Source organism: Phytohabitans maris (genome assembly GCF_031085175.1).
Taxonomy (GTDB): Bacteria; Actinomycetota; Actinomycetes; order Mycobacteriales; family Micromonosporaceae; genus Phytohabitans; species Phytohabitans maris.
Genome location: NZ_JAVHUY010000024.1, coordinates 1 through 57,671, shown reverse-complemented (window position 1 = coordinate 57,671; position 57,671 = coordinate 1). Strand labels below are relative to the sequence as shown.

Sequence of the window (57,671 nt, the reverse complement as noted above, 5' to 3'; positions counted from 1 at the left end):
CGCGCGGGGTGTGAATCAGTCCGGCAGGACCGGGAGCACGGGCACGGCCGCCACTCCCTCAGCGGCCAGGGCGGCCCGCAGGCGGTGCAGGTCGGTGCCGAAACGCACCAGGGCAGCGGCGTCGGTGGACCGGGGCGGTGTGGCCCGTACCCCCTGGTCTGGATCGTGGGTGAAGAGCGTGCCGGGGGCGACCACGCCGGCCACCGCGGCGATCGCCCGGTCCACCGCGGCCGGATCCGGCGGCTCCTCGGCCGGGGGCGGGTCGAGCGGGAGCAGCGCGGCCGCGCGGAGGCCGGCGGCGCGGGCCTCGGTCGTGCCCAGCGAAAACATGTCGGCGGCCGCCTCGCGCACCAGCGCCACCGCGCCCGGGCCGTCGTCGCCCGGGCGGGACAGGTAGCCGCGCACCACCGCGACCGGCACCTGGTCGGTCTTTCCCTTGACCAGCTCGCTCGCGGCCGCCAGCTCGTCGACGACGGCCATCTGGGTGATGTGCAGCTCGTTGCCGTACGGGTCGGTCTCGCCCCGGTGGTCGCGGACCGGCGCGATGCCGGCGGCGCCGAGGGCGACGTCGGTGAGGCCGTTGCGCCACGGGCGGCCCATCGTGTCGGAGACGACCACGGCCACGTCGACGCCGTGCCGCTCGCGCAGCGCCGCCCGGAGCGCGCGGGCCGAGGCGTCCGGATCCTTGGGGAGCAGCACGAGCCGCTCGCGCTCCACATTGGAGGCGTCGATGCCGGCGGAGGCCATCACGAAGCCGTGGTGGGTCTGCACGATCCGGGTCTGGCCGCGGGTGGCCACGGTGCGCGCGGTCTCGGCGGCCAGCACCTCGTCGCGCGCGGCGGCCCGCTCCGGCCCGTCGGCCGGCACGTCGACCAGCTGACCCTCCGCTTTGGACACGATCTTGCTGGTGACGACGAGCACATCGCCGTCGCGCAGCCAGGGTGCCGCGCCGGCGATCAGCCCGGCCAGGTCGTCGCCGGGCGAGACGTCACCGATCCCGGTGACCGGCAGGATTTCGAGCCTCACGGCCGTCCTCGCTTCGCCGCGGGCGGCCGCGAGGCACAAAGGCCGCTGTGTCTGCTGGTTCGCTCGCTCACGCCAACTCCATCGCGGCGCGCACCATCGTGGTCGTCGCCTGCTCGTCGCTCATCCACAGTGGAACCGCGCGGACCGCCACGCCGGGCACCTCCGCGCCCTCGTCGGTCGTGTCCACCAACCAGCCGTCGAGGAGATCGGCGCCGTAGAGCCCGCCGACGCCGGCCGCCGTGCACTCCGCGCCCACGATCGCCAGGCACTTGTCGGCCATGCCGCGCACCGGCGCGCCGCCGATGATCGGCGAGATCCCGACCACCGGCGCGGTGCCCGTGGCGACCGCCTCGCGCAGCCCCGGCACGGCCAGGATCGGGGCGATGCTCACCACCGGGTTGCTCGGCGCCAGCATTACCACGTCGGCCGCGGCGAGCGCGTCGAGCACGCCCGGCGCCGGCTTGGCCGACTCCGCCCCGACGAAGACGAAGCGCTCGGTCGGCAGATTGCCCCGGTGCCGCACCCACCACTCCTGGAAGTGGATCGCCTTCTGCTCGCCGTCGAGCTGGACCACGGCGTGGGTCTCCAGCCGGTCGTCGCTGGCCGGGATCAGCCGCACGCCGGGCTGCCACCGGTCGCAGAGCGCCTCGGTCACCGCCGAGAGCGGGTAGCCGGCGGTCAGCATCGTGCTGCGCACCAGGTGGGTGGCGACGTCCTTGTCGCCGAGGCCGAACCAGGTGGGCTCCGCCCCGTACGCGGCCAGCTCGCCCTTCACGGTCCAGGTCTCGCCGACCCGCCCCCAGCCTCGTTCGGGATCGGCGCCGCCACCGAGCGTGTACATGACGCTGTCCAAATCGGGGCAAATCCGGAGGCCGTGCATGGATGCGTCGTCTCCGACGTTGACCACCGCGGTCACCTCGGCGCCCACCTCGCGGGCGTACGCACGCACGCCCACCAGGAAGCGAGCGCCGCCGATGCCTCCGGCCAGTACCACGATCCGCATGCCACCATCCTCCCGCAGGCCATGCGAGCGCAGCGGCACTACCCCCGGCCCGCTAGGCTCACGGGCGCAGACCGCTTTGTCCGCCACCCCAGGGGGAGCCTTGACCACCCAACCCGAGGCCACGCCGAGCGACGGGACGTCGGCCAGCCAGTTCACCAAGCCGCTGCGCGAGCTCGCCGCCCTGGTGCTCCTTGGCGCCACCGCGGTTCTGCTCTTCGTGGCGATCCTCGACCTCATCCCGACCGGAGACTTCGAGACCTTCACCGGCAACGCCGCGGGCAGCTTCGACGGCTTCGTCAGCCTCGCCACGATCGGCCTGCCGTTCCTCGCGGTGCTCCTGGCCAACCACGTCCAGCCGGCGCTGGGCCGCGCCAAGATCATCACGCTGGTGGCGCTGATCGAGTACGCGGTCGCCGCGTTCTTCGGCGTCGTCTTCGGCCTCTTCATCGGCGTCGTGAAGATCGCCGACGACAGCGTCTTCAACGCGCTGAAGGCGTTCCTCGCCCGGATCGCCGTGCTGGCGGTGCTCGCCATCGCGGCGTACGCGCTGGTCCGGGTCGCCCGCGGCCTCTACTTCGTGCCGAAGCCCAAGCCCCAGCCGGGCATGTACGGGCAGCCGGCGTACGGGCAGCAGCCGGGCTACCCGCCGGGCTACGGGCAGCAGCCGGGCTACCCGCAGCAGGGCTACCCCCAGGCGTACGGGCAGCCCACCGCCGCCTACCCGCAGGCGTACGGCCACCAGCCGGGGCAGCCGCCCGCCCAGCCGTACGGTGCCGGCCCGGCCGGCGCGCCCACCGCACCGGTGCCGCCCATGCCGGCCACCCCGCCGCAGGCGCCGACCAGCACCCCGCCGAGCCACGAGCAGCCGCCGCCCGAGCCGGGCCAGCAGACCCAGCTGATCAACCCGGCCAGCCAGCAGCCGTCGGCCGGCTTCCCGCCGCCCCCGCCGGCCGGCCTGGGCGACGACCCGACCCGCCCGGTCCAGCGATAGCCGTCTGGTGATCGAAGCTCCCTTCAAGTCGTTCTAACGGCTTGACGGGAGCTTCGATCACAGTCATCACCAGCGGCTTGGTGGGGGCTTTGGGCGCGGCGAAGCCAGAGTGTGGGGAGGGCAACTGCCCTTCCTACGCCGCACCGCCGTAGGCTTCATCGGGTGGCTGATCACAACGAAGCTCGGCCCACCGAGGCGAGCCTCCGCCGGGCGCTGCACCGGGCCGCCGAGGGGCGCGCGCTCGACGTGGACGAAGCGGCCACGCTGCTGACCGCGCGCGGCGAGCCACTCGACCAGCTCCTCCGCATCGCCGGGGGCATCCGTGACGCCGGGTTGCGCGACGCGGGGCGGCCCGGCGTCGTCACGTTCTCCAAGAACGTCTTCATCCCGCTCACCCGCCTCTGCCGCGACCGGTGCCACTACTGCACCTTCGCCACGGTGCCGCACCGGTTGGTCACCCCACAAAAACGCTCCAGTGCGCTCCACGTTTCCGCGGGGACCCCGACTTCGGCGGCCTTCCTGGAGCGCGACGAGGTGCTCCAGATCGCCCGCGACGGCGCCGCGCAGGGCTGCAAAGAGGCGCTCTTCACGCTCGGTGACCGGCCTGAAGAGCGGTGGGCGGTGGCCCGCGAGTGGCTGCACGAGCGGGGCTACGACTCCACTCTCGACTACGTACGGGCCAGCGCGATCGCCGTGCTGGAGGAGACCGGCCTGCTGCCGCACCTCAACCCGGGCGTCCTGTCCTGGGCCGACCTGCAGCGGCTCAAGCCGGTCGCGGCCAGCATGGGCATGATGCTGGAGACGACGGCCACGCGGCTGTGGAGCGAGCCGGGCGGGCCGCACTACGGCTCCCCCGACAAGGAGCCCGCCGTACGCCTGCGGGTGCTGGAGGACGCCGGGCGGGTGGGCGTGCCGTTCACCACCGGCATCCTGATCGGCATCGGCGAGACGCTGGCCGAGCGGGCCGACTCGCTCTTCGCGATCCGGCGGGTGGCCCGGCAGTACGGGCACATCCAGGAAGTCATCGTGCAAAACTTCCGCGCCAAGCCGGACACCGCGATGCGCGGCATGCCCGACGCCGAGCTGCACGACCTGGCCGCCACCGTGGCGGTCGCCCGCATCCTGCTCGGACCCGGGGCCCGCATCCAGGCCCCGCCCAACCTCATCGCCGGCGAGTACCAGCTGCTGCTGCGGGCCGGCATCGACGACTGGGGCGGCGTGTCGCCGGTGACGCCCGACCATGTGAGCCCCGAGCGCCCCTGGCCGCAGATCGAGGAGCTGGCCCGCCACACGGCCGACGCCGGCTTTACGATGCGCGAGCGCCTGGCCGTCTACCCCGAGTACGTGGTCCGCGGCGACCCCTGGCTCGACCCCCGGGTCCTCCCCCACGTAACCGCCCTGTCCCTGGAGACCGGCCTGGCCGCCCCGGAGGCGAAGCCGACCGGTCACCCCTGGCAGGAGCCCGACGACACAGTCCCGGCCGGCCGCGTAGACCTCCACCAGGAGATCGACACGGTGGGCCGCACGGAGGACCGCCGCGGCGACTTCGACTCCGTCTACGGCGACTGGTCCGAGGTGGCCGCCTCGCTGTCCGCGCCGTCCGTGCTGGCCTCGACGCCGGTCGCGGCCGCGCTGCGACTCGCGGCGAACGAGCCGGCCGCGCTCCTGGAGCCCCGGCACGAGGGCGCGGCCATGGCGCTGTTCGAGGCGGACGGCTCGGCGCTGGACGAGCTCTGCGGGATCGCGGACGACCTGCGGCGCGCGGCGGTTGGCGACGACGTGACGTACGTCGTCAACCGCAACATCAACTTCTCCAACGTCTGCTATGTGGGCTGCCGCTTCTGCGCGTTCGCCCAGCGCGAGCGGGACGCCGACGCCTACCGCCTCTCCGTGGAGCAGGTCGCCGACCGGGCCGAGGAGGCGTGGCGGGCCGGCGCGACCGAGGTGTGCATGCAGGGTGGCATCGACCCCAAGCTGCCGGTCACCGCGTACGCCGACCTGGTCCGCGCGGTCAAGGAGCGGGTGCCGGGCATGCACGTACACGCCTTCTCGCCGATGGAGATCGTCACCGCGGCCAGCAAGGCGGGCATGTCCATCCGCGACTGGCTGACCATGCTCCGCGAGGCCGGGCTCGACACCATCCCCGGCACCGCCGCGGAGATCCTCGACGACGAGGTGCGCTGGGTGCTGACCAAGGGCAAGCTGCCGACCGCCACCTGGGTCGAGGTGGTCTCGACGGCACACGAGGTCGGCATCCGGTCCAGCTCCACGATGATGTACGGCCACGTCGACCACCCGCGCCACTGGCTCGGGCACTTTCGGGTGCTCGCCGGCATCCAGGACCGGACCGGCGGCTTCACCGAGTTCGTGGCGCTGCCGTTCGTGCACACGAACGCGCCGATCTACCTCGCCGGCATCGCCCGCCCCGGCCCCACCTGGCGGGAAAACCGGGTCGTGCACGCGATGGCGCGGATCCTGCTGCACGAGCGGATCGCCAACATCCAGTGCTCCTGGGTGAAGCTGGGCGACGAGGGTACCGTCGCGATGCTCCAGGGCGGCTGCAATGATCTCGGCGGCACGCTGATGGAGGAGACGATCTCGCGGATGGCGGGTTCGGCCAACGGTTCCGCACGCACCGTCGAGCAGCTCCACTCGATAGCCAAGGCGGCCGGGCGGCCGGCGCGGGAGCGCACGACGGCGTACGCGCCGCGCTGACGTTTGGTGATCGAGCGTTACCCCGGAGGGGGCTGAATCGATAGGGGCGGTGGCGCCTCGCACGCTTCTCCCGCGAGTCGCGCGCGGCGCGCCGAGAAAGCGGGCCCTTTTATCAGGTTCGGCTTGACGACGCACGCATTACACGCGTGTAATTTCACTGGGGTTGTTCGAATAGGATCTTCAGTTGTTCCCTAGGATCATCTGAAACTACACCGTTCGGACATAAAGACACGCCTTCCGCGTGGGGGGTTGCGCCGGCGACGCGGCCGGTGCGCAAGAAGGAGGCAGGTTGATGGACGGCCCACTGGAGGTGGCCGACCTGATCGGAGACGCGCCGGAGTGGCAGGAGCGGGCCCTGTGCTCGCAGACCGACCCGGAGGCGTTCTTTCCGGAGAAGGGCGGATCGACCCGCGAGGCGAAGCGCATCTGCTCGCGCTGCGAGGTCAAGGCCGAGTGCTTGGAGTACGCGCTCGGGCACGATGAGCGCTTCGGCATCTGGGGCGGGCTCTCCGAGCGCGAGCGCCGCAAGCTCAAGCGCCGCGTCGCCTGAGCCGATGTGCGGGCCAGCGCACCAAGGGGGGAGCGCTGGCCCGGCTCAGGCCAGCTCGTCGGGGTCGACGCCGAGGAGATTGGCGACCTGCTCGATGATCACGTCGTGCACCAGGTCGGCGAGGTCTTCCCGGTCCATCGCCCGAAACTCGAGCGGCCGGCGATAGAGGACGATCCGGGGCGGCACCTCCTGCCGGCCGGGGCGCCCGGGCAGCAGGCGGGCGAGGGGCACCTCGCCGTCCTCGAGCACGTCCGAGTCGTAGACGTTGAGATCCGGGGGAACGTCTTCGACGGCGAACTCGACGCCGGCCAGCTCCTTGGCGAAGCGCCGCTCCAGCGCCTCCACCGTGTCGAGCACGAGGTCGTCGAAGATCTCCGCCTTGGTGCGGGCCAGCGGCACCGTGGCCGGCACCAGGCGCCCGCGCAGGCCACGACCGTGACGGTCGCGGTGGGACCGGCGGCCGGGACCCGGGCGCCGCGGTTCGGGACTGCTCACGTCAAGAGCGTAGTGGCCCGGGGGCGACGCAACTCACCCCGTGTCCAACCTGCGTCTTCATATCGTGATCTCGCGTGGCCGGCGTGTCGCGGTCGCATCCGGAGCGGCGGACCGAGTAGGGGAGATAACGTGCCGCCGTGAGGTCACCACGGCGTTGCTCCCGAAACGGCTGCCCGCGTCAGGCCGTCGCGACGTTGACCTATGTCTACAACGACTCCACCGCGGTCGTCGGGCCCCTCGCGGCCTTCGCCGAGCCGCACACGTACGACCTGTGTGAGCCGCACGCCCGCAGCCTGACCGCCCCCCGCGGCTGGGAGCTCGTGCGCCACGACGGCGAGTTCGCACCCCCACCCCCCACCACCGACGACCTGGTCGCCCTCGCCGAGGCCGTCCGGGAAGCCGCCCGCCCCACCCCCCGGCTGGACGACCTCCCCGACGAGCCGCGCTCAGGCCAGCAGACCGGCCGCCGCGGCCACCTCCGAGTCATCCCACCCAGCCACTGACGCCGCCCGGTCACCCGATCGGCGCCACGAAAAGCAGCCCGTCGCTGTAGTACCCAGAGGTACTAACGCCGGGTATGCTGGTCGGGTGGGCTATCGGTTGGAGATGGTCCGAGAGGTCCGAGAGTGGCTCCATCAGCTACGTCGTGCGGACCGGTCAACGGCGATCCTCGTCGGCCAGGCCATAACGGCTCCTCGACGAAGGTCCGAGTCTCGGACGTCCGTTGGTGGACCGGATCAAGGGCTCCACTTTGCATAACCTCAAGGAGCTGCGTCCGGGCTCCAGCGGTTCCAGCGAAGTGCGGATCTTGTTCATCTTCGATCCACGGACGAACGCCGTTCTGCTCGTGGCTGGAGACAAGGCTGGTCAGTGGGCGTCGTGGTATCGGGAGGCGATTCCACAGGCCGAGGCGCGATACGCCGTTTACCTGAAGGAGGTGGGATCGTGAGCACCCAGGGGTACGAACGCGACGAGTTCCTGGCCGAATTCTTCCCCGACCCGGACGACCGGGCAGAGGTCGAAGCCGGCGCGGAACGCCTTGTCGGTGTCAGCCGCGCACATCGCCTCGCCGAGATGCGTAAGCGGCTTGGCCTCACCCAGGCCGAGGTCGCGGAGCGCATGCACGTTCGGCAGGAGCGTGTCTCCGCGATCGAGCGGGCGAAGGTCAGCACGAGCGAACTGCGAACGCTGGCCGCGTACATCGAGGCTCTCGGCGGACGAATGGAGATCGTGGCTGACTTCGGCGGCGAGCGCCTCGTCGTCGGCTGAGCCGCCCTCAGCGGAAGGCTTTCAGGAGCTGGCGGGCCATGACGATGCGCTGGACCTGGTTGGTGCCTTCGTAGATCTGGGTGATTTTGGCGTCGCGCATCATGCGTTCGACGGGAAAGTCGCGGGTGTAGCCGTAGCCGCCGAGGAGCTGGACCGCGTCGGTGGTGATCTGCATCGCGGTGTCGGAGGCGTAGCACTTGGCGGCGGCGCCGAAGAAGGTGAGGTCGGTGTCGCCGCGTTCGGAGCGGGCGGCCGCGGCGTAGGTGAGCTGGCGGGCGGCCTCCAGCTTCATGGCCATGTCGGCGAGCATGAACTGGATGCCCTGGAAGTCGGCGACCGGCTTGCCGAACTGGGTGCGCTCCGTCACGTACTTGGCGGAGAAGTCCAGTGCGCCCTGGGCGATGCCGACCGCCTGGGCGGCGATGGTGACCCGGGTGTGGTCGAGGGTGCGCATGGCGGTGGCGAAGCCGGTGCCGGGCTCGCCGATGATCCGGTCGGCGGGAATGCGTACGCCGTCGAAGTAGACCTCGCGGGTGGGTGAGCCCTTGATGCCGAGCTTCTTCTCCGGTGCCCCGAAGGAGACGCCGGGGTCGGATTTGTCCACCACGAAGGCGGAGATGCCCTTGGCGCCGACGCCCGGCTCGGTGACAGCGAAGACGGTGTAGTAGCGGGACACGCCGGCGTTGGTGATCCACCGCTTGACGCCGTCGAGGACCCAGTGGTCGCCGTCGCGGACGGCGCGGGTGGTCATCGCGGCGGCGTCGCTGCCGGCTTCGGGTTCGGACAAGCAGTACGAGAACATCGCCTCGCCGCTCGCCACCGGCGGCAGGAACTGGCGCTTGAGCTCCTCCGAGCCGGCCAGCAGCAGCGGCATCGTGCCCAGTTTGTTGACCGCCGGGATGAGTGAGGTGGCGGCGCACGCGCGGGCGACCTCCTCGATCACCATCGCGGTGGCGAGGGCGTCCGCGCCGGCGCCGCCGTACTGCTCGGGGATGTGCGGGGCGTGGAAGTCTGCGGCGCGCAGGGCCTCGTACGACGCCTTGGGAAACTCGCCGGTCTCGTCGGCCTCGGCCGCGTTCGGTGCCACCTTCGCGTCGCATACCGCCCGAACCGCCTCGCGCACGGCCTCGTGCTCCTCGGGAAGCCGGTACGCTTCGAACGTTTCTGTCGGCATAGCGCCTCCCCTTGGTGATCTTCTTGGGTGAATGTGAGGATACCGACCAGCGTTCAGGTGTCCTTCACGACCGCGTAGGCTCACGCACTATCGTCGGCTGCACAATGGCAGACTCAGTGTTTGCCCCATAGACCTAAATAGTCCGATAATCGGCGCCGGCCATGGCGCACCACCCGAAACGCGCGACGCGAAGCGCCGCCCAGTGCGAGCGGAGAACACAGGCGTGACGATCCCGTACTCGAGCACCCAGCCCGTCCCTGCGATCGGGGCGGTCACCCCGCCGTCCGGCGCGCCCCGTCCCCGGCTGGCGTTCCTCGGCACCGGCTACCTCGGTGCGACCTACGCGATCTGCTTTGCCGAGCTCGGCTACGAGGTGCTCGGCTTCGACGTCGACGAGGCCAAGATCGCCAAGCTGGCCGGCGGGGCGGTGCCGTTCCACGAGCCGGGCCTCGACGAGCTGCTGCGCCGCAACCTCGCGGCCGGCCGGCTCCGCTTCACCACGGACTACAAGGAGACCGCCGACTTCGCGGACGTCCACTTCATCTGCGTGGGCACGCCGCAGCGGGCCGACGGGATGGGCGCCGACCTGTCGTACGTCGAGGCGGCCGTCACCGGCCTCGCCCAGCACCTCACCCGCAAGGCACTGATCGTCGGCAAGTCGACGGTGCCGGTGGGTACGGCCGAGTGGATCGAACAGCTGGTGGGCAAGCACGCCCCCGCCGACCTCGGCATCGAGGTGGCGTGGAGCCCCGAGTTCCTCCAGGAGGGCTTCGCGGTCGAGGACGTGCTCCGCCCCAACCGGATCGTCATCGGCGTCAAGAGCGACTGGGCCAACGCGATGCTGTACGCGGCCCACAAGGGCGTGTTCGACCTCGCCGCCACCGAAGACCGCGAGGTGCCGCTGGTGGTGACCGACTTCGCCACCGCCGAACTGGTCAAGGTCGCGGCCAACGCGTTCCTGGCTACCAAGATCTCGTTCATCAACGCGATGGCCGAGGTGTGCGAGGTGGCCGGCGGCGACGTCACCATGCTGGCCCGCTCGATCGGCTACGACCCGCGCATCGGCAACCGTTTCCTCCAGGCCGGCGTCGGCTTCGGCGGCGGCTGCCTGCCCAAGGACATCCGCGCGTTCCAGGCGCGGGCCCAGGAGCTGGGGGCCGGCGAGGCGCTGCGCTTCCTGCACGAGGTCGACCTGATCAACCTGCGCCGCCGCACCCGCGTGCTCCAGCTCGCCGCCGACCTGCTCGGCCGCCGTTCCGGCCCGGCCGGCCCGGACCTGTCCGGCACCCGGATCGCCGTGCTCGGCGCCACCTTCAAGCCCAACTCCGACGACGTGCGTGACGCGCCGTCGCTCGCGGTCGCCGCGCTGCTCGCCAAGGCCGGCGCCGACGTCCGGGTGTACGACCCGGAGGGCATGGAGAACGCGCGCGCCGCCCAGCCCGACCTGGCGTACGAGTCGTCGATGAACGACGCCGTCCGGGGCGCCGACCTCGTCTGCGTGCTGACCGAGTGGGCCGACTTCCGCAACGCGGACCCGGTCGCGCTCGGCGAGCTGGCCGCCGGCCGCCGCGTGATCGACGGCCGCAACTGCCTCGACTCGGCACTGTGGACGCACGCGGGTTGGGAGTACCGGGGCATGGGCCGCCCATAGGGCGAGCCCGTAGACTTCGGGCGTCTGTCTTAGGCATGCTTTCGGGGAGTCCACTGTGTCGGGCTCCGCGGGAGAGAGGGTGCCATGGCGACGTTCAAGTGCTCGTCGTGTGGCCGGCAGATCCAGCCGGTGGCACAGTGCCCGCACTGCGGTGCCTTCCAGGGCCAGTGGGCTGAGGAGCTGGCCCGGATCGAGCGGTCGATCGCGGAGATCAAGGCCGACGACGTCCGGATCGGCAAAGAGGCCAAGCTCAACGCACAAAAGCTGCAAGCGGCACAGTTCCAGCGCGACATCCTCGCCCACGCGAACGCGCAGGCCCAGGAGAAGCTGCGGACCCGTACCCGCCGCCGCACCTTCGTCCGCCGCCCGGCCGGCGCGCCGCCGCCGCCGGGCACGGGAGGCCCGCCGCCGCACACCGCACAGCCCCCGCCGCGGCGGGTCCCCCGCCAGGAGGGTGCCCGCCCGGCCGGCGCCGCCGCACCGCCACCACCTCCGCCGCCGCCTCCTCCCCCGCGCTCGGCGCCGGTCGACGTCGAGCCCGACCACCGGCCCGAGGCGTCCACCCGCGAGGTGCAAAACATCTACCTCGGCCTGGGCGGCCTCCTGCTGGGCATCGCGGCGGTCGTGTTCGCCGCGGTCGCGTTCACCTCGTTCGACGACGTCAGCCGCGCGGCGATCCTCATCGGAGCGACCGCCGTCATGCTGGTCGCGCCGCCGGTGGTGGCCCGCCGGGGGCTGATCTCCACGGCGGAGACGATCGCCGCGGTCGGGCTCGGCCTGGTGCCCCTCGACGGGTACGCACTGTGGACGGTCGACCAGATCCGCGGTGACGCCGTACCGGGCGCGGTCGTGGCGGGCGTCGTCTTCGCGCTGACCGCACTCGTCGCCGGCTGGTACGCGGTGCTGACCGGGCTGAGCGTCCCCCGGTACGCCACGGTGCTCGCGCTGCAGCCGATCGTGCCCCTGCTCGCGTACGAGTGGATCAGTGGGCCGACCGGCTGGGCGCTCGTGCTGACCGTGGTGGCCGGGCAGGATCTGCTGCTCGCCCGGCAGTTCGACCAGCGGGGGCGGCTGGCCACCCCGCCGTGGTTGGGCGCGCCGGAGGCACCTCCCGAGGCCCCGCCCGAGGCGCCGGTCGAGAACGAGCCGGCGGACACCGAGCGCCCGGAGAGCGCGCCGGAGGAGTCCGACGCGGTGGTCACCGACGCGGCGGACGCCGGCCGCAAGCCCGCACCGCAGCCGGCGGCGGTGTGGCTGCGCCAGCTGACCTGGGGGCTGAGCGCCCTCGCGGTGGCCGTGGCGCTGCTCTTCGCCGCCGTCGCGACGCTCCAGGCCGACACCCCGCAGGGCGCGCTCGGCGCCGGCCTCACGCTGGTACTCGCCGCGGCCGTCGGGGTGGCCGGTGCGACGGCGCTCGGGCGGCGGGTCGTCGTCGACGCGGCCGCCGGGGTGCTCACGCTCGCGGTGATCGGTGCCGCGGCACAGATCGTGGCGGTCGCCGTGCCTGGGCGGGCGCAGCTGCTGATCGCTGGCGTGATCGCGCTGACCGGCCTGGGCGTGCGCCGGGTGCCGGAGGCGTACCGGCGGGGGCCGCAGCTCGCCTCGGCCGCCGCGCTGATCGTGATGGGCATCGTGGTCGCCGGCACCGCTCTGCGCGCCGCCGTCGCCCCGGTACGCCTGGTGCTGCCCGACGTCTGGGACGCCGACCTCGGCGACTACCAGAGCCGCCTCGCCGACGCAGCCGGCTCGGCGGGCTGGCAGCTCGCCGCGAGCGCTCTGCTGCTGACGATCGCAGCCGTGCTCTCGCTCCCGCCGGAGGCGCGGCGGGAGTCCGCGGTCGCCGGCGTGGCGCTGACCGCGCTGGCGACGCCGGCGTCGTTCGCGATGCCGTGGACGGCCGCCCCCTGGCTGCCGGTGCTCGCCGCGATCGGGATCGGCGCCACCGGCCTGTACGCGAGGAGCGAGCGCGCCGCCCAGGCGCACGTGGCGGGCGCCGCGGTGGTCGGCCTGGTGGGTGCCGGCGCGTCGCTGGCCCGGCCGGCGTCGACCGCGGCGGTACTGGCGGTCCTGACGCTGGCCGGCGTGCTGATCGCGATCGCCGGTTCGTGGCTGCCCGAGCAGGCCGACGCGCTCCGCGACGAGCCGGCGCCGGCCCAGCTGCTGCGCGCCGGTCCCGCCGCCGAGATGGTGGGCGACTGGGCGGCCGGTGGCGCGGCGTTCGCGATGCCCGGAGCGGCCGCGGCGGCGGTGGCGGCCACCGCACCGGTACGCGAGGAAGCCGCCGTGCCGATCCTCGCGGCCGCGTTCGTGGCGGTGTGCGCGACCCTCGGGTACGCGGCGCTGGCCCAGGTCGCCTGGCGGCGCATCGCGCTCCCGCTGTCGCTCGGCACGGGGCTTGGTGCGCTGGCGGTGACGGCGGCCGCGTTCGGCGCGCCGGGTGCCGAGGTGGCCGACGCCTGGGTGGGCGCGCTGCTGCTGGTCGGTGCGGTACTGCTCTTCCTCGCCCCGTCGATCGATGCGGGACGCCGGCCCGACCGGCTGCTCGACGGCCCCGACTTCGCGGCCGCGGCGGCGATCGCCGGCATCATCGGTACGTTCGCCCGGATCGCCGGCATCCTCTTCCCCGGCGCCGTGCTGGCAGTGGCGGCCCTGCTCGTGCTCTTCGTCGCCGTCGGCGTACGCGCGATGCCCCCCGACTGGCGGCGCGGCCCGACCCTCGGCGTCGCGGCCAGCGGGGCCGTGCTCGCGGTGATCGCCGGATACACCGCGCTCAGCGGTGGCCTGCGCGTGCTCGCCACACCCGGCGCGCTCTGGGAGGCCGACCTCAACGCCTGGCCGGCCGGCGCCGGCGGGGTGGGCTGGCAGGCCCCGATCGCGCTGGCACTGCTGGCCGGGGCGGCCGCGATCGTGCTGCCGCGCCCCTGGGCGTACGACGTCGCCGCCGTCTGCGTGGGCCTCGCCACGATCGGCGCGCCGGTCGCGCTCGGCCTGCCGTGGTCGTCGCCGATGCTGGTCGGCGGTGCGGTCGCCACGGTGTACGGCGTCGCGTCGGTGATCGCCGACGACCCGCGCGCGGGACTGGCCCGGGCCGCGGTGGCCGCCGGCGTCGCGCTGCACGCGGTCGGCGCCAGCCTGGTACGACCCTGGACGACCGCCGCGTCGCTCACCATGATCGTGCTGGTCGGCGCGCTCGTGGCCACGCTCGCGCGGATGCTGCCGGCGCTCGACGACGCCTCGCTGGAAGACATACCGGGCAGCGCGCCACCGCCCGAGGCGGAGATGCCGCTGCACCTGGGCCAGATCGGTGGCGCGGCGGCCGGCGGTGCCCTCCTCGCCCTGCCGGGCGCCCTCGCCTCGACGGCCGCGGCGCTGGGCCAGGGCGCGCCGGCCGTACTCGCCTGGGCGCTCGCCGGCTCCGCCGCCGGCCTGGGCGTGATCGCGCTGGTACGCCGCAAGGTGGCCCGCTACCTGCCGTACGCGACGGTGGGCATCGCCGGCGGTGCCACGATCACGGCGTTCGCCGCGCTCCCCACCGACCTGCCGATCGGCGTGTACGCGGCGGCCGCCGCCCTCCTCGGCGTGGTCGCCGAACTGCTGCGCGCCGCCACCCCACCACCGCGGTACGTGGGCCAGCCCACCCAGCGCTGGTCGGTGATGCTCGGCGGCGTGTGGCGGCGCATGCCCTCCGGCCCGGCCCCGCGTGGCCGCTGGTCGGTGAGCCCGGAGATGGGCGCGGCGCTCGTGGCCGCGATCCCCACGCTCATCGCGCTCGCCTCGATCGCACCGGCACTCGTCGCCGCGCTGGTCGATCCACACCAGACGGTCAACCACATCTGGGACGGCCCGCCCGCCGCCCTCACCGACCCGGATCGCTCGATCGACCCCAGCGACGTCGTCGGCACGCTGCTGCTGACCATCGCGGCGGCGCTGGCCGCGGTCGGCTTCGGAGGGCAGCTCTCCACGTCGTCCGACCGCCGGGCGGAGCGCTTCGCCCAGGCGGTTCCGGTCATCTTGCCCGGTGCGGCGATCACCCTGCTGATCGCGCCGATCGCGCTCGGCGCCGCCTGGCCGGCCTCCACGATGGCTGCGCTCGCCGTCTTCACGCTCGCGATGCTCGGGCTCGCCCTCACGCCACCGCCACCCCCCGCCGAGCGGGCCCGCCCGCTGCGGGTCACCCGCCTCGTGGTCTTCGCGCTGGGCCTGGCCGCGGGGGGCGCCGGGATGGCCGGCAGCCTGGCCACCCGCTCGCTCACGCTCTTTACGCTGGCGGGCGCGGTCGCGGTGGGCGCCACCGCGGCGATCTTCGGGCGGACCCAGCGGGCCCGCATCCTCGGCTGGCTCTTCGCGGCCGCCTCCGCCATGGGGCTGGTGCTCACCACCACGCTGGTCGTCGGCCTGCCGGCGGCCTGGTCCGCGTACGGGGTGCTCGCCGTCGGCGCCGTCCTGCTCGTGGTCGCCGCCGTGCATCCCAGGCTGCGCCTGCCGGAGTCCTACCGCGAGGCGGCCACCGTCGAGTGGAGCGGGTACGGCGCCGCCCTGGTCGCGCTGGCTCTGGCGTTCGACTCGCCGGCCCACGTGGCCGGGCTGCTAGCCGCCTGGGGCGCCGTGCTCGGCATCGCCTCCACCCGCCCCGGCCGCCGCGCGGTGGAGCGCCGCACCCTCTTCTGGGCCAGCATCGTCTGCGAGATCGTCGCCTGGTGGCTCTTCATGGCGCTGACCGACGTGTCGGTGCCCGAGGCCTACACGCTGCCGTTCGCCGCGCTGGCCCTGCTCGTCGGCCTGCTCGAGCTCCGGCAGCGGCCCGACCTGAGCAGCTGGACCGCGTACGGCCCGGCGCTGATCGCCGCATTCGTGCCGACGCTGGTCATCGCCGTCCGCACCGAGGCCAGCGCCACCCGCGAGGTACTCCTGCTGCTGGGCGCGGTCGCCACGGTCATCTTCGGCGCCCGTACCCGCCAGCAGGCCCCGCTGGTGGTCGGTTCGGTGGTCACGGTGATCGCCGCCCTGCACGCCCTGACGCTGGTCGGCCTCTCGTGGCTGATCCTGATCCCGATCGGCGCGCTGCTCATCTTCTTCGGTGCGACGAACGAGAGCCGCCGCCGCACCCAGGAGAGGTGGCGCGCCGTCACCCGGATGCGCTGACCGCCTTCGAGCTGGCGGCCGGCGCCCGCCACGGGCCGGGAGCGGCCGCGCGCCGCCTTACTCAGGCTTGAGGCGAAGCTGCGGGCGGGCCCGGCCCCAGGCCGCCCTCGCGCGGCCGCAGGCGGGAAAGGCCGCGGGCGGGAAAGGCCGCGGGCGGAAAAGGCCGCAGGCCGGGAGCGGCAGCGGGCCGGCTTACTCAGGCCGGAGGCGAAGCCGCGGGCGGGAGCGGCCGCAGGCCGTCCAGCATGATCGAGAGCAGGCGGTCGGCCTGGTCCGGCACGGACTCGCTGGCGATGCCGACCCCGTGCACCAGCCGCAGCACCGTCGGCGCGTCGACGTCCGGCCGGATGACCCCGGCCTCCTGCGCCTGGCCGAGCAGGTCGCGCAGCGCACCCCGCATCGTGTCCCGGCAGAACGCCAACGTCTCGGAGTCGGCGCCGAGCATCGCCTTCACCGCCGAACCCAGACCTCGCTTGGTCTTGATGTAGTCGAGCTGGAGGCGCAGCCAGGCGTCGAGCGCCGCGCCCGGCGACAGCGTGCTGGACAGCTCCTTCGCCCGCTCGGCCAGCGCCTCGACGTCCCCGCGGTACACGGCGGCCAGCAGCGCCTCCCGGCTGGGGAAGTGCCGGTAGAGCGTGCCCGGCCCCACGCCGGCGCGCCGGGCGATGTCGTCGAGGTGCGCCTCCGCGCCGTACTCCGCGTAGGCGTCCCGGGCGGCGGCGATCAGGCGTTCGTAGTTGCGACGGGCGTCGGCGCGCACCGGCACCCCCTTCAATCATCCGGAGACAGTCTCCGGATAAGCTTGCCAACCGGAGGTCATCTCCATATGCTAGCGGGAGTTCTAACCGGAGACTATCTCCGGTTCTTCCTTCCGACTCCAGGAGATTCCCTTGCCGGAACAGACCCTGGTCACCGCCCGCTCGTCCGCGACCTCCGCCCCGCCCGCCGGCCGGCACCGGCTCGCCTTGGCGATCATCGTGACCTGCCAGCTCATGCTGATCCTCGACGCGACCGTCATGAACGTGGCGCTTCCGCGGATCGCCGACGACCTGCACTTTTCAAGCACCGGCCTGGCGTGGGTGATGAACTCGTACACGCTCGCGTTCGGCGGCCTCCTGCTGCTCGGCGGCCGGGCCGGTGACCTGCTCGGGCGGCGCCGGCTCTTCGTCGCCGGGATCGCGCTCTTCACCGTCGCGTCCCTGGCCGGCGGCTTCGCCACCTCGGCCGGTTGGCTGCTCGCCGCACGCGTACTCCAGGGTGTCGGCGCGGCGATGGCCGGCCCGAACACGATCGCGTTGATCACCACCACCTTCACCGAGGCGCGGGAACGCATCCGGGCCCTGGCGCTGCTCTCCGGCATGGCGAGCGCCGGCTTCGCGATCGGGCTGATCGTGGGCGGTGTCCTCACCGAGGTCGCCTCGTGGCGCTGGGTGCTCTTCATCAACGTGCCGTTCGGCCTCGCGGCCGTGCTGCTCGCGCCCCGGTTCGTCCGCGAGCCCGAGCGGCACCCGGCACGGCTGGACCTGCCCGGCGCGCTCACGGCGAGCACCGGCGTCGCCGCCCTCGTGTACGCCTTCATCCGCGCCGCGGGCGAGGGCTGGTCGGACACCCGCGCCCAGATCGCGATCGGCGCCGGTATCGCGCTGCTGGCGGCGTTCCTGCTGATCGAGGTCCGGACCCGGGAGCCGCTGCTCCCGCTGCGCCTGTTCGCCGACCGCGACCGCGCCGCCGGCTACCTCAACTTCTTCCTCGGCCCGGCCGCGATGATGTCGATGTTCTTCTTCCTCACCCAGTTCCTGCAGGACATCCGGGGCTTCAGCGCGCTCGCCACCGGCCTCGCGTTCCTGCCGCTGGCGGCCGGCATGTTCGTGGTGACCCGGCTGGTCCCCCACCTCCTGCCCCGCTTCGGACCCAGGCCGCTCGCCGTGACCGGCGCGGCCGTGATGGTGGCCGGCCTGGCCTGGCTGACCCGGCTACACGGCGACACCGGGTACGCGGCCGGCCTGCTCGGCCCGATGCTGATGCTGGGCCTGGGCGGCGGGCTCGGCTTCGTGCTGCTGACCCCGGTCATCATGGCCACGGTCCCACCCCGCGACGCGGGCGCGGCCGGCGGCGTACTCCAGACCATGCAGCAGACCGGCGGCACGCTGGGCCTGGCGATCCTGGTGACCGTCTTCGGCACCGCGACCCGCGACGCGTCCGGCCCGCCGACCCAGACGCTGGTACACGGCATGACCACCGCGTTCACCGTCGCGGTGCTGATCGCGTCGCTCACCCTGCTGGTGGCACTGACGTTCCGGACGCGACGGCAGCCGGTCGCATAAACGCCGCGCCACGCGACGGCAGCCGGTCGCATAAACGCCGCGCCCTCCCCACGTCTGTGATCGACGCTCCCCTCAAGTCGTTCTAGCGACGTGAGGGGAGCTTCGATCACAGACCCGCCGAATCGCCCTAGAGGGTGGCGCGGAGGTTGGCGTCCTTCTGGGCGACCACCTCGACCAGCGCCTCCTGAAACGCCACCACGCGCGACCGCAGTGCGCCGTCGGAGGCGGCCAGGATGCGGACGGCGAGCAGGCCGGCGTTGCGTGCGCCGCCGATGGAGACCGTGGCGACCGGGATGCCCGCCGGCATCTGCACGATCGACAGCAGCGAGTCCATGCCGTCCAGGTGCTTGAGCGGCACCGGTACGCCGATCACCGGCAGCGGGGTGACCGAGGCGACCATGCCGGGCAGGTGGGCGGCGCCGCCGGCACCGGCGATGACCACGCGCAGGCCGCGGTCGGCGGCCGAGCGGGCGTACTCGATCATGCCGACCGGGGTGCGGTGGGCGCTCACCACGCGTACCTCGTAGGGCACCTCGAACTCGTCCAGCGCCTCCGCGGCGGCCTTCATCGTCGGCCAGTCCGAGTCGCTGCCCATGATCACGCCAACGGTCGCGGTCACGCGCCCTCCTGGAGCCAGCGGGCGGCGCGCGCGGCGCGGGCCCGTACCTCGTCCATGTCGTCGCCGAGCGTGGTGACGTGCCCGATCTTGCGGCCGGGGCGGACCTGCTTGCCGTACAGGTGGACCTTGGCCCCGGGGTCCGTGGCGAAGAGGTGGTGCAGCCGCTCGTCGATGCCGATGCCGCCGTCCGGGCCGCCGAGCACGTTGGCCATCGCCACGGCGGGGGCGGTCAGCGCGGTCTCGCCCATCGGGTAGTCCAGGACGGCGCGCAGGTGCTGCTCGAACTGCGACGTGCGGGCACCCTCGATCGTCCAGTGACCCGAGTTGTGCGGGCGCATGGCGAGCTCGTTGACGACCAGGCCACCGTCCACTTCGAACAGTTCGACGGCCAGCATGCCCACGACGTCCAGCGCCGTGGCGATGTCGATGGCCAGCTCCTGGGCGGCCACCGCGAGCGTCGAGGGGAGGCCGGGCGCGGGGGCGAGCACCTCGACGCAGATGCCGTCCCGCTGCACGGTCTCGACCACGGGGTATGCCGCGACCTGGCCGAACGGCGAGCGGGCCACCTGTACCGCCAGCTCGCGGCGCAGCGCCACCCGCTCCTCGGCGATCAGCTCGACGCCGGCGGGGAGCGGGTCGTCCGGGGAGAGCAGCCACACGCCGCGACCGTCGTATCCGCCGCGGATCGCCTTGGCGACCACCGGCCACCCGACCTCGTCGCCGAACGCCCGGACCTCCCGCGCCGAGGCGACCGGGCGCCAGCGGGGCACCGGCGCACCGAGGGCGGAGAGCCGCTCGCGCATGGCGCGCTTGTCCTGGGCGTACACGAGCGCGTCCGCCCCCGGGTGCACCGCCACGCCGGACGCGGCAAGCTCGCGCACCGCCTCGGTGGGCACGTGCTCGTGGTCGAACGTGACGACGTCGCACCCCTTGGCGAAGGTGCGCAGCGCGGCCAGGTCGGTGTGGTCGCCGTACTGCACGTCGGCGGCGACCAGCGCGGCGCCGTCCTCGGGCGAGGCGGCGAGCACGCGCAGTGACTGGCCGAGGGCGATCGCGGCCTGATGGGTCATCCGGGCCAGCTGCCCGCCGCCCACCATGCCGACAACGGGCAAACCGGTTCGGGTATCCATCTCGCCGGCCAGCCTATCCGCACCTCCGGTGCCGGCCACGCTCACCTGCGGCGGAGGGCACGCCCGCCCTCCGTGCGAAGCGCTCACCCCTGCGCGCGAAGCGCACGGCGGCTCGTGCGGGACGTCCGGGCCGCGGCGCCGGTGAGGACCAGCGCGATCGGGTCGGTGGCGAGCGGGTCGTCGGCGCAGAGTTGGGCCGCGAGGGTCACGTCCAGCTCACCCGCCACAGCGGCCACACCGCCCGCGCCGACGATGGCGCAGCCGCCCAGCGTGGCGTAGGCCTCCTCCGGGAGCGCGGTGCGCAGCGCGGCCAGCACGTCGGCGGCCACCCGCGACGGATCCTCCGGCGGGAGCACCACGGCCACGCCGCCGGGGCGCGGGCCGCGTACCCCGTGGACCGAAGCCGGACCGAACGCGGCCCGCAGCGGGCCGACCCGCTCGACCGCCACCTGGGCCGTCCATGGGTCGTGCAGGCCCGCGGTGGGGCGGGCCCGCCGGTGCAACGCCCGCGCGACCGCGCCGGGCCGGATCTCCCAGACCGGGCGGGTCCGCCCCTGGACGACCGCGACCGGACGCGCGGCGAGGAGGACATGCCAGCGCCCCCGCCGGTACGCCTTGCGCCCCAGCTCGGCCAAGCGCTCGCTCACGTACCAGGCGACCTTCTCCGGCAGCTTGTCGCCGGCGGAGAAGACCTCTGTGGACAGTGACACGCGGGTCCACTCCGCACCGCCGGCCTTCACCTCCACTTTGGCCGTCCGTTGTGGACGCTGGGCGGGCTTCGACGGGGCGAGCGTGCGGAGCCAGCGCTCCACCATGTACCGCCGGAAGACCGCGCCGGCGTCCACCTGTGCGCCGCCGAAGAGCGCGGCCAGCGCACCCCACGACGGTCGGCGGGCGCCGGCCAGCCGCGGGTCGAGCAGCGCGGCGGCGAGCTCGGCGCGCATCCGCAGGAGCACCTCGCGCAGCGGCGGCAGCAGGGAGTGCGCGGCGTGCGCGGTGGCGAATCTGGCCGCCCGCAACGGAAGCGTGCCTTCGACGATCGCGGCGAGCTCGGCCCGGAGCACCGGCCCGGTGGAGGGGAGCGCGCGGAGCGGAAACCGGACGGTCACGCCGTACCGGCTCTCCAGCCGGTCCGCGACGCGCGCGAGATGGGCGCCGCTGTCTGATGTGTCAATCAGCGTGTCCACCTCGCCCGCGGTGGCTCGGGCGGTGGCCCAGGTGAGGTAACTGTCCACATCGGGCACCGGCTCGCCGAGGTCGGCGAGGAGCCCGTCGACGTCGAGCTCGTCGGCGAAGTACGGCTGCGCGCGGTGCCGCGCCCCGGTCGAGGTGACCGGGCCCAGCACGGCCGCGGCGAAGTCGGCCGCCGCGGTGGTCAGGCCGGGAAACGTGGCTGAGTACACAGTCAGCGCGAGCGGCGGCTCGGAGCGGAGCGACGCGGCGGCGGTGAGCGCGGCGCCCACCGTCGCGGCGCCGGCCAGCCCGTGCCCGAACCGCACGCCGATCCGGCCCCGCCCGACCGCCGCGTCCAGCACGGAGCGCGCGAAGCGTCCGGCGCCGTCGCGGGTGGCCACCTGCTTCCGGGTACGGGTCCCGCCGGCGATCTCCACCACCTCGCCGGGCAGCACGCGGCGGATCCCGGCGTAGAACGTGCCGGCCGTGTCGTCGCACGCGCCGGTGGCGATGAAACGGGCGACCACCGCCCCGTCCGGTTCGGCCGGCACGCCGGCGGCGAGCAGCGCACCCGGCTCGGAGGCGGCCAGCACGCCCGTGGCGGTCTCGGCGTAGTAGAGCGGCGGGCCGTCGCCGTTGCGGGCCAGGACCAGGGCGCCGCGGGCTGGGTCGGCGAGGATCAACGCGTACGGCTCGGCGCCGGACACCAGCCCGGCCGCGCCCCGCCGGGCGTACTCCGCGGCGAGCGCGCTGACCTCGGCGATCCCGTCGAGCGCGAGGGCCAGGCCGCGGTGCTCGTGTACCGCCGGCATGCTCGCCCGTACCAGCAGGCGGGTGGCGCCGGCGCGCCAGGTGGCCGGCTCGGCGCCGCGGCGGGTGAGCGCGGCGGAGATGGCGTCGAGGGCTCTCTCGGGCGCGCCGAAGGTGGCGGCAATTCCGGCCATTAGCCGATTTTAGGACGATTTGCCCCCGATACCGCGGAGCTGGGCCACGAGTTCACCGGCGTCGGTGACGGGGCGGTCGCAGACGAAGCCGCGACACACGTACGCGGTGGGGCGCCCGCCGAGCATCGGCCGGTCCGCGAGCAGCGGTACGCCGGGCTGGTCGGGCGCGCCGGCCACGACCACCGCGCCGGGCGGGGCGTGCCGGTGGGCGGCCTCCCGGAGCGGATCCGCCTCCGGCTGGTCGGTGACGATCGCGATCTCGTACGGGCCGGAGAGGAGCGCCTCGCCGGTCGCCGCCGCGTACCCGGTGAAGCGGGGATGCTTGTCGACGATCGGCGCGACGGTCGCGAGTGCCGCCTCGGCCGCCTCCCGGTAGCGCGTCTCCCCGCTCAGCGCCGTGTACGTCACCAGCGCCGCCACCATCGCCGACAGCCCCGAGGGCGTCGCGTTGTCGGTGGGGTCGGCCGGGCGGGTCACCAGCCGCTCGGCGTCGTCGGCCGTGTCGTAGAACCCACCGCCCGGCGCGGCGAAGTGGGCGAGCGCCGCGTCGAGCAGCCGCCCGGCCAGCTCCAGCCAGCGCCCCTCGCCGGTCAGCTGGTGCAGCGCGCAGAAGCCCTCCGCCACCGCGCCGTAGTCGTCCAGCACACCCGCCGGCTCACCCACCACGCCGGCCCGCGACACCCGGCGCAGCCGCCCGTCGACGACGTGCCGCTCGGCCAGCACCTCGCCGATCCTGCGGGCCGCGGCCGCGGTCACCTCGTCGCCGGTGACCATGGCGTGCTCGGCGAGGGCGGTGAGGGCCAGGCCGTTCCAGGCGGCCACCACCTTGTCGTCACGCGCCGGCTGCGGGCGCTGGTCACGCGCCTCGCGCAGCCTCGCCCGCACCCGGGTCCAGCGCTCGACCACCGCCGGGTCGGCAGCGTCGACGTCACGGGCCAGCCGCAGCACGCTCGTACCGTGCTCGAAGGTGCCCTGCGCGGTTACCGCGAAGAGGTCGGCCGCCCAGGCACCGTTTTCGTCGCCGAGCGCCGCGCCGAGCTGGGCCGGCGTCCAGGCGTACGTCGCGCCCTCCACACCGCCGGTGTCCGCGTCGAGCGCCGAGGCCAGGCCACCCTCGGGCGTACCCAGCCCGTCGAGCAGGAACGCGGCCGTCTCCGCCGCCACCCGCCCGGCCAGCGCGTCGCCGGTCAGCCGCCACAGCTGGGTGTACACCCGCAGGAGCAGCGCGTTGTCGTAGAGCATCTTCTCGAAGTGCGGCACGGTCCAGGTGGCGTCCACGGAGTAGCGGGCGAAGCCGCCGGCGAGCTGGTCGTAGAGGCCGCCGCGGGCCATCGCCTCGCCGGTGTGCCGGACGATCTCCAGGCTGGCCGCCGAGCCGGTGCGCTGGTGGTGGCGGAGCAGGAAGAGCAGGTTCATGTGCGGGGGAAACTTCGGGGCGCCGCCGAAGCCCCCGTACACCTCGTCCTGGTCCTTGGAAAGCTGGAGGGCGGCACCGTCGAGGATGTCGGCGGTGAGCGGCGTGGTGGGCCCGCCCACGGCCTGCGCGCCGCCGATCGCCTCGACCACCGCGGCGCCCTGCCGCAGGACCGCGTCACGCTGGTCGCGCCATGCGGTCGTGACGCTCTCCAGCAGCCGGAGGAAGCTGGGGCGCGGAAAGTAGGTGCCGCAGAAGAACGGCTGCCCGTCCGGCGTGGCGAAGACCGTCATCGGCCACCCGCCCTGCCCGGTCATCGCCTGCGTGGCGGTCATGTAGACCGCGTCGACGTCGGGCCGCTCCTCGCGGTCGACCTTGATCGAAACGAAGCCGGCGTTCATGAGCCGCCCGACGCCCTCGTCCTCGAACGACTCGTGCGCCATCACGTGGCACCAGTGGCAGGCCGCGTAGCCGACCGAGATCAGCACCGGCACGTCCCGCCGCCGCGCCTCCTCGAACGCCTCCTCGCACCACGGCCACCAGTCGACCGGGTTGTCGGCGTGCTGAAGCAGGTACGGCGAGGTGGCACTCTCGAGCCGGTTCACCCTCCCACCCTCTCACGGGTCGCGGCGTGCTTCACGCGTCGCGGAGGCTGAACGCGACGGCGCCGGTCAGCAGGGCGCCGCCGGCGGCGGCGTGCTTCACGCGTCGCGGAGGCTGAACACGACGGCGCCGGTCAGCAGGGTCCCGGCGGCGTACGCGGCGAGGACGCCCAGCCCCTGCCACGGGCCGATCAGCAGGTCGTCGAGGCGTTCGGTGGCCTGGATGGCGAGGCCGGCGTTCATGGGCGCGTACTTCATGACCCGCGCGGCCCACTCGCCGGAGAGCAGCGACGCGGCGATCGGCCAGACGAAGAGCGCGCTCAGCACGGTGGCGAGCACGGCCGGCGTGTGCCGCAGCGACATGCCGATCCCGAGGCTGAGCAGGCCGACGAGGAGCAGGTAGAGCACCGTGCCGCCGGCCGCCCGCAGGGTCGGCTCGTCGCCCAGCGACAGCGGCGGGTAGCCGGCGGCCGTGGTGAAGCCGTTGCCGCTCAGGATCGGGCGGCCGGCGGCCAGCGCGCCGAGTACCCCCACCGTGCCGGCCCCGGCCACCAGCGCGGTGACCACGATCGCCTTGGCCACGAAGACCAGCCCGCGCCGCGGCTCGGCGGTCAGGGTGACCCGGATAGTCTGCGTGCCGTACTCGGCGGTCACCGCGAGCGCGGCGAGCACCACGACCGCGATCTGCGCGAGGTACACGCCGGTCAGGTTGACCCGGGCCAGGTCCTCGCGGCAGCCGAGGTCGGGGTCGAGGCAGTCGGTCGGGATGCTCCACGTGGTCACCGCGCCGAGCCCCACGGTGCTCGCGACCAGGCCGAGCAGGAGCCATCCGGTGCTCGGCAGCGTGCGCAGCTTGGTCCACTCGCCGTGGAGGGCCCGGACCAGGCCAGGCCCTCCACGGTGGTGGAGCGCGGTCACCCCCATGCCGCGCTCACTCACCCTCGCCGCCGCGATCGCGGGGGCCCCGCGGAAACGTGGAGCATGCTTCATGCCGTGTCCCTACGGCGGATCAGGAGTACGGCGGCGGCGAGTGCCAGCGCCACGTACGCGCAGGCGACGGCGAAGCCGGGCCACGGGCTCACCCAGTTGTCCCACCGTTCCCGGGTCTGCTGCATCGCCAGGCCGGCGAGGGGGGTCAGCCGCTGCAGCCACTTCTCCCCCTCCACGGGCAGGAGCGAGCTGGCGATGCCGGGTACGACGGCCAGCGCGAGCACCGCGACGACCGCACCGGCTGTGCGGCGGATGACCGCGCCGAGGCCGAGCCCGAGCAGCGCCATCAGCGCCAGGAACGCCGCCGTGCCGAAGACCGCCCGCAGCACCGTGCCACTGGTCAGCGACGGGTCCGGGTAGAACGGCGGGACGAAGCCCCGGTCGCGCTGGATCGGCCGGGCGCCCAGGAGCGAGGCCAGGCTCGCGACAAGCCCGCAGGCGAACGTCACCGTGCCGAGAAGGAGCGCCTTGGCCACGAGTACGCGGCCGCGGCGCGGGCTGGCGGTGAGCGTCGTGCGGATCATGCCGGTCTTGTACTCGCTGGTCACGTAGAGCACGCCGAGCACCGCCGCCGCGATCATGCCGAGGTAGACGCCGCCGAGCGCGTTTCGCACGATGTCGTCGTCGCCGCGTTCGGTGAACGGCACCTCGCGGATGTCGCCGGTGCCGGTCACGGTGAAGACGCCACCGGACTCGCTGGCCTCGCCGACGAGCGTCGTGCCGTCCGCGAACTCCACCCCGCCGCCGATCGCGTCGCTCTGCCAAGCGCCGGCCGGGCCACCAGCCGCGGGCGCGAGCCTCACGCTGTCGAAGGTCGCGGTGCTCGGCTCGTAGTCCGGGCTGGACGTGGTGCTGCCACCCCGGCGGATGACCCGCGTGCCGGAGGCCGGCGTGGCGGCGAACATCCCCACCTCGGCGGTCCGCGGCAGCCCGGCGAGCTCGGCCGTACCGACCTGCCGCCAGGCGGCGCCGTCCGGCGAGGTGAAGCCGGTGATCGTGGTGCCCGAGCGGGTCAGCCGGAGCCAGGCCGGCGTACCGCCGGCGCCGGCCGCGACGTCGGTGCTGAAGTCGGCCTGGAACCGCACGCCGTGGCCCGGCGTGACGAGCATCGCCACGTACGGCGTCCGCGGCTCGGTGCTCTGCTTGATCATGATGCCGGCCTTGGCCCAGTCGCCGGTGTCCTCCTGGCGCACGACGCGGGCGGTGATCGTGCCGTCGCCGTCCAGCGGCTGGTGCATGAAGTGGAACCGGTCCTCGAGCAGCCGCTCGGCGTTGTCGCCGACGTTCGTGCTGCTCCCCTGCGCGCCGATGATCGAGAGCAGGATGGTCAGCCCGACGGTCAGGAAGAGGCACCACACCGTGCTCCGCACCGTCACCAGCTTGGTCCACTCGCCCCGGAGCACCTGCCCGAAGCCGTCCCGCGCGCTCATCGCGTACCCCCCACCGTGGGCGCGTTGAACTCGACCTCGTCGCGGGTCAGCTCCATGTACGCCTCCTCGAGCGTCGCCCGATGCTGGGAGAGCTCGGAAAACGTGAGCCCGCCGGCGCTGAGCACGGCCGCGATGCGGTCGGGCGCTATCCCGCGCACGGTGATCGTGTCGCGGTCGGTGGCGGCGACCGTGGCACCCGCGTTCGCGAGCAGGGTCATCGCCTCGGAGCGCGCCGGCGTACGCAGCACGATCTGCTCGCCGGACGCGCGGGCCAGCAGCTCGCGTACCGTCGTGTCGGCGATGAGCCGGCCGCGGCCCACCACCAGGAGGTGATCCGCGGTCCCCTCCAGCTCGCCCATCAGGTGGCTGGAGACGAAGACGGTGCGCCCCTCGGCGGCGAGCGAGCGGAGCAGTCCCCGGATCCACCGGATGCCCTCGGGGTCCAGCCCGTTGACCGGCTCGTCGAACATCAGGACCGGCGGGTCGCCGAGCAGCGCGGCCGCGATACCCAGGCGCTGGCGCATGCCGAGCGAGTAGCCGCCGGCCCGGCGGCGGGCCGCGGAGCCGAGCCCGACCTGCTCGATCACCTGGCCCACCCGGCTCTTGGGCAGGCCGTTGTAGTGCGCCATCCACAGTAGATGGTCGTGGGCCCGCCGCCCGGGGTGGATCGCCGAGGCGTCCAGGAGCGCGCCCACCTCGCAGAGGGGATTGCGCAGGGTGCGGTACGGGTGGCCGCCGATGAGCGCCTCGCCACGATCCGGTGCGTCCAGGCCAAGGATCATGCGCATGGTCGTGGACTTGCCCGCCCCGTTGGGTCCCACGAAGCCGGTGACCTCGCCCGGCTCGGCGGTGAACGAGAGGTCGTCCACGGCCACGGTCGCCCCGTAGTGCTTTCGTAGTCCACGAGCTTCGATGGTTGCTGCCATGCTGGTGAGACTAGGAAGCCGGCGGGCTCCGGGGCGTCACGCTCCGGCGCCGTATTCACCCCACACGGATCCCCCACAGGAGGGACGCCCACCCCTTCGGACGCTCGGACAATGGCGTACGTGAACCAGGCGCGAGCGCTCGCCGACCGCACGGCCGTCGCGGGTCGGCGGCTCACTGGCGCGCCCGACTGGCCGCTGATCGCGGCGACGGCGCTGGGCCTCGGCGCGATGGTCCAGGTCATGGGCCATGTGGTGTCCAGCGACGACAACCTGTGGCTCTCGTTCGGCGTCCTGGCCGCGCTCGGCGGCACGGCCCCGCTCGCCCTGGTCCGGGCCAGCCCGCCGGCCGCCGCGTTCCTGGCCACCGGGGCCACGTTCCTGACACTGCTCGCGGGTTACCCACTGACCGTGGGCGCGGCGGTCGCGCTGCTCGCGATGCTCTACGTGCTCGGCCTCCGCCGCCCCCGCCGGGTCGCGCTGCCGGTCGCCCTCCCCTTCATCGGGTACGCGGCGGTGGTCCGCAGCGGCCTTTCGGTGCTCCTCCTCGGCGTGGCTCTGGCGGCGCTCCTCCTCGGCCAGGCACGGAGGCTCCGCGGCGAGCTTCGCCAGCGCGCCGCGTCCGACCAGGTCATGGCCGACAGCCTGGTGGAGCACGCGGCGCGGGGTGAGCGCGCCCGCATCGCGCGCGAGCTGCACGACGTGGTCGCCCATCACATCTCCATGATCGCGGTACAGGCGGAGACCGCGCGCCTCACCACGGCCGGGCTGCCCGAGGAGGGCGCGCAGCGGTTCAGCGCGATCGGCGACACCGCCCGCACCGCGCTCACCGAGATGCGCCGCCTGCTCGGCGTGCTCCGCGAGGACGCCGGCACCACCCCCACCCGCCGGCCCCAGCCCAGCCTTCAGCAGCTCAACCAGCTGATCGACGAGGCACGCGCCTCGGCCGGGGCGAGCACCCGCCTGATCGTCCACGGGCACGTCGCGCCGCTGGATCCGGGGGTGGAGCTCACGGCGTACCGGATCGTCCAGGAGGCCCTCACCAACGCCCGCCGCCACGCCCGCGGCGCCGCGGTCGACGTGGAGCTCGACTACGCGGCGGACGCGCTCCGCGTCCGCGTCCGCGACAACGGCCCCGGTCCCCCGCCCGGCTCGGCGAGCGGTGGCCACGGCCTGCTCGGGATGCGCGAGCGCGCCGCGATGGTCGGCGGCACGCTGCACACCGGACCGGCACCGGCCAGCGGCTTCCTGGTCGAGGCCGTGCTCCCGCTCGGGTCCGCGGAGGTGGCGCCCCCGCTCCCGACCGAGGCGAGGCTTCCGCTCCCGACCGAGGCGAGGCTTCCGCTCGCGACCGAGGCGAGGCTCCCGTTCGCGTCGGGGGAGGCGACGTGAGCGGCGACCGCATCCGGATCGTGGTGGTGGACGACCAGGAGGTTGTCCGGGCCGGGTTCGCGGCACTGCTCGCCACCCAGCCCGACTTCCTCGTCGTGGGCAGCGCCGCCGACGGCGCCGAGGCGGTCCGGGCCTGCCGCGAAGCACGGCCCGACGTCGTCCTCCTCGACGTGCGCATGCCGGTCATGGACGGCATCGAGGCCGCCCGCCAGATGGCGCGGTTTCCGGACGGGCCGCGGATCCTCATGCTGACCACGTTCGACCTGGACGAGCATGTCTACGACGCGCTCTGCGCCGGAGCGAGCGGCTTCCTGCTCAAAGAGGTGACCGCCGAGCGCCTCTTCGACGCGGTGCGCGTGGTCGCGGCCGGCGAGGCGCTGCTCGCGCCGACGGTGACCCGCCGGCTGATCGACGAGTTCGCGCGCCTGCGACCCCGCCCGCGCGAGGCCACACCCCTGCGCGCCCTGACGCCGCGGGAGACCGACGTGCTCCGGCTGATCGCCGAGGGCCTGTCCAACACCGAGATCGCCGACCGCCTCGTGGTCAGCGAGGAGACCGTCAAGACCCACGTGAGCCGCGTACTGAGCAAGCTGGGCCTGCGCGACCGCACCCAGGCGGTGGTCACGGCGTACGAGTCCGGCCTGGTTGTGCCGCGTTCGAGTCGTTGATTGGTTGACTGACGGCCAACTGGCCATAACCGTCTGCTGCCAGCCTGTGGCCATGCGTACGGTCTGGACGCGGATACGCCCCGTCGTCACCAACGCCTGGCTCGGCTTCGCGGTGCTGGCCGCCAGCGCCGTGGTGTCCGTGTGGAGCATCGCGAGCGTGCCCCAGGCCTCGCCCCTGCCGGTACTGCTCGGCCTGCTCCCGTGGACGGTCGGCAAGTACCTGCTCTGCCCGCTGCGGTGGCACGCGATCTCGATGAGCGGCCGCAGTCGCTGGTGGCACATCCGCGCGTACGCCGAGAGCGAGCTGATCGGCCTCGTCTCCCCCGTACACGCCGGCGCCGACCTGTGGCGGGTGCACCGCCTCCACCAGTCGGGAGTCGGCCGCGGGGTCGCGGTCGCCGAGGTCGCGATGGACCGGGTGATCGGCATGGGCGGCATCGCGCTAGGGGTGGTACTGGCCGGCGTCACCCTGCCGTGGGAGATGCTCGCCGCCTTCGGCGCGGTCGCTGCCACCGCGGGCGTCGCCGCGCTGATCGTGCACCGCCGCCGCCCCGACCTGCTCGCCCGCCGCCCACTGCCCGGCCCCGGGGCGCTGGCCTTCGGGCTGGCGATCTCCGTCGCGTACCAGGTGGGCGTCGCCGGCCTCATCCTCGGCTCGGTCATCGGGGTGGGCAGCAGCGTCAGCCTGCTGGGACTCGTCACCGTCTTCGCCGCCAGCCAGCTGGCGAGCATCGTTCCCCGGATCGGCGGCGCCGACCCGCACAACGCCGCGCTCGCCGTCGGCCTGGCCTCGCTCGGCGTGCCGTGGACCGCCGCCATCGGCGCGATCTCGCTGGTCGCGGTCGTCCCGTGGATCCCCGCCCTGCTCCTCGGCGGCGGCAGCTTCGCCGCCCGCCGGCTGGTCGCCCTGGCCGCCGCACACCCCCGCCCGCTGGCCACCGCCCGCGAACGCCTGGCGACCCGCCGCCTCATCCCCCGCCGCTTCGCCCCGCGCGCCCTCGCCGCCGACCTCGAGCCCGAGCCCGCCGCCCTCCAGCCCTAGACGATCTCTGAGCTACCCCGACACCCGCCGTGGTTCGGATCTCGTCCGAGCCTCCCCTGCGGCCCGGCGCGCCCCAGCCCGTTTGCGAAGCCCGGCACCGTCCGGAGCCGCCGGTCGTCCTCCCGCAGCCTCACCCCTCCGTGCACCCACAAGGAGATCTTGGAGAGTTAGGGCACCTATAGCCGCCCTAACTCTCCAAGATCTGCGCGATGGGCCGCGGGAGCGGGCGCCGCGGGGCCGACGGCATCGGCGAGAGCCGCAGCCGTGGATCCTCGCGCGGAGGCAGTGGCGTCAGGAGGCGCCGTCGGCGCGGAGGGGGAAGACCTGGGCCTGAGCGGAGTCGAGCAGCGAGCGGAGCACGGCCACGATCTTGTCGGCCGGCATGGGCTTGAAGAAGTGGTAGCCCTGCGCGGCGCCGCAGCCGAGCGCGGCCAGGGCGGCCCGCTGGTCGGCGGTCTCCACGCCCTCGGCGACCACCCGCAGGCCCAGCCGGTGTCCCAGGTCGACGGTCGCGTTGACGATGGCGGCTGACGTCGGGGCGTCGGCCATCGTACGCACGAAGGAGCGGTCGATCTTGACCTCGTTGACCGGGATGCGGGTCAGGAACGTGAACGACGAGTAGCCCGTGCCGAAGTCGTCGACGGAGAGCTGCACGCCCAGGTCGCGGAGGGAGCCGAGCACCTCGTCGATGACTTCGAGCTCGCTGAGCACCACCGTCTCGGTGATCTCCAGGACCAGGCGGCGGGCCGGTACGCGGTGGCGGCGCAGCAGCTCAGCCACGTCGGACGGCAAGTGGGGATCAAGCAAACTGCGGGCCGAAAGATTGACCGAGATCGGTACGTCCAGGCCCTCCTCGGCCCACTCGGCGGCGACGGTGAGCGCCTTGTCCACGACGTACCGCGTAAAGGGGGCCAGCAGGTCGCTGCCCTCGACCGCCCGCACGAAGTCGACCGGGCCGAGCGAGCCGCGCCGGGGATGGCGCCAGCGGATCAGCGCCTCCACGCCGGTCGGCGCACCGGTGCCGAGGTCGACGGCGGGCTGGAGGGCGAGCACGAGCTGGTCTTCGACGGTGAGCGCCTCGCGCAGCTCGGCGAGCAGGGCCAGCCGGTCGGTGCTCGCCTCGTCCTTGGCGCTGTCGTACCAGGCGACGCTCCCGCCGCCCTCCTTGGCCTGGTACATCGCGTTTTCCGCGCGCCGCACCAGCTCGGCCACGTCGGCGGAGCCCGCGGGCGCGACGACCACGCCTACCGACGCCTCGACCGACATGACCACGCCGGCCACCTCGATCGGCGTGGCCAGGTGCTCGACCAGCGCGCGGGCCCGGCGCAGCGCCTGCGGCGTCGGCGACGAGCGGTCGCCGTCGGGCGCCTCCAGGTCGGTGACCAGCAGCGCGAACTCGTCGCCGTCGAACCGGGCCAGCAGCTCGCCGGGCTCGGCCAGCTCGCCCAGCCGGGCCGCGATGCCCTGCAGCAGCTCGTCGCCGGCGGCGTGGCCGAGCGTGTCGTTGACCTCCTTGAAGCGGTCGAGGTCGAGCAGCAGCAGCGCCACCGGCACCTCACGCACGACCTGCCGGAGCGCGGCGTCGCCCTTGAGCAGGAACGCGGCGCGGTTGGTCAGCTTGGTCAGCGGGTCGTGCACCGAGTCGAACGCCGAGCGCTCGGTCAACGACTCCAGCGCCTCGTGGGTGGCGGCGTCGTGCAGCGCGGTGGCGAGCGCGTCCGCGTACGCCGAGAGGGCCATCTGCTCCCGCTGCCCCGGCTCCAGCGCCCGGGAGAACCGCACGCGCAGCAGCCCCACGGCCACGCCGGCGACGGTGAGGCGCACGAGGCCCGGCTCCTCCGGCAGCGGGTCGGGGAGCGGCTCGCGCAGGTCGGCCTCGGCGAGCGTGCCGGAGGCGTCACCCGTGTAGCGCCGGCGGGAGCCGTCGGCGCGGAGCACGTCGACCTCGACCGCCTCGGCCCCGAAGATCGAGAGCGCGCCGCCGACGCCCGCCCGGGCCACCGCCCGCTCGTCGAGCCGGCTCAGTTCCCGGGTGGCGGCGGCGAACGCGGACCAGAGCCGGCGCTCCTCGTCGGCGCGCAGGCGGTGCCCGTACGTCTGCTGGAGCAGCCAGAGCGCGGGTGGCAGCAGCAGGAGCCACCGGAGGTCGCGCTCGATCATGCTGACCACCACGAAGCCGACCAGCACGTTGCCCACGAACATCAGGAACTTCGCCCGGAGCGCGCGCAGGAACAGCCCGGCCGCCGGCCTGGCCTGCCGCACGGAGAGCGTCAGCGCCGCGAGCCATCCGGTGACCAGCAGGTACGCCAGGGAGCCGAGGGCCAGGGCGCCGGCGAGGGTGGGCGTGAGCCGCGCCTCGAACGGATCGGCGACCGCCCGGGTGGCGAGCGCGCCGACCGCCACGGCGACGGTCAGCGACCCGGCGACGTGGAGGATCTCCAGCGGCGAACGCCGGTCGGAGAAGTACGTGAGCAGCACCCAGGCCAGGAAGGTGCCGGCGAAGGTGGCGGCGGGCAGCCACGGGGCGGGCGCGAGGTAGAGCCCGACGATGAACGCGGCCTCGCCCCACGTCACGCTCACCGCGCCGGCGCCGACCCGGAAGCGGAGCCGGGCCAGCTGGCCGAGCGCCATGACCCCGGCGGCGAGGCCGGCCTGGGCGAGCGGCGACAGGTCACCGCGGCTCGACACGTCGACCGGAACGACGAGGCCGGCGATGGCGGCCGGAAGCGCGATGGCGAGGACGACGATGTGGAGCGCGCGGATCCGCCGGGGGGCCGGGGCGGTCGCACGCGCGGCTGTCACGGGTAGCCCCCGACCGCCGGCGACAGGTCTGTCCGCTTACACCCCAAAGAGGGGAAACCGTGGCGATTGTGCATCGGCGCCCCCTTCAGCCCGCGGCCCGGGGACAATGGCCCCCCGGCGAGGCTAAGCCAAACCGGTTTGCGGCAACAGGGGTCGCCGGGTCGGTTTCGCCATCAAGTGGCAAGACCCGCTGATGACGGCGGCCGATCCGGCTCCAGGAAGCGCCCTACCCTCAGGAACACGGTCAGGCGCGGTCCGCGCGATCTGTCGGATCTTGGACACTCTCCGCGGGATCGGCCGGCGGGATCTCCGCATCCTGCCCGGGAAAGCGGCCCGGGAGGCGGCGCAGGCGCGAATTCATGTTACGGATCAGCAGCACGGTCGCGATCGCCAGCAGCACGATGATGAACAGCCCCATCGGCCCGGCCAGGCCGCCGGAGCGGGTGTCGCCGAAGTTGTTTTCCGCGAGCACCTGAGCAGCCGTCAGCATCACCCCACCGTACGCCTGTGCGGTCACTTGGCGCCGCGCACCCCCGCGAACAGGTCGGTCTCCGGCAGCTGGGTCTCCACATGCGACGTGACCAGCTCGTAGTCCTCGGTCGGCCAGATCCGCTGCTGGACCTCCAGCGGCGCCCGGAACCACGTCCCGTCGGGGTCGACCTGGGTGGCGTGCGCGCGCAGCGCGTCGTCCCGGACGGGGAAGAACTCCGCGCACTCGACCCGGGTGGTGACCCGGTGCCCCTTGTCGGTGCCGTCGTCGACCCAGCCGTCGAGCATCTCCTGGTACGGCGAGTCGAGCCCGGCCGCGACCATGCCCTCGTGCAGCGCCTGGAACTTTGCCCGGGTGAAGGAGTGGTGGTAGTAGAGCTTGTGCGGCTGCCAGGCCGCACCCATCTCGGGGAACTGCTCGGGGTCGCCGGCCCCCTCGAAGGCCACCACGCTGATCTGGTGACACATGATGTGGTCGGGGTGCGGGTAGCCACCCTCCTCGTCGTACGTCAGCACGACGTGCGGGCGGAACTCGCGCATGAGCCGCACCAGCGGCCCGGCCGCGGACTGCGGATCTTCCAGCCCGAAGCAGCCGTCGGGCAGCGGGGGCAGCGGGTCGCCCTCGGGCAGGCCGGAGTCGACGAAGCCGAGCCAGGCCTGGTCGACGCCGAGGATCGCCCGGGCCGCCGCCATCTCGGCTCGGCGGATCTCGGCGATGTCCTCCCAGACGTCCGGGCGGTCCATCTTCGGGTTGAGCACGCTGCCGCGCTCGCCGCCGGTGCAGGTTACGACCAGCACCTGCACGCCCTCGGACGCATACTTCGCCATCGTCGCGGCGCCCTTGCTGGACTCGTCGTCCGGATGGGCGTGCACCGCCATGAGGCGCAGCTGCTCTGCCACTGGAACTCCCCCGGTACCTGCCGGAGCCCCGTGGAGCGCCGGCTGCGAAGATGGTCGTCGGACACACGGACTCAGCCATTCTGGCCGATGCCTCCGACAACGACGACAACGACCGCAGGAGACGCCACCCGGTGACCGAGACCCATGCCACAACGGGCACCGCCGCGCCGGTGTTCCCGCCCGGGCGGTACGGCCGCCGGCGGGAGCCGCGTCGCCGCCGCCCGTGGCTGGTCGCGCTCCTGCTCGTCGTCGTGATCGCCGCCGGCGCCGCGCTCGCCGTGCGCCTCTACCGGCAGTACGGGGATCCGACGTACGACGGCCAGGTCCTGCGATACAGCGACATCACCGACTCGCAGGTGCTGATCGAGTTTCGGGTGACCGTCCCGGCCGGCGGTGAGGCGATCTGTGTCGTCCGGGCCCGCTCCCGCGACGGCGCCGACGTCGGCAAGGCCGAGGTGCGGGTCGACGCCCCGCCCGGCGAGACCCGGCCGGTGACGAGATATGTGCTGGCCACGACCGCCCGCCCGATAAATGGGGAAGTGGTTCGCTGCCGAGCGGCGTAACAATGGGAGTGCCGCCCGACAACAGAACAGAGCGCAACGGCGTGCGGTTCGAAGCGGCAAAACTTGGTTAATTCTGAGGGTGTCGCGCGCTGGTAAGTTGGTAGTTCTACCTTGTTCGCCCATTAGCCCTACGGAGGAGATCGTCTGTGTCCAGCACCGACCGCGAGGCGCCTGCCACCTGGCTGTCTCAGGACGCGTACGACCGCCTGCAGGCCGAGCTCAACGAGCTGATCGCGGCCCGTCCGGCGATGGCTGCCGAGATCAATGCTCGGCGGGAAGAGGGCGACCTGCGCGAAAACGGGGGCTATCATGCCGCCCGCGAAGAGCAGGGCAAAGCCGAGATGCGTATCCGCCAACTCCAGGAGTTGCTGCGCACCGCGCAGGTGGGTGATGCGCCAAAGGCTGACAAGGTGGCACCCGGCACCGTCGTCACGATCCACTTCGACGACGACACCGACGACACCGAGACGTTCCTCCTCGGCTCGCGGGAGATCTCCGCGACCACCGACCTGACCGTCTACAGTCCCGAGTCCGCGCTCGGCCAGGCGATCCTGGGCGCCGGCACCGGCCAGACGGTCACCTACACCGCGCCCAGCGGCGCGGACATCAAGGTCACGGTGGTCAAGTTCGCGCCGTACGGCGGCTAGCTCACCGGAAAGCGCACGGTGTAGCCCCGGGCCCGCAGCGCGCCGATCAGCTTCTCGGAGTGCTCCGGGCCGCGGGTCTCCACGGAGAGCGCGACCTCCACCTCGCCCAGCCGCAGCCGCGGGTTGTGGCGGGTGTGCAGCACGTCCACCACGTTGGCCCGCTGCTCGGCGATCTGGGCCAGCAGCGCGGCCAGCTCACCGGGCTGGTCGCCGCAGCGCACGGTGAACCGCAGGAAGCGGCCGGCCGCCGCGAGGCCGTGCTCGATCAGCCGCAGGAGCAGCAGCGGGTCGATGTTGCCGCCGGAGAGCACCGCGACCACCGGCGGCTCGGCCTTGACCGCACCGGACATCAGCGCCGCCACGCCCACCGCGCCGGCCGGCTCGACCACCTGCTTGCCGCGCTCCAGCAGCATCAGCAGCGCCCGCGAGATGTCTTCGTCGGTCACCGTCACCACGCCGTCGACGAGCTTGCTGACGTGCGCGAACGTGACGTCGCCCGGGCAGCCCACCGCGATGCCGTCGGCGATCGTCGACAGGTGTGGCAGCCGCACCGGGGCACCGGCTTCGAGCGAGGGCGGGTACGCAGCGGCGCCCGCCGCCTGTACGCCGATGACGCGTACGTCCGGCTTGAGCGCCTTGGCCGCGACCGCCATGCCGGAGAGCAGGCCGCCGCCGCCCAGCCCGGTCACGATCGTGCCCACGTCCGGGCACTGCTCCAGGATCTCCAGGGCCACCGTGCCCTGCCCCGCGATCACGTCGACGTGGTCGAACGGGTGGATCAGCACCGCGCCGGTCCGCTCGGCGAACTCGCGGGCCGCCACCAGCGCGTCGTCCACCGTGCTCCCGGCGAACTCGATGTGCGCGCCGTACCCCTTGGTCGCCGAGACCTTCGGGATCGGCGCGCCCACCGGCATGAACACGGTCGACTTGGCGCCGAGCAGCCCGGCGGCGAGCGCCACACCCTGCGCGTGGTTGCCGGCGCTCGCGGCGACCACCCCGCGGGCCCGCTCCCGCGGTGAGAGGCGGGCGATCCGCACGTACGCGCCGCGGACCTTGTACGACCCGGCGCGCTGGAGGTTTTCGCACTTGAGCCACACCGGCCCGCCGAGCGCCGCGGAGAGCGGGCGGGAGGGCTCCAGCGGCGTGGCCCGTACGACGTCGCCGAGCAGCGCGCGGGCCGCCTGCACGTCCTCCAGCGTCAGAAGCTCAGTCACGAGTCGATCGTCGCACTATCCACCGCGCGCCCCACGCGGGGCTCTGCCCGCTACGCCTCGGCACCGGGCGCCGGCACGATCCGGGCAGACCGCTCCGCGCCCGGCCCCGGACTGGTCCCGCTCCGGGGCCAGGTGGGGGCGTGCCGCTGCCACGGCGCCGCCATCTCGAACTGCCCCGCCACGGCCAGCAGCAGCAGCTCGGAGCCGGGCGGCCCGACCAGCTGTACGCCCACGGGCAGCCCGTCCGGCCGCAGCCCCACGGGTACGACCAGGGCGGGCAGGCCGGCGAGGTTCCACGGTGCGGCGTACGGCGCGTACCGGATGTTGGCGGCCATGTTCGCCCGCCAGGAGCGGCCGGACCAGCCCTCGGCCTTCGGCGGTGCGGCCGCCAGCGCGGGCGTGAGCATGAGGTCGGCGCCGTGGTCGGTGAAGAAGTCGATCGAGCGCTCGCGCCAGGCCGCGCGGTCCGCCTCCCGGACGTACCCGCGGCGCAGTGCCCAGGCCCCCAGGCTGGCGTGCCGGCGCGTGCGCGGCTGCAGCGCGGCCCGGTCCAGGCCGGCGCTCTCGACGTCGCGGCACGCGGCGGCGAACCAGGTCGCGAGCCCGCGCATGCCCAGCGAGGGCGGGTACACCGGCTCGGCCGAGACGGCGTCGTGCCCGGCGGCGACCAGCAGCCGGGAGGCGGTGGCGACGGCGTCCCGGTTGGGCTTGTCCAGGCGGACCCCGAGCACCGGCGAACGGAGCGAGACGGCGACCTTGAGGCGCTGCGGCTCGACGAGCTTGTCCGGCCGCCGCCCGGCGAGCACCGCCAGCCCGACCGCCGCGTCGGCCACGGTGGTGGCGAGGATGCCGTGCTCGGCCATGCCGTACCAGTCGTCGGCGCCGATCCCGGCCGGCACCACGCCCCGGCCCGGCTTGATCCCGACCAGGCCGCAGCAGGCCGCCGGGATGCGGATCGAGCCGAACCCGTCGTTGGCGTGCGCGAATGGCACGAGGCCCGCGGCGACCGCGGCCGCCGCGCCGCCCGAGGAGCCACCGGGGGTACGGTCGGTGCGCCATGGGTTGCGCGTGGTGCCCGTCTGGTCGTCGGTCGTGCCCCACAGCCCCAGCTCGGGCATGCGGGTCACGCCGAGCACCACCGCGCCGGCGCCGCGCAGCCGGCGGACCACCTCGTGGTCGTCTTCGGCGACCGGCCCGCGGGCGGCGGCCGAGCCGTTCCAGCCCGGGACGCCGGCCACGGCGGTGTTCTCCTTCACCGCGACCGGCACACCGGCCAGCGGCAGGTTGGCCAGGTCTTCCTGCTCGTCGACCTTTTCCGCCTCGACGATCGCCTCGCCGCCGCGGACCACCCGGAACGCGGTCAGCACCGGATCGCCGGACGCGATGTGGTCGAGGTGGTCGGCGACGACCTGCGTCGCGGACGTGTCACCGCGGCGTACGGCGCGGGCGATCTGCTTGGCCGTCGCACCGACCCACGTCTCTTGCACAGCCCCTCCCCTGGGTGCGCCGTGTCGCCGCATCGCGTGGCCGCGCCGCGGCGACCGGAAACTCAGCCGAGTGCCTGCTCCAGATCGGCGAGCAGATCGTCGGCGGTCTCGATGCCGACAGACAGTCGCACGAGATCCGCGGGTACTTCAAGCGGCGAGCCGGCAGCACTCGCGTGTGTCATCCGCCCGGGGTGCTCGATCAGTGACTCGACTCCGCCGAGTGACTCGGCGAGCACGAAGAGGCGCGCCCGGTTGCAGATCTCCACGGCGCTCTCCTCGCCGCCCGCGGCCGAGAAGGAGACCATCCCGCCGAACCGCCGCATCTGCTTCGCCGCGGTCTCGTGGCCGGGGTGCTCGGGCAGCCCGGGGTAGTAGACCCGCTTGACCTTGGGGTGGCTGTGCAGGTACGCGGCGATCCGCTCGGCGTTGTCGCAGTGCCGGTCCATCCGGACGCCCAGCGTGCGCACCCCGCGCAGGGTCAGCCAGGCGTCGAACGGGCCGTTGACCGCGCCCATCGCGTTCTGGTGGTACGCGAGCTCGTCGCCGAGCCCCGGGTCGGCCACGACCAGCGCCCCACCCACCACGTCGGAGTGGCCGCCGACGTACTTGGTGGTCGAGTGGACCACCACGTCGGCGCCGAGGCCGATCGGCTGCTGCAGGTACGGCGAGGCGAACGTGTTGTCGACGACCAGCCGGGCGCCGTGCTCGCGGGCCAGGCCGGCGAGGGCGGCGATGTCGGCGACGTTGAGCAGCGGGTTGGTGGGCGTCTCCACCCAGATGACCTTGGTGCGGTCGGTGATCGCGGCCCGTACCGCGTCGACGTCGGAGATCCGGGCCGCGGTCCAGCTCAGCCCCCAGCGCTCGGCCACCTTGGCAACCAGCCGGAACGTGCCGCCGTACGCGTCGTCGGGGATGACCACGTGGTCGCCGGGGCGGCACACGGTGCGCAGGAGCGTGTCCTCCGCCGCCAGCCCCGAGGCGAACGCCAGGCCCCGCCGGCCGCCCTCCAGCGCCGCCAGGCACTCCTGGAGCGCGTCGCGGGTGGGGTTGCCCGAACGGGCGTACTCGTACCCCTGGCGGGGTGCCCCGACCGCGTCCTGCGCGTAGGTGCTGGTCTGGAAGATCGGCGGCACCACCGCGCCGGTCCGTCCCTCCGGCTCCTGGCCGGCGTGGATGGCGAGCGTCTCGAACCCGTACGTCATTGTGCCGAGGCTAGTCCCCCGCGGGCCACGCGCGTGCCCGCGGCGCGCCTACTCGGCGAGGACCACCCCGGTGGCGGCCGCGATGCCCTCCAGATAGCCGCGGGCCCGCTCGGACTTCGGGTAGCGCCCCACGAGCTCCCAGAACCGGGCGTTGTGGCTCGGCACGACCAGGTGGGCCAGCTCGTGCAGCAGCACGTAGTCGATCACCCAGTCGGGCATCTCCTGGATGCGGTGCGAGATCCGGATCGTCCGGTCGGCCGGGGTGCAGGAGCCCCACCGGCCGCTCTGGTTGGTCACCCAGCGGACGCTCGCCGGGACCACGATCCGGGCGTGCTCGCTCAGGTATCGGGCGATCAGCCGCTGCGCCCGCACCAGGAGCTCCTCGTCGGAGCGGCTCACCCGCTCCTCGCGGGCGGCCAGGCGGGCGAGCATCTTGTCGACCCACTCGGTCTCTTCGGCCCGGGAGAACTGGTCGGGGATGAGCACGACCACGCGCTCGCCGTCGCGGTACGCGGACACCGTGCGACGCCGACGCTGGCTGCGCCGTACCTCGACGACCGGCTTGCGCGCCCCAGCCACTAGCGGACCGCGCAGCCCCGCGGAACGTTCACGATGGCACGCTAATCCGTACCAGCCAGGTTGCCGCAAGAGCCAAGCGTGAGGTAGGCGCCGGAAAGATTCCTTATTCGCCTCGTTCGTCCGGAAAATTTCTTCGATGGACCGCGCCGAGAGGCCAAGGTCACTACCGTAAGTGATCTTTTACGAGGGAGGCCCAGGGTCACTCTGCACCGGTTCCTCCGGCGTGTCCCGGCGAAACTGACTTATCCGGTAGATTCCGGCATGCACACTCACGTCGTCGGCTTCCTCACAATGTCGACGCGTCGTTGACATGGAACCGCCCAGACCTGGGTAGGGTCCGGCGGGACCAGCGACTACACCGTGGTTCGCGGAGTTGGGTCCAGGGCCGGTGCCTTCGGGCGCAGGCTTGGGGGGACGTGCCGGAAGCTCAAACCCGGCAGAAGAGTACGAGGAGGGGCACTGTGGCCACAAAGACACAGACCTACAACGGGTACTGCGTGAAGTGCAAGGAAAAGCGGGACTTCGAGGGCACCGTCGAGGTGTCCAAGACCGGCATGAACATGGCGAAGGGCAAGTGCCCCGTCTGCGGCACGACGGTCAACCGGATCCTGGGCAAGGCCAAGTAAAGATCAAACAAACGTGGTACTGCGGAGAGGGGGGGGGGGGGGGGGGCCCCCCCCCCCCCCCCCCCCCCCCGGGGGGGGCCCCCCCCGGGGGGGCCCCCCACCAACCCGGCGCCCGCCAAAGAAAACACAAACCAACCGTGGACCGGGGGCGGGGGGGGGCCGCCCGCCCCCCCCTCTCCGCATCCAGTGACCGGTAGCGATGCCACCGTGTCGTGACACGAACACGAAAAGTCATGTCGGCAGGCCGACAGCAGCCTGCCCGGAACTGTGGATAACTCGCTTACGCCTGTGGATAACCCAGTGCACGGCGATTTTGGCCTGTGGACAACGAACGACGGGCCGCGAAGATACGGTGACAGCCTGTCATGCCATGACAGCCCTCCCGCGCCCCACGCTCCTGCCCGGACTTCACCGCCTGTGGCGAGACCGGCACACGCTGCAGCTCGGCCTCGACCCGGCCCGCGCGGTCGTGCTGGAGGTCGCCAACCCGAGCGCCGTCCGCCTGCTCGACCTGATCGACGGCACTCGTCCCGAGCGGGCGATCCTCGACCAGGCCGACCGGATCGGGGTGAGCCGGGCCGACGCCCGCCTCCTGCTCGACACGCTCCGGGCCGCCGGGCTCGTGGTCGGCGCGCAGACCCTCCTGCCGGCGAGCCTGCCCGAGCCGGTACGCCGCCGGCTCACCGCCGAGGCCGCCGCGCTCGCCCTGCGCGGTACCGACAAACCGGGCACCCCCGCCCAGATCCTGCGCCGGCGGGCCGCGGCCAGCGTCGTGGTGACCGGGCGGAGCCGCCTGGCAGCGCCGCTCGCGGTCGCGCTGGCCCAGTCCGGGGTCGGACACGTCCAGCCCGACCTGGCGGGCGTGGTGGACCCGCTGGACGCCGTCGGCGGACCCCTGCTCCCCGGCGACGTACGCCGCGAGCGCACCGAGGCCGTCGCGGAGGCCATCACGCGCGCCGCCCCAGGCACCGAGACCCGCCCGATCCAGCGCGGCCGGGCCTCGCTGGTGGTCCAGGCCGGCACGGACCGTCCGGCGGCCCTCCTGGCGGCCAGCTACGGCCAGCGGCGCCTCGCCCACCTCGCGGTCGGGGTACGCGACGGTGTGGCCGTCGTGGGCCCGCTCGTCCCGCCCGGCGGGGCACCCTGCCTCAACTGCCTGGAGCTGCACCGGCGCGACCGCGACCCGGCCTGGCCCGCGCTCGCCGCCCAGCTCGCCAGCGAGGCCCGCCCGGAGCCGTGCAGCGCGCCCACCCTGCTCGCCGGGACGGCGTACGCGGCCAGCGAGGCCCTGCTCTACCTCGACGGCGAGCAGCCCGACACGGTCGGCGGGGCGATCGAGATCAGCGCGCCGGGCCGCACCCGCCGTCGCGCCTGGCCGCCCCACCCCTCGTGCGGCTGCGCCCGCCGCAGCCGCCAGCGTGCATTTACGCCCGTCACTTCGTCCGAGCGTCGGTCACAATGATCCGGTGACCGATATCCCGCGCCGGGCCGCCACCCGCACCGCCAGGCTTGCCGCGCTCCCGCTCGGCTTCGCCGGCCGCACCGTCCTCGGGCTCGGAAAGCGGGTCACCGGACTGGCCTCGGAGGTGATCTCTCCGGAGATCCAGCAGCGCACCGCAGAGCAGCTCTTCAGCGTATTAGGGCAGCTCAAGGGCGGTGCGATGAAGCTCGGGCAGGCGCTGTCGGTCTTCGAGGCGGCGCTCCCGGCCGACCTCGCCGGCCCGTACCGCCAGGCCCTCACCCGGCTCCAGGAGGCCGCGCCACCCCTGCCCGCCGCGAGCGTGCACAAGGTGCTGGCCGCCCAGCTCGGCCCGGACTGGCGCGAGCTGTTCGCGGAGTTCGACGACGCGCCGGCGGCGGCCGCGAGCATCGGCCAGGTACACCGGGCGGTGTGGCGAGACGGTGAGCGTCCGGTCGCGGTCAAGGTCCAGTACCCGGGCGCCGGCGAGGCCCTGATCGCCGACCTCAAGCAGCTGTCCCGGCTGGCCGGCATGTTTCGGATCATCCAGCCGGGCATCGACGTCAAGCCGCTGCTGGTCGAGCTCCGCGCCCGGGTCACCGAGGAGCTCGACTACGAGCTGGAGGCGGAGGCGCAGCAAGCGTTCGCCGAGGCGTACGCGGGCGACGACGAGATCTTCGTGCCCCCGGTCGTGGCCGCCGCGCCGCGCGTGCTGGTCACCGAGTGGATCGACGGCACGCCGCTCTCGAAGATCATCAACGACGGCACCCAGGAGGAGCGTGACGCCGCCGGCCGGCTCATGGCGATCCTGCACTTCTCCGCGCCCGAGCGCGCCGGCCTGCTGCACGCCGACCCGCACCCGGGCAACTTCCGCATCCTGCCCGACGGCCGCCTCGGCGTGATCGACTTCGGCGCGGTCGCCCGCCTCCCGGAAGGCCACCCCGAGCCCATCGGCCGCCTGGTCCGCCTGGCCCTGGCCGACGACGCCGACGCGGTGCTGGAGGGCCTGCGCGACGAGGGCTTCGTCAAGCCCGACGACGACATCGACGCCCGCGCCGTACTCGACTTCCTGCTGCCGATGCTCGCGCCGCTGGTCGAGGAGGAGTTCCAGTTCAACCGCGCCTGGCTGCGCACCGAGGCCACCCGGCTGGGCAGCCCCAAGAGCCCGGCGTACCAGCTCAGCCGCCACCTCAACCTGCCGCCGTCGTACCTGCTGATCCACCGCGTGACGCTCGGCTCGATCGGCGTGCTCTGCCAGCTCGAGGCGAAGGCGCCGTATCGCTCCATCGTGGAGAGCTGGCTCCCCGGCTTCGCCCCCGCCGAGTGACGGGCACCCTTGATGATCAAATCCAAGACGATAATCCGAGCTACCGCGACGTCCGTCGTGGTCCAGACCGCTGCTCCCGCAGCCTCACCCTCCGCGTCCACAAGATCAAAACCGCAAGACCCCTGGGGTCCTTCCCGAAGGCTGGGAGGACAAACAGATCGTGGTACCTAACGGCCCCTCCGGGGGCACTTGCGTACCACGATCTATTTCCGCGACATGATGTCGATCACCTGGCACCATCCGATCGGCCCGATCCCGGGCCGTATAGCGGCACCACCGGCATCCGCCCCGGGCCCGAAAATCTCAAGTGCGGTGATCGTTCGCCCAGAATCAGCGTGATACGCCGGCGAGGACGCGGATTTCGGGTTAACGATCATCGGCGCTTATCCACAAAGGCCTTTCGCCACGTCTTCGCTCCGGCCTTGGCCCATGGGCGCCTCGTGCCGAGGCGCTTGGCGACACACCGGCCCACCCCCGGTGGTCGGAGGTCGCCCGCCATGCGCGGCCGCTGGCCGCGGGGGTTGGGTTTGTGGACCGCGGAGGGTGAGGCCGCGGGAGCGACGGTCCGGACCACAACGGACATCGCGGTAGCTCAAATCCTGTAGGAAAGCAGAGCGGGTAATGCGCGCCGCTAGGGGCCCGGCGTCGCCGGGCCCCTGCGGCCTAGGTAGCGGTCTAGAGAAGGCCCATCTCGCGGGCCGCCTGGCGGCGGGCCTGCATCGCTATGTGACGGGCGGATCGGGTCGCCTCAGAGCTCGTGGTGGTGCCGGCCTGAGGCCGGCGCATTCGGGCCCTCGACAACGCTTCGTGGATTAGGTGATGCATGGCGGTCGCTCCATCTCGGGAAGTCGTGCGTACGTTGATCGGGTTCATGTCAGGCCGCCAGCCGGACGGCGTTGCGCGACTCGGCGAGCCCGTTGGCCGCCATCCGCGCCTCCACCTCGACCCGCAGGGCAGCGTCACGCGCGACGTCCTCCTTGCGCGGACGGCCACGGGGCCGCTTGCGCGGAACGACCGCGCCACGCTCGAAGATCTCGCCGCCCCAGACGCCCCAGGGCTCGGCCCGCTCGACCGCGCCGGCCAGGCACTCGACGCGGAGCGGGCAGTCCCCGCACAGCGACTTGGCCAGTTCCAGCTCGGTCGGGGAGTCCGCGAACCACAGGTCGGGGTCGAACTTCCGGCAGGGCAGGTTTGCCTCCAGGTCGACTCGCTCGTCGACCGGGGCCAACGCCAGACTCATCACCCGGTCACCTCTCTCTCGCTCGTTGCTCTCTGCTTGTGGCGGAAACGCCTGTGCTTGTGGCGAAAATGACTGAGGCCGCGGATCCCGGTTACGGGTTCCGCGGCCTCGAGGTGAGCCGGAGGTCTGTTTTCAGACCGGCCTTCCTCGAGGTGGAACACCGCGAACGTCCTGCCGCTTCTTGGCCGGAACGCCCTTAACCGCGAGCCCACTGGTCCCGTAGCCGCCGCCGTTGGTCCACGCCTCGGTCCGGACCAGGGAATCGACCTGGGTCTGGACCTGGTGCACCTGCGTCAGCTGCGGCACGTCGGCAGCGGCCAGCCCCATGCGCAGGGCGGCAGCCGACACCGGAGCGGAGGCAGCAGGCAGCGCCGACGGTCGCTCGATCGCGTAGAAGATCTTCACCGGGGCCACCTCCTGTCTCTCTCGTCGCCAGATCTGGTCTCGGTGCTTCTCGCCCACTCCGGCGAGCAGCATGGATGCCGCGCGCGCGAGGTGTGCCATGAGGCTATGCCTGCCCCCGGGGCGACCGCAAACGGTTTTACGGCTAGTTGACGGAACTTTTTTCCGGAGGCTCCTCCGGTACAAGATCATCGACGCTCGCACCCCTGACCAGGGCGAGCACGGCATCGCCATAGAGGCTCAGCTTTCGCGGGCCGATGCCGGCGATGGCCACGAGATCCTCCGGCCCGGTCGGCTGGCGCTCGGCGAGCGCGACGAGCGTGGCGTCGGTGAAGACCACGTACGCCGGGACCTTTTGCGCGCCGGCGACGCGGACCCGCCACTCGCTCAGCCGGGCGAAGAGGTCCTCGTCCAGTGTGGACGGGCAGGTGGCGCAGCGGCCCAGCTTGCGGTCGGCGCCGGCGAGCAGGGTCGCGCCGCAGACCCGGCAGGAGACCACCTGCGCGCGGCGGCGCTCGGGCCGGCGGCTCAGTGCCGCGGTGCCGCCGCGCTCGCCGCCGCCCCGCTCGAACTGCGGCAGGAACCGGCACGGCCGCCGGGGCCGGCCGCCGGGCGCGCGGGACTGGGCGTACGAGAGCCAGAGCCACTGCCGCGCCCGGGTCACCCCGACGTAGAGCAGCCGCCGCTCCTCCTCCAGCGCCTCGGGCGTCTTCGCGTACGTGGTCGGGAGCGTGCCGTCGGAGAGCCCCACCACGAAGACCGCGTCCCACTCCAGGCCCTTGGCCGAGTGGAGTGAGGCGAGCGTCACGCCCTCGACGGTGGGGGCGTGCTGCGCCGCCGCCCGCCGCTGAAGCTCGGCCACGAAATCGGCGAGCGAGGGGGGCCGCTCCACCGTGGCCGCCTCGCCGATCGGCAGGAGGGCCGGCGTACCCGCGTACTCCTCGGCGAGCGTGACCAGCGCGGCGAGCGCCTCCCAGCGCTCGCGCGCGGCGCCACCGGGCGGGGGCTGGTCGCGCTGCCAGCCGGTGGCCGCGAGCGCCTCGACGACGGCCGGCACCAGTGGCGCGCCGGCGGGCGTGGACCGGGTGGCCGAGCGCAGCGCCAGTACCGCCTGCCGCACCTCGGCCCGCTCGAAGAACCGCTCGGCGCCCTGCACCACGTACGGCACCTCGGCCTCGGCCAGCGCCTCCTCGTACGCCTCGGACTGCGCGTTGGTCCGAAACAGCACGGCGATCTCCCGCGCCGGTGTGCCCGCGGCGATCAACTGCCGGCAGCGCGCGGCCACCCCGGCCGCCTCGGCCGGCTCGTCCGGAAAGATCCGCAGGTCGGGCTCGGGGCCGGGCGGGCGCTGCCCCACGAGCTCCAGCCGCAGCCGCGCCTCGGCGCCCCGGGCCTGGCGGATGACCGCGTTGGCGAGGCCGACCACCTGCGGCGTCGAGCGGTAGTCGCGGACCAGGCGGACCACGACCGCGTTGCGGCGCTGGCGGGGAAAGTCGATCAGGTAGCCGGAGGTGGCGCCGGTGAACGAGTAGATGGTCTGGCTGGCGTCGCCGACCACGGTCAGGTCGTCGCGGCCGCCCAGCCAGGCGTCGAGCAGGCGCTGCTGCAGCGGGTTGACGTCCTGGTACTCGTCGACGACGAAGTGCCGGTACTGTGCCCGCACCTGCTCGGCGACGTCGGGGTGCTCCTCGATCCCCCACACCGCCGCGCGCAGCAGGTCTTCGAAGTCGACCACGCCGTTGGCGCGCTTCACGTGCTCGTAGGCGGCGAAGACCTCGGCCACCTTGGCCGGCTCGTACGGCGGCTCGCGGGTGGCCTTGGCGGCGGCCACCGGGTACTCAGCCGGCTCGACGAGTGACGACTTGGCCCACTCGATCTCGCTGGCCAGGTCGCGCGCGGCGGTGCGGTCGGCCCGCACACCGGCCCGGGAGGCGGCGAGCGTGACCAGCCGCGCCTTGCTCTCCAGGAGCTCGGGCATCGCCCGGCCGCCGAGCAGCCGGGGCGCGAAGTAGCGCATCAGGCGCAGCGCGGCCGAGTGGAACGTGCGCGCCTGCACCCCGGTGGCGCCGAGCACCGCGAGCCGGGCCCGCATCTCGGCCGCCGCCCGCGACGTGAACGTGACCGCCAGCACGTGCCGCCCGACGATCTCCCCGGTCAGCGCCCGGTATGCGATCCGGTGGGTGATGGCCCGGGTCTTGCCGGTGCCCGCGCCGGCGAGGACGCAGACCGGCCCGGCCGGTGCGGTCACGGCCGCGCACTGCTCCGGGTCGAGCCCGGACAGCACCCGGTCGGCTGGCGTGTTTCCCCCCACGGCTAGGAATCATGGCACCCACCACCGACGTTGGCGGGTGTGGAGCGCGCAACGGCGCGCCCGCCCCCCGCCGCGCGCCGGCGCGATCCCCCATACGGAAGGACCGACAAATGCTCACGATGTACTCGACGAGCTGGTGTGGTTACTGCTACCGACTCAAGTCTCAGCTCGATCGGGAAAGCATCGGATATGAGATCGTCGACATCGAGCAAGATCCGGTCGCTGCGGAGTACGTGATGAGCGTAAACGAGGGCAACCAAACGGTTCCCACGGTCCGCTTTCCGGACGGATCGGCGCTGACAAATCCTTCGATCATCGAGGTCAAAGCCCGGCTCGCGGCAATCTCAGGCTAACCAAACCTTTTGCGGAACACGCCCACGGTCGAGAACATGATCGGGTCACAATCAGTTCATACTGTGTCGTCCCGAATGACCGAGGGAGGGTTGGGGTGCCTCCTGCGCCGAGTCCGATGGTGCGACGTCGGCGGCTGGGGACCGAGCTACGCCGCCTGCGCGAGGTCGCCGGCCTGACCGGTGACCAGGTAATCGCGCGGGTGGGCTGGGCTTCGGCCTCAAAGCTCTCCCGGCTGGAAAACGGCCGCAGCCGCCCAGACCTCAGCGACGTTCTCGACCTGCTCGACCTGTACGAGGTCAGCGGCGCCACCCGCGAAGAGCTGATCGGCATCACCCGGGACGCGGGCAACACCCGCGGGTGGCTGCGTTCCTACCCGGTGATGACCCCACGCCAGCGCGGCTACGCGGAGCTGGAAGCGGGCTGCGCCGAGATCTTCGAGTACGGCCCGGTGATCCTCCCGGGCCTGCTACAGACGCCCGGGTACACGCGGGTGCGGCTGCTCTCCTCGCGCGAGGTGATCGCACCCGAGGACGCGGAAGATCCGGAAACCGAGGTCGCCGCCCGGGTGGCGCGGCAGTCGACGGTCACCCGGGACGCGGAGCCGCCCCGGTACGAGGCCGTGCTCGAAGAGGCCGCGCTCGGCCCCCGGGGCGGTCCGGCGCCGGTGATGGCCGGCCAGCTGCGCCACCTGGCCCGCCTGGCCGAGCTGCCCAACGTGACACTGTGGGTGCTGCCGTCGTCGGCCAAGGTCGCCGACTGGTACCTGCCGGAGACCGCGTTCTCCATCTACCGGTTCGCCGATCCCGACGACCCCGACGCGGTCGCGGTCGAGGCGCTGGCAGCCGACCTCATCCTGACCGACGACGACATGCTCGCCCGGTACGGGCGGGTCTTCGACTGGCTCCGGCAGGCAGCGCGCCCGCCGGCCGAGTCCCTCAGGTGGATCACCGAGGCTGCCGCCGCTCTCGGCCCACACGCCGGCGACGACGCGGATTCGCCGCCGGCACCCCTGACGCCCCCGGTTCAGCGCAGGCGCCGCCCACAGCAGCGTCCCTCGCAGCGGCCAAGCCCGCCGCCCGACCGATAGGAGTCGCGTCATGAGTGCAGGTCACCGGATCAGCTGGCGGACCAGCTCGCGCAGCCAGAACACCAACTGCGTGGAGATCAGTGAGATGGGGACGGCGGTCGCCATGCGGGATAGCAAAGATCGGGAAGGGCCAGTTCTGATCTTCGCGCGGGAACGGTGGATCGACTTCGTAGCGAGTGCCAAGGCGGGCGAGTTCGATTTGAACTGAGAATCTCTTGCCCGATCCTGGGAATTCCGCGAACATGGGATGGAACTTCCACGCATGGATTTTCATGTGGATGGGCACCAAGCCAGGACGACCGTTGTGACCGGCTCCGGCTCCCCCGCCGCGAACCTTGCCTCTGCCGGCACGACGGCCTCGGTCTCGGTCCGTGGTCTTCGCGGCAACGGTGGTCGCGGACCGAGATGGCGTTTCGGGCTGGGGTCTGTCTCCCGGATCTGGATCGGAGCGAGGCGAGCGGGTCTCGGAGAGACGAGGCGAGCGGTCTCGATGGAGCGACGCGGTCCGGGAGGCAGGCCCTAGGCCGGCGGTCTGGTGAGCCAGCGGTTGACCAGGAAAAGCGCGATCGACGAGGCCGGCGGCAGGCCGACCCGCGCGCCGTCGCCAGCGTCGACCACCTCGCCGGCCAGCACTGCGGCGATCTCCTCGCGGGAAAACCAGCGCGCGTGCGCGATCTCCGTGGGATCGACCCGCACCGGCTGGGCCGGGTCGGCCAGCGCGGTGAAGCCCAGCATCAGCGAGCCGGGAAAGGGCCAGGCCTGGCTGCCCGCGTACTCGACCGCCTGGACCTCGACACCGACCTCCTCGGCGACCTCGCGGATCACCGCGGCCTCGGCCGACTCGCCGGGCTCGACGTACCCGGCCAGGCAGGAGAAGCGCCGCACCTCGCGCCCGCTGCCCCAGGCCGCGTTGTTGCCGAGCAGGCACCGGCCGGAGGAGCCGGGGACGCCGTCGTGCACGAGCACGATCATGGCGGGATCGGTCCGCGGCCACATCTGCGCGCCGGCCTCGTCCACCCGGGTCCAGCCACCCTCGGCCGCCGTCGTGGGCAGCCCGGTCGAGGAGGAGAACTGGTGACCCGCGTGCCACTGCGCCAGGGCCGCGGCGGCCGTGAAGAGTCCGGCGTCCCGGTCGCTGAGCAGGTGGCCGACCGCGCGCAGGTCGAGGGCGCGGGCGCCGGTGCCGTCCGGCAGCGGCGCGTCGACCGCGAAGACCGGCGTGCCGTCCGGCTCGACGCCCAGAAACATCCGCCGGTCGGCGTCGACCTCGGGCGCCTCCTTGGCGTCCAGCAGCACCAGGGCGCCGGCTTCGTCGACGAGCGCCCGGCCGCCGGTGACCGTGTCCACCACGAGTACCCGCGACCGCGCCCACGCCGCGGCGAGCCAGTCCGGGTCGCGGCGGTGGTGGGCGGCGCGGTCCAGAGTGGAGCGTGCCAGCGGCGGCAGGCTGCGGGGCTCCTGGGGAAACGTGGAGCGAAGCGGAGCGTTTTCTTGGGGTGCTTTCACGCTCTCTCGACCGCCGTCAGGGCGAGCAGCGAAGCCTCCACCCGCTCGGCGTCGCCCAGCACGACGGTGGCGGCCTTGGCCGGTGCCAGGTATTCGGCGCCCGCGGCGGCCACCTCGTCGAGCGTCGTGCCGGCCAGCCTCGCCGCGTACCCCGGCAGGTAGTCCAGCCGCAGCCCGAAACCGGCGTACGTGCTGGCCAGCGTCGCCAGCCCGGCCTGGGTGGACATGCCGAGCTGGAGGGTGCCGAGCGCGTACTGCCGGGCCTGCTCCAGCTCCTCCTGCTTCGGCGGCACCGAGGCGAGCCGCCCCAGCTCGTAGTACGTCTCCAGGAGCGCCGGGCCGGTCACCTCGGTCGCCACCTCGGCCGCGGCCACGAACGAGGAGCCGGCCTCGTTGTGCTCGATGACCGAGTGCGGCCCGTACGTGTACCCCTTGTCCTCGCGGATGTTTTCCACCCAGCGAGACGAGAAGTAGCCGCCGAAGAGCAGGTTGGCCAGCTGGAGCGCGGCGTGGTCGGGGTGGGTGCGGTCGACCGCCGGCAATGCCAGCCGCAGCGACGACTGCACCGAACCGGGCCGGTCGACGAGCGTGAGCGGCCCGGGCTCGATCGGCGGCGTGTGCGGCAGGTCGACCTGCTTCCCCCCGCCGTTCCAGGTGCCGAGCACGCGCTCGGCCGTATCCAGCGCCTTGTCCGGCGTGAGGTCGCCGACCAGCACCAGCGTGGCGCCGGCGGGGTGGAGCCGCTCGGCGTGCAGCGCCCGCAGCTGGGCCGGCCGGACCGCCCGCACCTGGGACACCTCGGGCGTCTGCACCGCGTACGGGTGCCGGCCGTAGATCCGCTTGAGCAGCGCGACCCGGGCGAGGTGGGAGGGCTGGCTCTGCGCCACCTGGATCCGGTCGGCCAGCCGGTCGCGCTCGGTGGCGACCTCGTCGGCCGGGTACGCCGCGCCGCTGAGCACCTCACCGAGCAGCTCCAGGATCCGGTCGAGGCCGGTGACCAGGCCGTTGCCGGAGACCATAAGCCGGTCCGGGTCGACGCCGGCGCTCAGCCCGCCACCGACCTTCTGCAGCTCGGCCGCGATATCCACAGTGGACATCTCGGTGGTGCCGGAGAAGAGCGTCTGGGACAGCAGCGCGGCCCGGGCCAGGTGGGTGCGGGCGAACGGCACGCGCAGGCGCACCTCGACCAGCGGCACGGCCGGCCGGCGGATCGCGATCACGGTGAGGCCGTTGGGCAGCGTGCGCTCGGCCTCCTTGGGCAGCTTCAGCTTGCGCGTGGGGCCGAGGTCGGGCAGCGCCTTCACTGGTTTCCTCCCGCTCCTCCGGCGACGACCTCGACGGTCGCCCGGCGCTGTGGCACGAGCGCCGCGGCGGCCTGCCGGATCTGCTCCTCGGTGACCTCGCCGACCAGCCGGGGCAGGTCGTTGAGCAGCTCGGGGGTGCCGCGCTGCTGCTCCAGGACGGCCATCCGCAGGGCCCGCCCGAGGGCCGCGTCGGTGTCGCGCAGCAGGTGTGTGGCCATCCTCGCCTGGGTGCGGGCCAGCTCGCCCTCGGCCAGCCCGTCGGTGGCCAGCCGGTCGAGCTCCTCGTCGACCGTACGCAGCACCTTGTCGACGTCACCGCCGGGTGGCAGGTGGGCCTGGAGCAGGAACGCGGTGGGGTCGCGCACCTCCCACGGCTCGCCCATGAAGCCCAGGTAGCCGCCGACGGTGGTCACCGTGCGGTCGCGCAGCACCAGCCGCTCGACCAGCCGGGATGCCTCGCCGTCGGTGAGCACCTCGGCCAGCACCACGTACGGCACGTAGGCGGCGAAGTCGGCGATCGGGTCGGGCACCCGCCAGGCGGTCGCCACGGCGGGCAGCGGGGCCAGCGGATCCGTGTACGCCTCGCGCCGCTCTGCCGTCAGGTCGGGCTCGGCGAAGCTCGGCCGCTCCGGCGCCGGGCGGGCCGGCACGTCGCCGAAGTGCCGCTCGACCATCTCCACCGTCTCGGCGAGGTCGAGGTCACCGGCGACCGCCAGGACCGCGTTGCCATTCGCGTAGTAGCGCTGGAAGAACTCGGCGGCGTCGGCGACGGTCGCGCTCTCCAGGTCGTCGAAGGACCCGTACCCGTCGTGGGCGTTGGGGAACGTGTCGAACATGACCGGCGGCAGCTTCAGCCACGGAAAGCCACCGTACGGCCGGTTGAGCACGTTGACCCGGATCTCCTCCTTGACCACGTCGACCTGGTTGCGCAGGTTTTCCTCGGTCAGCCGCGGACCGCGCATCCGGTCGGCCTCGAGGAAGAGCGCCCGCTCCAGCGCGTTGGCCGGGAGGGTCTCGTAGTAGTCCGTGTAGTCCAGGTGGGTGGAGCCGTTGAACGTGCCGCCCGAGCCCTGGACGTGCCGGAAGTGCGCCAGCTTTTCCAGGTTTTCCGAGCCCTGGAACATGAGGTGCTCGAAGAGGTGGGCAAACCCCGTACGCCCCTCGGGCTCGGAGCGGATACCCACGTCGTACACCACCGCGACGCCGATCACCGGTGCGCTGCGGTCCGGTGCCAGCACCACCCGGAGGCCGTTGTCGAGCGTGCGCCGCTCCACCGGGTACTTCGTCGCTGGAATTCTGGGTCTGCGCGCCACACGGCGACACTAGCGCGTCGCCAGCCGGGGCGGTCGTGAAGCCTCCCGGCGTGAGACTCTGAGGTGTGCGCGTCGTCGGCATCAGCCTCTACCCGGTGAAGTCCACGCGCGCCGTCGCGGTGGACCGCGCCCGGGTCGAGTGGTGGGGGCTGGCCGGCGACCGGCGGTGGGCCGTGGTGGCGCCGGACGGCGAGCCGATCACCGCGCGGCGGTGCCGGGCACTCTTCACGGTCGCCGCGTCCACCACACCCGACGGCGGCCTGCTGCTCACCGCGCCCGGCGCGCCGAGTCTCGCGGTGCCACCGCCGGAGCCGGCACACACCGTACCCGTGCGGTTTTGGAACCTGGACCGTGCGGCGGCGGGCGGCGACGCGGCCGACGCGTGGCTGACCACGACGCTCGGCCGGCCGGCCCGCCTGGTGTGGCTGGCCGACACGACGGCGCGCGCCGTGCCGACGGAGGTCGGCGGCGAGCCGGGCGACGTCTTCCATCTCGGCGACACCGCCCCGCTCCACCTGGTCTCGCTCGGCTCGCTGCGCAAGCTCGACGACTGGATCGCGGAGACCGCCGTCGAGCGCGGCGAGGAGCTGCCCGAGCCGCTGGACCCGGGGCGCTTCCGGGCCAACGTGGTGGTGGAGGGCGCGGTCGCGTTCGCGGAGGACGGCTGGAAGCGGCTGCGGCTCGGCCCGGTCGACTTTCGGGTGGCCGGCCCGTGCGGGCGGTGCGTGATGACGACGATCGATCCGGAGAGCCGCACGAGCGGCAAGGAGCCGATCCGCACGCTGGCCCGCCACCGCAGGTGGGACGGGTGGGCCTGGTTCGGCATCCAGCTCGTGCCGGAGACGCTCGGCGAGATCGCGGTCGGCGACCCGGTCGAGCCGCTCCCCTAGGCCCTGTGATCAAAGCTCCCGCCAAGTCGTTCTAACGACGTGAAGGGAGCCTTGATCACGGATCCTGACGATCAGGTGGGGCGGACGGAGTCGAAGACCTCGTCGACCACGTAGTCGAACTGGCGGTGGGTGCCGGGGATCGACACGTACAGCACGGCGGCCGTCGGCTTGCCCACGTCGATGACCGCGACACCGGCCAGCTCGTCCTTGGCCTGCAATCCGGGGCGGCTGAAGTGCAGCCGGAAGATCGTCAGCCAGGCCGGCCGGCCGCCCAGCGTGGTGCGCTCGTCGCGGTGCAGGTCCATGGTCGTGGGCTGCGGGTAGTACTCCGCGCGCACATCGGCGGCGACCTGCCGACCCACGCACTCCAGGTTGATCGCGAAGGCGTCGTTGTCCGCCGCGGGCACGGCCGCGGACAGGATCGAGGCATGGTACGTGCCGCCGGAGTAGGTCTCGGTGATGAAGTGCTGCCCCACCTTGTACGGCACTTCGAGTGTCCCCGCGCTCCACACCGTGCCCCACGGCTCCCAGGGTGCGCCGTACGCCGCGTAGGAGATGCCGGCCTCCTCGTCGACCGTACGCGCCCCGCTCGGCGGCGGGCCGGGGTCGACCGGCGCCGGCTCGGTGAAGCCGGTCGGTGCCGGGCAGGCCCGGGCGAGCGGCGGCCGCACGTCGGAGGGGCCGGCCGGCTTGTCGCCGAACGGGTCGACGCCGCCCGACGCCGTGAAGGCGAGCACCAGCACCAAGCCGATCACCAGCATGCCGCCGGCCACACCAGCGAACCACAGGAGCCGGCGCCGCTCCCGGCCCCGGTCGCCCGGCGGCGCGGGCGGCGGTGGGTCGGCCGGCGGGGGCAGCACGGGCGCGCCGATCCTGGTCACCGTGCCCGCACCCCATGGCTGCGGGTCAGTGTTGGCAGGCATGCCTCCCAGTGAACACCACCCGGGCTCAGCGCGCTTCGACAGCCACGCTCCCGGTGCCCGGGCCGGCTCGCTGCGGAGAGTGCATCTCGACGACCGCGCCGCCCCCGGCGTCAGCGGGCGTCGCATACCAGGGTGCGAATGCCGCCAACACGGCGAGTAACAGGCCGACCAGGGCGAGCACCAGCACGACGAGGATCTCGCGCAGCGCCCCCGCTCCCGCTTCGGTCATGACCACCCTCTTCCCATGAACCCCTTCGGCCCGAACCGCGTCGGCGCCAGCGCCCCGATTTCCGCGCCGCCGAACAGCGGCCCGGAGCCGGGGCCCAAGAGGGTCCACTTCCCCTACAGGACAGGATCGACCAAGCGGCGTCTCGATACAGTCGCCCATTGGACGCAAATAAGTGAACTCCCGGTTTTAACGGAGCGTGCTCGAAGCGACGAGGGCCCGCGGAGCGCCTCGACCGAGCCGATCGGCACGTACGGTAACGACGACGGCACCGGCGATGGCCAGGGCGGCGGCCAGCCAGCCGTACGCGTAGCCGGCCGCGGCGGCCAGCCGGGAGATCGCGAGCGCTCCCACAAAGCCGCCCAACTGGAGCGCGAGCGAGGCGATCGACACGAGCGTGGCCCGCTCCCGCTCGCTCACCCGCTCGTGCAGCGCCTCGGTGGCGAGCGGGCCGGAGGGGCCGGACAGCACGTACGCCCCGAGGTAGGCGACCGCCGCGAGGCCGAAGCCACCGATACCCGCCGCCGACAGCACCAGCGCGCCGAACGCCACAGTGGACAGTCCAGTGCAGACGGCCGCGACGGAGAGCGGCGCCGGGCCGATCCGGCACAGTGCCGGCGCCGAGGCGGCTCCGGCGGCGGTGCCGAGGAAGGCACCCGCGGCCAGCAGCCCGTAGGCGGCGGCGCCCCGCTCGGCGCCACCCAGCAGCTCGGCGAACTGGAGCGGGGCGAGCGTCTCCAGCGTGTTGATCGCCAGCCCGAAGGCGGCCACCCGGAGGACGAGCAGCCTGATGACCGGGTCGCCCGCCGCTAGTCGTACCCCCTGGGTGATCTGGGTGGGGACGGCCTGGAGGGCCGCGCGGAGGTCGACCGCCGCGGGCCTGCGGGGCTCTTTCATCAGCGCGGCGTGCGCGACCAGGCTCACGGCCGCGACCCCGGCGGAGGCCAGCGCCGGAACGGAGATCGGGGTGATCAGGCCGCCACCGAGGCCGCGGAAGAGCTGCGGGAGCGCGCCGCCGAGGATCGCCGCGCCGCCCAGCCCCACGCACTCGACCGCCCAACCCCAGGAGATGCCGCGGCGGAGCGGTGCGGCGGGGTCGGCGGCGCGGACGGTGTCGACGTACCAGGCTTCGACCGGGCCGGAGCCGAGTGCGCGGCCGAGCGCGGAGGTCACCGCCGCCGCGGCGAAGTGCCACCACACCTGCGCGAACGCGGCGACCAGCGGGGTCGCGACGAGGAAGACCGAGGCGATCAGCATCGTGCGCCGCCGCCCCATCTGGTCGGCCAGGCCGCCGGTGGGCAGCTCGAGCAGGACGACCAGGCCGGAGTAGAGGGCCATGAGGAGGCCGATGGTGGGCAGGTCGATGCCGCGAGCGGCGTACAGCAGGATCTGCACCGGGAGGATCAGCCCGGTCGCGGACCAGCGCAGCCCGGTCAGGACGAGGTAGCGGCGCTCGGCCTGACCGGCGGTGATCACAACGGCACCCCTTCGAACGCGAGCAGCTGCTGGAAGATCGCCACGTGGCGGACCGGCTCGTCCGGCTCGGCGGGGGGCGGCGCGGTGATGTAGCGATCGACGACGGCCATGAGGTCGCGGTCGAGCGCGGCGAGCTGCGACGGGGTGAGGCGCACCATGTTGTCGTAGAGGCCGCCGGTGGCGTGCCAGCGCGGGTCGAAGCGCTCCTCACCGGCGAACCAGCGCTGGAAGAGCTCGATCGCCCGCAACAGCTGGCGGCGCTCCAGCGCGTCGCTGATCTGGCGCCACTCCGGGTCGTCCGACACCTCGTTTCGCCGCCACGACGTGATCATCTGGGTGGCCCGCCAGCGCTTGTCGCGCCGGTTGGGCTGGTCGGGGTCTTCCTCCACGAAGCCGTAGCGGGCGAGCTGGCGCAGGTGGTAGCTGGTCGAGCCGCTCGACTCGTCGAGCCTCCGGCCGAGCTGGGACGCGGTGGCCGGCCCCTCGTAGCGCAGCAGCCCGAGGATCCGCGAGCGGATGGGGTGGGCGACGGCGCGAAGCGTCTCGGTGTCGTGAATGTTCGGCTCGTAGTACGGCTTCACCATGCCCTCACCGTACGACCACAAAGAGTTTTTTGCAAAGTTCTCTTTGCGATCTTACTGCGGCCTTGCGGCCGGCGGGCGGGCGGCGGGCGGCGG

Annotated in this window: 49 protein-coding genes and 1 pseudogene; 21 read left to right on the top strand and 29 right to left on the bottom strand. The window is 73.3% G+C overall.

Going from position 1 to position 57,671, the window contains the following annotated elements; translation table 11 throughout:
* Positions 1 to 15: 15 nt before the first annotated feature.
* Entirely contained in the window at positions 16 to 1,026 is a 1,011-nt protein-coding gene (locus tag RB614_RS24630) for a coenzyme F420-0:L-glutamate ligase (protein ID WP_308714982.1), read from the bottom strand.
* A 67-nt stretch (positions 1,027 to 1,093) separates the two neighbouring features.
* Positions 1,094 to 2,029, bottom strand: a complete 936-nt coding sequence (gene cofD, locus RB614_RS24625) for a 2-phospho-L-lactate transferase (RefSeq protein ID WP_308714981.1) — start codon at positions 2,027 to 2,029, stop codon at positions 1,094 to 1,096.
* Between the two features lie 100 nt (positions 2,030 to 2,129).
* Between cofD and RB614_RS24620 the strand changes: the two genes are divergently transcribed.
* The 3 genes from RB614_RS24620 to RB614_RS24610 all read left to right on the top strand — a co-directional run bounded on the left by RB614_RS24620 (position 2,130) and on the right by RB614_RS24610 (position 6,285).
* The gene (locus tag RB614_RS24620; protein WP_308714980.1) at positions 2,130 to 3,020 is read left to right on the top strand and encodes a hypothetical protein; all 891 of its coding nucleotides are present in this window, start codon (positions 2,130 to 2,132) and stop codon (positions 3,018 to 3,020) included.
* Positions 3,021 to 3,182: 162 nt separating this feature from the next.
* On the top strand, positions 3,183 to 5,735 hold the full coding sequence (locus RB614_RS24615; RefSeq protein WP_308714979.1) for a bifunctional FO biosynthesis protein CofGH: 2,553 nt from the start codon (positions 3,183 to 3,185) through the stop codon (positions 5,733 to 5,735).
* A 292-nt stretch (positions 5,736 to 6,027) separates the two neighbouring features.
* Positions 6,028 to 6,285: a WhiB family transcriptional regulator gene (locus tag RB614_RS24610; RefSeq protein ID WP_173039867.1), complete on the top strand. Its 258-nt coding sequence runs from the start codon at positions 6,028 to 6,030 to the stop codon at positions 6,283 to 6,285.
* Positions 6,286 to 6,330: 45 nt separating this feature from the next.
* Here the strand turns inward: RB614_RS24610 and RB614_RS24605 are convergent, their stop codons facing one another.
* Positions 6,331 to 6,780: a metallopeptidase family protein gene (locus RB614_RS24605; protein ID WP_173156568.1), complete on the bottom strand. Its 450-nt coding sequence runs from the start codon at positions 6,778 to 6,780 to the stop codon at positions 6,331 to 6,333.
* 137 nt (positions 6,781 to 6,917) lie between these two features.
* On the opposite strand from RB614_RS24605, the gene RB614_RS24600 reads away from it, so the two are divergent.
* From RB614_RS24600 to RB614_RS24590, 3 genes and pseudogenes are all read left to right on the top strand, one after another.
* Entirely contained in the window at positions 6,918 to 7,283 is a 366-nt protein-coding gene (locus RB614_RS24600; protein WP_308714978.1) for a DUF3499 domain-containing protein, read from the top strand.
* 103 nt (positions 7,284 to 7,386) lie between these two features.
* Positions 7,387 to 7,729: pseudogene (locus RB614_RS24595) on the top strand (type II toxin-antitoxin system RelE/ParE family toxin).
* Positions 7,726 to 8,049 carry an XRE family transcriptional regulator gene (locus RB614_RS24590; protein WP_308714977.1) on the top strand — a complete coding sequence of 108 codons (324 nt, stop codon included), beginning with the start codon at positions 7,726 to 7,728 and terminating at the stop codon, positions 8,047 to 8,049. The pseudogene RB614_RS24595 and the gene RB614_RS24590 overlap by 4 nt, the downstream one beginning before the upstream one ends.
* 7 nt (positions 8,050 to 8,056) lie before the next feature.
* On the opposite strand, the gene RB614_RS24585 is transcribed toward RB614_RS24590, so the two are convergent.
* Positions 8,057 to 9,223 carry an acyl-CoA dehydrogenase family protein gene (locus RB614_RS24585; protein ID WP_308714976.1) on the bottom strand — a complete coding sequence of 389 codons (1,167 nt, stop codon included), beginning with the start codon at positions 9,221 to 9,223 and terminating at the stop codon, positions 8,057 to 8,059.
* A 223-nt stretch (positions 9,224 to 9,446) separates the two neighbouring features.
* Between RB614_RS24585 and RB614_RS24580 the strand changes: the two genes are divergently transcribed.
* Complete coding sequence (locus RB614_RS24580; RefSeq protein WP_308714975.1) at positions 9,447 to 10,874, top strand: UDP-glucose dehydrogenase family protein; 1,428 nt, start codon at positions 9,447 to 9,449, stop codon at positions 10,872 to 10,874.
* Positions 10,875 to 10,958: 84 nt separating this feature from the next.
* Positions 10,959 to 16,016, top strand: a complete 5,058-nt coding sequence (locus RB614_RS24575) for an SCO7613 C-terminal domain-containing membrane protein (protein ID WP_308714974.1) — start codon at positions 10,959 to 10,961, stop codon at positions 16,014 to 16,016.
* A gap of 196 nt (positions 16,017 to 16,212) precedes the next feature.
* On the opposite strand, the gene RB614_RS24570 is transcribed toward RB614_RS24575, so the two are convergent.
* Positions 16,213 to 16,776: a TetR/AcrR family transcriptional regulator gene (locus RB614_RS24570; RefSeq protein ID WP_308714973.1), complete on the bottom strand. Its 564-nt coding sequence runs from the start codon at positions 16,774 to 16,776 to the stop codon at positions 16,213 to 16,215.
* Positions 16,777 to 16,906: 130 nt separating this feature from the next.
* Here RB614_RS24570 and RB614_RS24565 point away from each other — a divergent pair, with 130 nt between their 5' ends.
* A complete protein-coding gene (locus RB614_RS24565; RefSeq protein ID WP_308714972.1) occupies positions 16,907 to 18,340 on the top strand; it encodes an MFS transporter in 1,434 nt (477 codons plus the stop codon).
* 127 nt (positions 18,341 to 18,467) lie between these two features.
* On the opposite strand, the gene purE is transcribed toward RB614_RS24565, so the two are convergent.
* From purE to RB614_RS24530, 7 genes are all read right to left on the bottom strand, one after another.
* A complete protein-coding gene (gene purE / locus RB614_RS24560) occupies positions 18,468 to 18,935 on the bottom strand; it encodes a 5-(carboxyamino)imidazole ribonucleotide mutase (RefSeq protein ID WP_308715047.1) in 468 nt (155 codons plus the stop codon).
* A 20-nt stretch (positions 18,936 to 18,955) separates the two neighbouring features.
* Positions 18,956 to 20,089 (bottom strand): 5-(carboxyamino)imidazole ribonucleotide synthase, encoded by a 1,134-nt coding sequence (locus RB614_RS24555; RefSeq protein WP_308714971.1) that lies wholly within the window; start codon positions 20,087 to 20,089, stop codon positions 18,956 to 18,958.
* An 83-nt stretch (positions 20,090 to 20,172) separates the two neighbouring features.
* A complete protein-coding gene (locus RB614_RS24550) occupies positions 20,173 to 22,206 on the bottom strand; it encodes a hypothetical protein (RefSeq protein ID WP_308714970.1) in 2,034 nt (677 codons plus the stop codon).
* Between the two features lie 9 nt (positions 22,207 to 22,215).
* Positions 22,216 to 24,225: a thioredoxin domain-containing protein gene (locus RB614_RS24545; protein WP_308714969.1), complete on the bottom strand. Its 2,010-nt coding sequence runs from the start codon at positions 24,223 to 24,225 to the stop codon at positions 22,216 to 22,218.
* 96 nt (positions 24,226 to 24,321) lie between these two features.
* Positions 24,322 to 25,146 (bottom strand): ABC transporter permease, encoded by an 825-nt coding sequence (locus tag RB614_RS24540; protein ID WP_308714968.1) that lies wholly within the window; start codon positions 25,144 to 25,146, stop codon positions 24,322 to 24,324.
* Positions 25,147 to 25,208: 62 nt separating this feature from the next.
* Positions 25,209 to 26,642, bottom strand: coding sequence for an ABC transporter permease subunit (locus tag RB614_RS24535; protein ID WP_308714967.1), 1,434 nt, complete (start codon positions 26,640 to 26,642; stop codon positions 25,209 to 25,211).
* Complete coding sequence (locus RB614_RS24530) at positions 26,639 to 27,568, bottom strand: ABC transporter ATP-binding protein (protein WP_308714966.1); 930 nt, start codon at positions 27,566 to 27,568, stop codon at positions 26,639 to 26,641. Before RB614_RS24530 ends, RB614_RS24535 begins: the two co-directional genes overlap by 4 nt.
* A 120-nt stretch (positions 27,569 to 27,688) precedes the next feature.
* On the opposite strand from RB614_RS24530, the gene RB614_RS24525 reads away from it, so the two are divergent.
* The 3 genes from RB614_RS24525 to RB614_RS24515 are packed head-to-tail and all read left to right on the top strand — an operon-like array spanning position 27,689 to position 30,667.
* A complete protein-coding gene (locus tag RB614_RS24525; RefSeq protein ID WP_308714965.1) occupies positions 27,689 to 28,957 on the top strand; it encodes a sensor histidine kinase in 1,269 nt (422 codons plus the stop codon).
* Positions 28,954 to 29,625 (top strand): response regulator, encoded by a 672-nt coding sequence (locus tag RB614_RS24520; RefSeq protein WP_308714964.1) that lies wholly within the window; start codon positions 28,954 to 28,956, stop codon positions 29,623 to 29,625. Before RB614_RS24525 ends, RB614_RS24520 begins: the two co-directional genes overlap by 4 nt.
* 52 nt (positions 29,626 to 29,677) lie before the next feature.
* The gene (locus RB614_RS24515; protein WP_308714963.1) at positions 29,678 to 30,667 is read left to right on the top strand and encodes a hypothetical protein; all 990 of its coding nucleotides are present in this window, start codon (positions 29,678 to 29,680) and stop codon (positions 30,665 to 30,667) included.
* 291 nt (positions 30,668 to 30,958) lie between these two features.
* On the opposite strand, the gene RB614_RS24510 is transcribed toward RB614_RS24515, so the two are convergent.
* The 3 genes from RB614_RS24510 to mca all read right to left on the bottom strand — a co-directional run bounded on the left by RB614_RS24510 (position 30,959) and on the right by mca (position 34,858).
* A complete protein-coding gene (locus RB614_RS24510; protein WP_428983101.1) occupies positions 30,959 to 33,469 on the bottom strand; it encodes a putative bifunctional diguanylate cyclase/phosphodiesterase in 2,511 nt (836 codons plus the stop codon).
* 244 nt (positions 33,470 to 33,713) lie between these two features.
* Complete coding sequence (locus RB614_RS24505) at positions 33,714 to 33,959, bottom strand: hypothetical protein (RefSeq protein ID WP_308715045.1); 246 nt, start codon at positions 33,957 to 33,959, stop codon at positions 33,714 to 33,716.
* A 23-nt stretch (positions 33,960 to 33,982) separates the two neighbouring features.
* Complete coding sequence (gene mca / locus RB614_RS24500; RefSeq protein ID WP_308714962.1) at positions 33,983 to 34,858, bottom strand: mycothiol conjugate amidase Mca; 876 nt, start codon at positions 34,856 to 34,858, stop codon at positions 33,983 to 33,985.
* Between the two features lie 131 nt (positions 34,859 to 34,989).
* Here mca and RB614_RS24495 point away from each other — a divergent pair, with 131 nt between their 5' ends.
* Positions 34,990 to 35,421 (top strand): DUF4307 domain-containing protein, encoded by a 432-nt coding sequence (locus RB614_RS24495; RefSeq protein WP_308714961.1) that lies wholly within the window; start codon positions 34,990 to 34,992, stop codon positions 35,419 to 35,421.
* Positions 35,422 to 35,567: 146 nt separating this feature from the next.
* Entirely contained in the window at positions 35,568 to 36,068 is a 501-nt protein-coding gene (gene greA / locus RB614_RS24490) for a transcription elongation factor GreA (protein WP_308714960.1), read from the top strand.
* Here greA and ilvA read toward each other — a convergent pair.
* Genes ilvA through RB614_RS24470 form a run of 4 tightly spaced genes read right to left on the bottom strand, consistent with a single transcriptional unit; the run spans position 36,065 to position 40,550 of the window.
* Entirely contained in the window at positions 36,065 to 37,282 is a 1,218-nt protein-coding gene (gene ilvA, locus RB614_RS24485) for a threonine ammonia-lyase (RefSeq protein WP_308714959.1), read from the bottom strand. The genes greA and ilvA overlap by 4 nt on opposite strands.
* 50 nt (positions 37,283 to 37,332) lie before the next feature.
* A complete protein-coding gene (locus RB614_RS24480; RefSeq protein WP_308714958.1) occupies positions 37,333 to 38,802 on the bottom strand; it encodes an amidase in 1,470 nt (489 codons plus the stop codon).
* 29 nt (positions 38,803 to 38,831) lie between these two features.
* Positions 38,832 to 39,971 (bottom strand): cystathionine gamma-synthase, encoded by a 1,140-nt coding sequence (locus tag RB614_RS24475; protein ID WP_308714957.1) that lies wholly within the window; start codon positions 39,969 to 39,971, stop codon positions 38,832 to 38,834.
* Between the two features lie 48 nt (positions 39,972 to 40,019).
* On the bottom strand, positions 40,020 to 40,550 hold the full coding sequence (locus RB614_RS24470) for a M48 metallopeptidase family protein (protein ID WP_308714956.1): 531 nt from the start codon (positions 40,548 to 40,550) through the stop codon (positions 40,020 to 40,022).
* A gap of 461 nt (positions 40,551 to 41,011) precedes the next feature.
* Here RB614_RS24470 and RB614_RS24465 point away from each other — a divergent pair, with 461 nt between their 5' ends.
* From RB614_RS24465 to RB614_RS24455, 3 genes are all read left to right on the top strand, one after another.
* Positions 41,012 to 41,176: a DUF5679 domain-containing protein gene (locus RB614_RS24465; RefSeq protein WP_173057968.1), complete on the top strand. Its 165-nt coding sequence runs from the start codon at positions 41,012 to 41,014 to the stop codon at positions 41,174 to 41,176.
* A gap of 370 nt (positions 41,177 to 41,546) precedes the next feature.
* Entirely contained in the window at positions 41,547 to 42,638 is a 1,092-nt protein-coding gene (locus tag RB614_RS24460) for a hypothetical protein (RefSeq protein WP_308714955.1), read from the top strand.
* Between the two features lie 4 nt (positions 42,639 to 42,642).
* Positions 42,643 to 43,962, top strand: coding sequence for an ABC1 kinase family protein (locus tag RB614_RS24455; protein WP_308714954.1), 1,320 nt, complete (start codon positions 42,643 to 42,645; stop codon positions 43,960 to 43,962).
* Between the two features lie 874 nt (positions 43,963 to 44,836).
* Here RB614_RS24455 and RB614_RS24450 read toward each other — a convergent pair.
* The 3 genes from RB614_RS24450 to RB614_RS24440 form a co-directional block, all read right to left on the bottom strand.
* Positions 44,837 to 45,202, bottom strand: coding sequence for a WhiB family transcriptional regulator (locus RB614_RS24450; protein WP_308714953.1), 366 nt, complete (start codon positions 45,200 to 45,202; stop codon positions 44,837 to 44,839).
* 132 nt (positions 45,203 to 45,334) lie between these two features.
* Positions 45,335 to 45,706 carry a hypothetical protein gene (locus tag RB614_RS24445; protein WP_308714952.1) on the bottom strand — a complete coding sequence of 124 codons (372 nt, stop codon included), beginning with the start codon at positions 45,704 to 45,706 and terminating at the stop codon, positions 45,335 to 45,337.
* 43 nt (positions 45,707 to 45,749) lie between these two features.
* On the bottom strand, positions 45,750 to 47,915 hold the full coding sequence (locus tag RB614_RS24440; protein WP_308714951.1) for an ATP-dependent DNA helicase UvrD2: 2,166 nt from the start codon (positions 47,913 to 47,915) through the stop codon (positions 45,750 to 45,752).
* 110 nt (positions 47,916 to 48,025) lie between these two features.
* Between RB614_RS24440 and RB614_RS24435 the strand changes: the two genes are divergently transcribed.
* The 3 genes from RB614_RS24435 to RB614_RS24425 all read left to right on the top strand — a co-directional run bounded on the left by RB614_RS24435 (position 48,026) and on the right by RB614_RS24425 (position 49,564).
* Positions 48,026 to 48,268 carry a mycoredoxin gene (locus RB614_RS24435; protein ID WP_308714950.1) on the top strand — a complete coding sequence of 81 codons (243 nt, stop codon included), beginning with the start codon at positions 48,026 to 48,028 and terminating at the stop codon, positions 48,266 to 48,268.
* A 116-nt stretch (positions 48,269 to 48,384) separates the two neighbouring features.
* Positions 48,385 to 49,356 carry a helix-turn-helix domain-containing protein gene (locus RB614_RS24430; RefSeq protein ID WP_428983100.1) on the top strand — a complete coding sequence of 324 codons (972 nt, stop codon included), beginning with the start codon at positions 48,385 to 48,387 and terminating at the stop codon, positions 49,354 to 49,356.
* A 10-nt stretch (positions 49,357 to 49,366) separates the two neighbouring features.
* A complete protein-coding gene (locus tag RB614_RS24425; RefSeq protein WP_308714948.1) occupies positions 49,367 to 49,564 on the top strand; it encodes a DUF397 domain-containing protein in 198 nt (65 codons plus the stop codon).
* A gap of 311 nt (positions 49,565 to 49,875) precedes the next feature.
* Here the strand turns inward: RB614_RS24425 and nudC are convergent, their stop codons facing one another.
* From nudC to RB614_RS24410, 3 genes are read right to left on the bottom strand one after another with little or no spacing between them, the layout of a single operon-like run.
* Complete coding sequence (gene nudC, locus RB614_RS24420; RefSeq protein ID WP_308715044.1) at positions 49,876 to 50,802, bottom strand: NAD(+) diphosphatase; 927 nt, start codon at positions 50,800 to 50,802, stop codon at positions 49,876 to 49,878.
* Positions 50,803 to 50,858: 56 nt separating this feature from the next.
* Positions 50,859 to 52,166, bottom strand: coding sequence for a M16 family metallopeptidase (locus RB614_RS24415; RefSeq protein WP_308714947.1), 1,308 nt, complete (start codon positions 52,164 to 52,166; stop codon positions 50,859 to 50,861).
* Positions 52,163 to 53,461 carry a M16 family metallopeptidase gene (locus RB614_RS24410; protein WP_308715043.1) on the bottom strand — a complete coding sequence of 433 codons (1,299 nt, stop codon included), beginning with the start codon at positions 53,459 to 53,461 and terminating at the stop codon, positions 52,163 to 52,165. Before RB614_RS24410 ends, RB614_RS24415 begins: the two co-directional genes overlap by 4 nt.
* Positions 53,462 to 53,544: 83 nt before the next feature.
* Here RB614_RS24410 and RB614_RS24405 point away from each other — a divergent pair, with 83 nt between their 5' ends.
* Positions 53,545 to 54,369 (top strand): MOSC domain-containing protein, encoded by an 825-nt coding sequence (locus RB614_RS24405; protein WP_308714946.1) that lies wholly within the window; start codon positions 53,545 to 53,547, stop codon positions 54,367 to 54,369.
* A gap of 71 nt (positions 54,370 to 54,440) precedes the next feature.
* Here RB614_RS24405 and RB614_RS24400 read toward each other — a convergent pair whose 3' ends face one another.
* The 4 genes from RB614_RS24400 to RB614_RS24385 form a co-directional block, all read right to left on the bottom strand.
* Positions 54,441 to 55,292 (bottom strand): hypothetical protein, encoded by an 852-nt coding sequence (locus RB614_RS24400; RefSeq protein ID WP_308714945.1) that lies wholly within the window; start codon positions 55,290 to 55,292, stop codon positions 54,441 to 54,443.
* Between the two features lie 25 nt (positions 55,293 to 55,317).
* On the bottom strand, positions 55,318 to 55,521 hold the full coding sequence (locus RB614_RS24395) for a hypothetical protein (protein WP_308714944.1): 204 nt from the start codon (positions 55,519 to 55,521) through the stop codon (positions 55,318 to 55,320).
* 186 nt (positions 55,522 to 55,707) lie between these two features.
* Positions 55,708 to 56,994, bottom strand: a complete 1,287-nt coding sequence (locus RB614_RS24390) for an MFS transporter (RefSeq protein WP_308714943.1) — start codon at positions 56,992 to 56,994, stop codon at positions 55,708 to 55,710.
* Complete coding sequence (locus tag RB614_RS24385) at positions 56,991 to 57,578, bottom strand: helix-turn-helix domain-containing protein (RefSeq protein WP_308714942.1); 588 nt, start codon at positions 57,576 to 57,578, stop codon at positions 56,991 to 56,993. The genes RB614_RS24390 and RB614_RS24385 overlap by 4 nt, the downstream gene beginning before the upstream one ends.
* Positions 57,579 to 57,671: the final 93 nt, after the last annotated feature.

Excerpts from the sequence above, each read along its gene's own strand:
- RB614_RS24445 (WP_308714952.1), bottom strand. The coding sequence starts at position 45,706 with ATGGCACACCTCGCGCGCGCGGCATCCATGCTGCTCGCCGGAGTGGGC.
- RB614_RS24575 (WP_308714974.1), top strand. The coding sequence starts at position 10,959 with ATGGCGACGTTCAAGTGCTCGTCGTGTGGCCGGCAGATCCAGCCGGTG.
- RB614_RS24475 (WP_308714957.1), bottom strand. The coding sequence starts at position 39,971 with ATGACGTACGGGTTCGAGACGCTCGCCATCCACGCCGGCCAGGAGCCG.
- RB614_RS24535 (WP_308714967.1), bottom strand. The coding sequence starts at position 26,642 with ATGAGCGCGCGGGACGGCTTCGGGCAGGTGCTCCGGGGCGAGTGGACC.
- RB614_RS24385 (WP_308714942.1), bottom strand. The coding sequence starts at position 57,578 with ATGGTGAAGCCGTACTACGAGCCGAACATTCACGACACCGAGACGCTT.
- RB614_RS24505 (WP_308715045.1), bottom strand. The coding sequence starts at position 33,959 with ATGCTGACGGCTGCTCAGGTGCTCGCGGAAAACAACTTCGGCGACACC.
- RB614_RS24555 (WP_308714971.1), bottom strand. The coding sequence starts at position 20,089 with ATGGATACCCGAACCGGTTTGCCCGTTGTCGGCATGGTGGGCGGCGGG.
- RB614_RS24425 (WP_308714948.1), top strand. The coding sequence starts at position 49,367 with ATGAGTGCAGGTCACCGGATCAGCTGGCGGACCAGCTCGCGCAGCCAG.
- RB614_RS24430 (WP_428983100.1), top strand. The coding sequence starts at position 48,385 with ATGGTGCGACGTCGGCGGCTGGGGACCGAGCTACGCCGCCTGCGCGAG.
- RB614_RS24395 (WP_308714944.1), bottom strand. The coding sequence starts at position 55,521 with ATGACCGAAGCGGGAGCGGGGGCGCTGCGCGAGATCCTCGTCGTGCTG.
- RB614_RS24400 (WP_308714945.1), bottom strand. The coding sequence starts at position 55,292 with ATGCCTGCCAACACTGACCCGCAGCCATGGGGTGCGGGCACGGTGACC.
- RB614_RS24530 (WP_308714966.1), bottom strand. The coding sequence starts at position 27,568 with ATGGCAGCAACCATCGAAGCTCGTGGACTACGAAAGCACTACGGGGCG.
- RB614_RS24610 (WP_173039867.1), top strand. The coding sequence starts at position 6,028 with ATGGACGGCCCACTGGAGGTGGCCGACCTGATCGGAGACGCGCCGGAG.
- RB614_RS24480 (WP_308714958.1), bottom strand. The coding sequence starts at position 38,802 with ATGCGGCGACACGGCGCACCCAGGGGAGGGGCTGTGCAAGAGACGTGG.
- RB614_RS24515 (WP_308714963.1), top strand. The coding sequence starts at position 29,678 with ATGCGTACGGTCTGGACGCGGATACGCCCCGTCGTCACCAACGCCTGG.
- RB614_RS24540 (WP_308714968.1), bottom strand. The coding sequence starts at position 25,146 with ATGGGGGTGACCGCGCTCCACCACCGTGGAGGGCCTGGCCTGGTCCGG.
- RB614_RS24585 (WP_308714976.1), bottom strand. The coding sequence starts at position 9,223 with ATGCCGACAGAAACGTTCGAAGCGTACCGGCTTCCCGAGGAGCACGAG.
- purE (WP_308715047.1), bottom strand. The coding sequence starts at position 18,935 with ATGGGCAGCGACTCGGACTGGCCGACGATGAAGGCCGCCGCGGAGGCG.
- RB614_RS24460 (WP_308714955.1), top strand. The coding sequence starts at position 41,547 with ATGACAGCCCTCCCGCGCCCCACGCTCCTGCCCGGACTTCACCGCCTG.
- RB614_RS24435 (WP_308714950.1), top strand. The coding sequence starts at position 48,026 with ATGCTCACGATGTACTCGACGAGCTGGTGTGGTTACTGCTACCGACTC.
- cofD (WP_308714981.1), bottom strand. The coding sequence starts at position 2,029 with ATGCGGATCGTGGTACTGGCCGGAGGCATCGGCGGCGCTCGCTTCCTG.
- RB614_RS24450 (WP_308714953.1), bottom strand. The coding sequence starts at position 45,202 with ATGAGTCTGGCGTTGGCCCCGGTCGACGAGCGAGTCGACCTGGAGGCA.
- RB614_RS24550 (WP_308714970.1), bottom strand. The coding sequence starts at position 22,206 with ATGGCCGGAATTGCCGCCACCTTCGGCGCGCCCGAGAGAGCCCTCGAC.